This is a genomic window from Tepiditoga spiralis (assembly GCF_014701195.1).
GTDB lineage: Bacteria > Thermotogota > Thermotogae > Petrotogales > Petrotogaceae > Tepiditoga > Tepiditoga spiralis.
In genome coordinates this window covers 1144557-1202227 of the sequence record NZ_AP018712.1, presented here as the reverse complement: position 1 = coordinate 1202227, position 57671 = coordinate 1144557, and the positions used below count along the sequence as shown (strand labels likewise).

The window sequence follows — 57671 nt, the reverse complement described above, 5'->3', positions numbered from 1 at the left end:
TCCAAGAGTATCAAATGCTCTATAATTAACCACTACAGAAGTTACTAAATTTGCTGAACCAGTTTCTAAATTTTCAGATCCAAACTTAACTTCTTTATTTTCTCCGTTAACACTCTTATTTACAAATTTTTCAGAAACTTTTCCATTTAATGTACTTTCACCAAATTTTGAAAAATTATACTTTCCATTATTCGAATATAAAGTTGAAAAAATAAATATTCCCATAACAACAATTAATAAAATAGCAAATAATCTCTTCATTTTTTATCACCAACTTTTTTATTTATCATTATTAATGTAACGATAAACAATGCAGAAACTAATCCTGAACCAACAACTGCTTCAGTGATTGCCACGTCTGGTGCTCTCATAAAGATAAAAGAAATGACAGAAAACATACTCAATATTGATAAATAGATTATTGAATTTACTATTTTTTTAGACTCTATTGCAAGAAATGCAAATACTATCATTGTTAAACCAATGAATAATTCAAAAATACTCATATTAGTCATTATTTTCACCACCCATTGGCTCTTTCATTTCATTGATTTTTAACTTATAAGTTTTTACACCCCGTTTATAAGATGCCCTTGCAAGTGCAGAACTACCTACTGGATTTGTAATTGCAAGAAAAACAACTATCAACAAAGTTTTTAATAACCATTGAGGATTAGCAAATCCAACACCTAAAATCAACGAAAATGATCCAAGAGTCGTTGCTTTTGTACCAGCTTGAAGTCTATTAAAGACATCTGGCATTCTAAAAATTCCAAGGCCACCAAGAAAATAAAAGATTGAACCAATTATAATTAATGTATTTCCTAATATAATCATTTTTTCGCCTCCAAATATCTTGCGAAAATAACGGTTTCAAGAAACGAAAGTGCTGCATAAGCAATCGCAATATCAAGATATAAATTACTTTTAAATATGTGAGCAATAAAAACTATAGTTCCTGTTACAATAACATTTATAGCATCTACCGATACTATTCTATCTGTAACATCCGGACCAATAATTAATCTTAAAATGCTGAAAAATAAACCCAAACCAATTAAGCCAAACACTATAAAATTCATCATTTAAATATCCCCCCTAAAATTTTTTCAAAGGGTTGCGAAATTTCTTTTTTATACTCTTCTTCACTACTTCCCTTAACATCAATCCAATGAATATACATGTATCCATCTTCATAATCAATAGATAATGTTCCTGGAGTTAGTGTGATAGAGTTTAATAATGCTAAATTTCCAAAATCGCCTTTTAAATCCGATTTAATCTTTACAAATCCTGGATTTAAAGGTATAACTGGTTGTATAACCCTTATTGCAACATCTAAATTAGATATTATCATTTTGTAAACAAATAGAGGGGTATACAAAAACACAAATTTTAACACTTTGACAATAAAACCCGCATCAAAAGAAAACTTTAAGTAATCTTTTGTTGCAAAACTAACAGTAAATGCAACAATTGCTCCAACAAGAAATTCTTCTGAAGTAAATCCTGTTAGTGTTATCCATATTGCATAAGTAACTAAAAAAACCGATAAAAACCTCTTCATACTATACTTCCTCCTTTCTAAAATTTTTATATATTTTATTTTATTAAAGATAGTGAATTTTTCCACTTTATATAAAATATTAACCTTTAACAACTTTTAGCAATTTTTCGTTAAACTTAAACTATTATACCACATAATGGTAACTACAAGCAAATTCATTATACCCCTGTGCGGTAAAATAAATTAATTTAATCTAATTCATTTTAATGTGTTTATTATAAAATAAACATAAATAATTTAAAAAATCTTTATTTTTGTATTATTTTATGATAAAATACATATGATAAAAATATAGTATTGGGGGAGATATTATGAAAATAGGTGAATTTTCTAAAAAATTTAATGTAAAACGAGATACTATACGCTATTATATTGAAACAGGTTTATTACTTCCAGAAAAAATAAGAAATCAATATATATTTGATGAAAGTTGTATAAAAGATATGAAAGAAATTATAGAATTAAAAAATTTAAAGTTCACAATATCTGGTATACAAAAAATATTTTCATTAAAAAGGATGACTAATTTAACGGATATAAGTGATATAGACTTTTACTTGAGCTTTTTTGAAAATAAAAAACAAGAGTTATTAAAAGAAAAAGAAAAAATAGAAAAGGCATTGAATATAATAGAAGAAAAAATTTCTTATATAAATACTTCATTGAAAAACAAGGAAAAGAAAATCGGAATCCCACTGCAGTTCATAAATTATTTAGTTTGTCCAAAGTGTAATAAACCACTTGAATTAAATAATGCAACAATAAAGAAAAATTATATATTCACGGGTGAATTAAACTGTGATTGTGGATATCATGCTCAAATAAATAAAGGAATAATAATTACTCCAGAAGCTGATACTTCTGAAATACCAGAATATGAAAAAAAAGGAAAGACATTATTAAATATGTATGATCAATCATTACTAACTTTAATGGAAAAAGGTGGAATTTGGATATACAAAAGATTATTTAATATAGGAGTTAAAAACAAAGTTATTATGGAAATAGGTACGGGTCTTGGAAGATTTGTTAAAAATTCAATGGTAAATATGGGAAAAGATACTTTATATATTGCTACTGAAAAATCTCTTGATTCATTAAAAACTCTTAAAAATTCTTTGGAATTAGCTGGTAGTAATGCAAATATAGTATTTATAGCTGGTGATTATACTAAATGCCCAATAAAATCAGAATCTATTGATATAGTGATAGATTACTTTGGAACAAGAAATTATTTATTAAAAAATTCTTTTTATCCTGTAGAAAAGGTTAGTAATTTTTTAAAAAAAGATGGAATTTGGATTGGAACCTTTACTTATTATGAAAATCACGCAAAGTCATTAAAAAACTATGCAGAAAAAACTAGAAATTTATTATTATTTGAGTCAATAAAAAACTCTTTTACTAAAAATAGTATAAAAAAATTAGAGTCTTCAGAATTAGGCTTTTCATTAAAAATGGGAGAAATTGAAAAAACTCATATTCCCGGAGATAAGCTTCATGTTTGGGCTTTTTTAGGGAAAAAAATTTAAAAATGTTGACTATTTTTAAAATTTGGAGTATAATATTAATGTAACGGTAATTAATTACTAAATAAAAAAATAAAATATATAATGTCGTGTTTCAGCAAATACCGTGGAGGTGATTTTATGGATTTTAAAGTATTCACCAAAGAATTAGAACTAACACCAGCACTTAAAAACTATGTAGAAAAAAGAATGACAAAGGTAGACAAATTACTAAAAAGGCATTCTGATTTAATATCTCCAGCCGATTTTAGAATTTCAAAAGAAGGTGGAAAATACAAAACAGAAATAACAACTCATTTCAAAAAACTTAATAATTTAATAAAAGTTGAAGAAAGAGAAGGTGACTTATACGAATGTATTGATAAGGTTACAGACTCTTTTGAAAGAAAGATAAAAAAATTAAAGGATAAGCTTCAAACTCATGAACCAACAAATAATTTAGTTGAAACTTTTAAATTTCCAGAAGCTATTGATGAAATGCCTATAGTTAAAAGAAAAAGATACGATCTTTCTGTAATGTCTGGAGAAGAAGCTTTACTTCAAGCTGAAATGCTTGGACATAACTTCTTTGTTTTTAGAAACTCTGAAACAGATGAAGTAAATGTTGTTTATAAAAGAAATGCAGAAAACTTTGGTATAATTGAATTTAATTCATAATTTAATATAAAAAAATAAAGAAACCCAATGGGTTTCTTTATTTTTTTATATTTGAAGTATTTTTTCTATCTTAGCTTTATCAAAGCCAACTATAATTTTATTTCCTATTTCTATTACAGGAACTCCCATTTGTCCACTTTTTTTTACCATTTTTTCAGCTGCTTTTCTATCTTTGGAAACATCTATATCTTTAAAAGCCAACCCTAAAGATTTAAAGTATTGTTTAGCTCTTTTACACCATGGACAAGCTGGGGTTGAATATACCGTTATTTTAGCATGTTGCATATTTTTCTCACCTCCATACCCTATTATGGTATTATTATATCAGAGTTATTAAAAAAATAAATGAATTTAAAGTTAGAAATTGATTAAATAAAATCAATTATTTATAGGCTATTACTAAGAGATCTTTTTTTAAAATTTTTACATAATTTTGTTTATATAAATTATTGTGTTAAAATTAAAGTATAATAAACATTTTAGGAGGAGAAAAAATGATAGGAATTTTATGTGATTCAGCTTGTGACTTGCCTTCAATATATTTGAAAAAAAATTTTTTAGAAATTGCTCCACTTCAAGTAATTTTAAATGATAAAAGTTATAGAGATGTTGTTGAAATAACAACTCCAGAAGTAATTGAATTTATGAAAAAAGATATTCCAAAAACTTCATTGCCTTCTTACAAAGATATTGAAGAAAAATTAAATAAACTTGTTGAAAAAGGCTTTAAAAAAATTATAGCTTTAACTATATCTAGTAATTTAAGCGGTACACATAACATGTTTAGAAATGTTATAAATGATTTTTTAAAAACAAATAAAGATATCGAAATTGAACTCATAGATACATTAAGTATTTCCATTGGTTCTGGTTTAATTCTAAAAAAGGCCATGGATATGATTGAAGACAATAAATCTTTTGAAGAAATAAAAAACAAATTAAACTCTATAATACCAAATAAATCAAGAGTTTATTATACAATACCAACACTTAAATTTTTAAAAGCTGGTGGAAGAATTGGAAAAGTTTCTGCTACAATAGGAGATTTTTTAAATATAAAACCTGTAATATCTGTAAATACTGATGGAATATACTATACAGTAGCAAAAGGTAGAGGTATGAAAAAATCTATTAATAAAATGTTTGAAGTATTCAAAGAATTTGTTTCTGAAAAAACTGTAGAAAGTGCTGCCGTTTACGTTTCATCATCTGATGCACTAACCACAAAATTAAAAAATGAATTAATTGAAAAAGTAAAATCAATTGGAATAAACAATATAATAGAAGGAACTATAACTTCTGCAATGCTTGTTCATACTGGTGAAGGTCTTGTTGGAATGTCTGTAATAGCTAATTAAATAAAAAATTAAACACTAATAAAAAAACTACTTTAATATAAAGTAGTTTTTTTATTTTTTTATTCTAAAATATTCTTGATTAACGTTAAGGAAATATATTATTATTATAAAATTAATACAATTATTTTATAATATCTTAAGGGGGTGACTTTTGTGATAAAAAAACTTATTATTTTTTTAATAATATTAGTTAATTTAATAAATTTTTCATCTATAAAAGTAGGAATTTATCAAAACCCGCCATTATCTATTATTAATGATAACAAAATTTATGGTATTTTTCCAGAATTATTAAATTATATTGCAAAAAAAGAAAATTTAGATATAGAATATATAACTGGAACCTTTTCAACACTATACACTAAATTAAAAGAAAACAATATAAATTTATTAATGCCAATTGCTTATAACGAAGAAAGAACCAATGAAATAGATTATAATAATGAAACAATAGTTTCAAATTGGGGAGTTGTAATAACACAAAAGAAAAATAATATACTTTCAATTAAAGATTTGAATAAAAAAGTAGTAGCTGTATTAAAAGGAGACGTTTATTATAACTCAAACAATGGAATAAAAAACTTATCAAAAAAATTTAATATCAATCCATACTTTATTGAAAAAAACACTTATTATTCCATTGAAAAAGCCGTAAGTAATGGTTCTGCAGATGCTGGAGTTGTTAACAGATATTACCTTTCTTATGAAGTTGAAGATAATAGTGTTTTAGAAACTAATATTATATTTGATCCTTATGAAATTAAAATTGGTTTTTCAAAAAAATTTTCAAAAAAAAATGAAATCATAAATATTATTGATCAAAATTTATATTTTATGAAAGAAAATCCAAATTCAAATTACTATTCAATTTTAAAAAAATACGAAAATCCAAATTCAAAAAAAATTTCTAAATTGTTATATTTTATAATAATATTTTCTGTATTATCTTTTTCTTTTTTTACAATTGTTATTATACTTTTAAAAAAAATTATTGTAATGAAAACAAAAAAACTTGAAAAATCTTTAGTTATTATTCAAGAGCAAAAGGAAGAAATTGAAAACTCTTTTGAAGAACTTCAAGCAAATAATGAAGAATTAATTAAAAATCATAAGGAATTAGAAAAATTAAATAAAGTTTTAGAAGAAAATCAATCTGAGCTTGTAGAAAAATATATAGAATTAAACACATTAAATGGAGAACTAAAGAAAATATCAGAAAAAGAAAGATTTCAATCAACTAAATTTAAAAATTTAATTTTAATAAGTTCAAAATTCTCAACTTACCTTGAAAATGATTCAGAAGATGATTTTTTAGATACAATATTTCATTCTGCAAAAAAAATATTGTCTAGTAAATTTGGCTTAATTTATAAAATAAATTTTAATTCAATAAAAATATTACACAATGATGGTTATTCATACGATTCAAGTATACCAAAAAGTTTTTTGTTAAACGATGCTAAAATTCAACTTTTTGATAAAAATTCAATATTTTCTGAGTTTTTTATTGAAGAAAGTATAAACTCTATTATTTCAATACCTTTATTTTTAAAAAAGAAAAAAATTGGTGGAATGTTTTTTTCTCTTTCCACAGAAAAAAACGATGATAGTTCTGAAATAATAGATATTTCATTGGCAATAAAAGAATTAACAGAAGCATTTTTAAGCATAAAATCAAACAATGATACTTTTAAAGTTGCTTATAATAATTTTGCTAAAAAGTTAGCAATTGTAGCAGAAGCTTATGATGAAAATACTGGAAATCACATTGAACGTGTTGGAATTTTATCTTCTTTTATTTCTGAAAAACTTGGAATGCCTAAATCTTTTGTAAAAGATATAAGAAACTTTGCACCACTTCATGATATAGGAAAAATATTTATACCTAATGAAATTTTAAATAAACCAGGAAAACTTACAGAAGAAGAATGGAATATAATGCAAAAACATACAATGTATTCAATTAGATTAATTGGAGAAGATGAATACTTTAAAATGGCTTTGAATATTGCTTTATATCATCACGAAAAGTTTGACGGAAGTGGCTATCCTTTTAAATTATCTGGAAATGAAATTCCAATTGAAGCTTCTATTGTATCAATAGTTGATGTATATGATGCTTTACGTTCAAAAAGGTCTTATAAACCCCCTTATAATCATAAAAAAGCTTTAGATATAATTATAAATGGTGATAATCGAACAAATAGTAAACATTTTAACCCCAATATTTTAAAAACATTTTTAAGTATAGAAAGTGATATAGAAACACTTTATAACGAAATATACAATACTGATGAAAACCTTTAAAAGTAAATTTTAAATACCCATAAGCTTAGCTTATGGGTATTTAAATTATGTTAAAACTTTTATCAAAAGAATTTAAAACTTCACAACCATTTTTTGTAACTAACACTAAATCTTCTATTCTAACGCCAACCTTTCCATTCAAATATATACCAGGTTCAACAGAAAAGATCATTCCAGGTTTTAACTCCATATCATTATCCGAACTAACATTAGGCCATTCATGTACATCTATTCCTATATTGTGACCAGTTCTATGTGTAAAGTATTCTCCATATCCTGCCTTTTCTATCACACTTCTTGCAGCATTATCAACATCTGAAAATTTATTTCCAGGTTTTACAGCTTCTATTCCTTTTAAGTTTGCTTCTAATACTATATTATATATTTTTTTATACTCGTCTTTAGGTGCACCAAAAAATATAGTTCTTGTCATATCAGAACAATAAAAATCTTTAACTCCGCCCATATCTATTATTACAGAATCACCATGTTTTATTTTTGTTTTATCACTTATATGATGTGGTTCACCTGCATTTTCACCATATGCTATTATTGGTTCAAAAGAATTACCTTCAGCCCCTAATTTTTCAAGAATATTTGAAACTGCTCTTGCAACCATTTTTTCTGTCATCATATTAGGAATAAGCTTTTGTACCTCTTTCATTGCTTTATCATTTATTTGAGAAGATAATCTCATCTTATTTATCTCTTCTGCATCTTTTATGACTCTCATTCCTTCAATTACTTTAGAGGAATTAAATACTTTTATATTAATTTTTTCCATCAACTCAATTAAAAATTTTGCACTCCAATTTTTATCTATACCAAGTCTTTTATTTTTATTAATATGCGAACTAAATATTTCAATTGGATTTTCTTTATCTTCATAAATAAAACTTTTTATATTTTTTGTTTTTACTGGAAATAATTTATTTATAAAAAGTTTTTTATCTCCATTTGAATTTAATAACAAACCTAAAAATCTTTCTCCAGGATCAATCCATTCACCTGTAAGATAAAATATATCAGAAGTTGTTGTTACAAGCATTTGATCTATTCCATTTTTTTGCATATTTTCTATTGCTTTATTCATTCTATCCATAAACTCACCCCTTTCATGAATAATTATATCATCTTAATCTATACTAAAACAATAAGAGAATTTTTTTATTCAATTTATATTACATTAATAAAAAAATAAAATGAGGACTAAGCCCTCATTTTATTTTTTGTGTTATTTTTTTTACTAAATCTAATGAAACATTTAATTTTCTGGAGATGTGTTGATTTGAAAAACCCATTACATAAAGTTCAATAATTTTAAAACTTTTTTTCTCATTTATCAATTCTTTGTTTTTAACCACAAAAGCACCTCCAGTAAAAATAATATTTTATCCTTGATTTTATTATATCATTTTCAAAATAGTCACAACAAAAAATTGACAAAAAGGTTACTTTTAGAAATATTTAGTCAGTTGATAGATTAATCAGCAAAATTTCTTTATAAACTCGTTAAAATTATTTATAACAAAATCAGCTTCATAAGTTTTATTTAAAAGATCATGATTCATAAAACAAGTTTTAATTCCACTATTTTTACCAGCAAGTATATCTAATTCTCTATCTCCAATTCCTAATGTTTCTTCTTTTTTTAAGTTATACTTATTTATTAAATATAAAAAACTTTCTGGAGATGGTTTTAATTCAAAACCATTTGCTTCTGAAACTATTTCAATAAATATATCTGTAGCTTCATAGTAATTCAATATGTTAAATAAAGTTCTTTTATCTCTATGAGTTATTATAAAATTATTTTTTTTATTTTGTTTTATTAATTTACAACATTTAATAGCATCTTCAAAAGGTTTGTTTTTGTGTGGAGGAATATTATTTGAATTTTCCCAAAACTTTTCAATAAATTCTCTTGGAAGATTATGTTCCTTTATTAAACTCTCAATAGCATAAGTCAAAGTTTTTCTCGTATAATCATAAATTTTTTTTTCATCTTCTTTAATCCCATATTCTTCAAGAGTTTTTATCATAGCATTTATTGTTGCTGGATAAGTATTAAATAAGGTTCCATCAAAATCCCATATAAAATTTTTCATACTATCACCTCAATTTTTATAATTCAATAATTTTTTAAATAAAAAGATTTATTATGTTTAATAAAAAAACTATAGTTTGTTTATAATAAAAAATTAAATTTTGTGCTATAATATTGAATATAAATTCATCTTACTAAAGTTATAAATTAATTAAATTCTACTTACTCATTATATTATATCAATTATTTTTTTAAGTATCAAATTAAACCATTCTTTAAAAGAATTCAACTAACAAGTTTAAGCAAAAAAATTTTTAGAACGTATTCAAAATTCAATTTTTTTAAAATGTTCTCATAAAGTTTACACTATATTTTCCGCATGTAAAACTAAAAAACGTAAAATATATAGGTTAAAAAACTTTTGAGGTGAATTAATATGCTAAACGAACATTTAAAGTCTAAAAAACTTGAAATTCAAATAGAAAGTTTTGAAAAAACTTTTAAGAATTCTATCGAAATAACTTGGGATAAAATCAAACTTTTAAGTGAAGATGCTAAATTTTTATCTCCAATAAAGGTTGAATTCAATTTAAAAAAATTAAAAAATGGAATTGAAGTTTATGGAACTGTTGATACCGAATTAGAATTATCTTGTAGTCGTTGTTTAGAAAAATTTAACCATAAGATAAATGGTCAATTTGAAGCATTTTACATAAAAAAAGAACACATGGAATTAAATGAAAAAGAAGAATTATCTGATTTAGAAAATACAATTTATTATGAAAACTCTGAAATTGATTTGACAGAGAGAGTCATTGAGGCTATAATATTAGCTGTACCAGATATTCCACTTTGTAAAAATGATTGTAAAGGATTGTGTCCTATTTGTGGCGAAAATTTAAATGAACATCCAGATCACAATTGTGAAGTTGAAGATATAGACCCAAGATTTGAAAAATTAAAACAATTATTAGATAATAATTTAGATTAAGGAGGGAACATCATGGCTGTACCTAAGCAAAAAACGTCAAGAGCAAGAACTCACAGAAGAAAGGCAAAGTATTATTCAGCTGTTAAATTAAACGTAGTAACATGTCCTAATTGCGGTGAACCAAAACTCCCACATAGAGTTTGCTTGAATTGCGGATACTATGGAAACAAACAAATCCTTGAAATCGGTGAGTAATTTGAAAAAAATTGGCATCGACTTATATGGTGGCGATAACGCGCCCGAATCTGTGATTCAGGGCGCGATTTTTGCTTTAGAAAATAAATTTTTGAATAATTGCGAACTTGTAATTGTGGGAAATAAAAAAGATTATTCAGAAAAATTTAACAAATTTAACAATGTATCTTTTATTGATGCAGAAAATACTGTAGATAATCACACAAAGCCTACACAAGCCTTAAAAATGAAAACATCCTCAATTTATAAAGGATGTGAACTATTAAAAAACAAAGAATTAGATGCATTTGTAAGCGCAGGTAATACTGGTGCACTTCTTTCTGCTGGAACTTTTGTTGCTGGTAGACTAAAAGGAATTAAAAGACCTGCTTTAGCCGTTGCTTTACCAAGTAAGACGACACCAAAAATACTTATAGATGCTGGAGCAAATGCTGAAGTAAAACCAGAATTTTTTTATGACTTTGCAAGGGAAGGTATTGCTTATGCTGATTTCATGGGTATTAAAAATCCAAAAATCGCAATATTAAATATTGGAACCGAAGAAGGAAAAGGCTCTACCCTTGTAAAAAATGCAGCAAACTATTTAAAAGAAAAAAACTTAAATTATGTTGGATTCATTGAAGGCAGAGATGTATTTACAGGAGACTATGACATTTTAATAACAGATGGATTTACTGGAAATACAGTTTTAAAAACAATTGAAGGAACTGCCTACTATATTTTAAGCGAATTAAAAGCCTCTATAAAAAAAGGTGGTTTATTTGCAAAACTCGGTGCTTTAATGATGAAAGGATCTTTGTATTCATTAAAAACAAAGTTAGATTACAGGCAATATGGTGGAACATTTTTCTTAGGAGTAAATGGCATTTTAGTAAAAGCACACGGGTCTTCTGATTCAGAAGCAATTGCAAATGCTTTATATGTTGCATCTGAAGCTGCAAAGAAAGATATCGTATCAAGAATTACAAAGGAGGTGTAAAAATGAAAAAAAACGATGACTTAAATCTCGTAGAAGGACTTAAAAATCTTCTTGATGAAAAAGAAGGAGAAGATATTGTTGTTCTAAATATGGAAAACACCTCATTAATGTTAGATTATTTTGTTATTGTTACAGGAAATTCAGATACTCATACTGCTGCATTAAGAGATTATGTGGTAAAATATTTCAAGGATAATGAAAGAAAAATAAAATCTTTCGATAGGGAAAGAGGATTTGACTGGTTAACCGTTGACGAAGGCGGAATAATCGTTCATATTTTTACAAAAGAAGGAAGAGAATTTTATAACCTAGAAACTCTATGGAATGAATGTCCAAGAGTTTAAAATACACGATACTAAATTTATTATTCCATGGTGCCTTTTGGTAGGAATAAAAAAAGTATCGAAAGAAAAAACCAAATTTGGAGGTGTAGTATGTCAGTAGTAAGTATGAAACAACTTCTCGAAGCAGGAGCACATTTTGGACACAGAACAAGAAGATGGGAACCAAGAATGAAACCTTATATCTTCACAGAAAGAAAAGGTATTCATATTATTGATCTTCAAAAAACTCTTCAATCAATTGAAGAAGCTTATGAATTTATAAGAAACTTATCTTCTGAAGGAAAAAATATTTTATTTGTAGGAACAAAAAAACAAGCTCAACAAATAGTTGCTGAAGAAGCAAAAAGATGCGGTGGATTTTATGTTAATAACAGATGGTTAGGTGGATTATTAACAAACTTTCCAACAATTAAAAGAAGAATTGCAAAATTAGAAGAATTATTGGAATATGTTGAAACAGAAGAATTTACAAAATTGCCTAAAAAAGAACAATCAGCAATAAAAAGAAACTTAGAAAAATTAGAAAAAAACCTTGGTGGTCTTAGAGGAATGACTAAAATTCCTGATGTTATGTTCATAATAGACCCTAAAAAAGAAGAAATTGCTATAAAAGAAGCAAATAAATTAAATATACCTGTAGTTTCAATTGTTGATACAAACTGCAACCCTGATCCAATTGATATGGTAATTCCTGCTAATGATGATGCAATAAGAGCTGTTATGTTAATAACTTCAAAAATGGCAGATGCTTTCATTGAAGGAAGAGAAGGTCAAATGGCTGAAATGGCTGTTGTTGAAGCTGAAAATGCAAATAAAGAAAGTTATGAAGAAGTAGCTGAAGAAGTTATAGATGAAGAATAATTTTTAATCAATAAATCCGGCCATAAGGCCGGATTTTATTTAGGAGGTAGATTATGAAATTTCATATAAAAACATTTGGCTGTCAAATGAACGTAAATGAATCAGAAATAATGAAAGGTTTGTTGACAGAAGAAGGACTTGAATGGACAGAAAATCCAGCTCAAGCTGATGTAATTCTTTTAAACACTTGTTCTGTTAGAAAAAAAGCAGAAGATAAAATGTATGGAGCCATAGGAATGTATGGCAAATACAAAGAAAAAAATAAAAATTTAATACTTGGCGTTGGTGGTTGTTCAGCAGAAAAAGAAAGAGAAAGTATTTTAAAAAAGTATCATAAAGTAAACTTTGTCTTTGGAACGAGAAATGTTGTAGATATAGTAAATCTTGTAAAAAGAGCAAAGAAAGAAAGATTTTATGATTTTTCAGATAAATTATCAGAAGTTAGTTATCAAATACCTAAAATTCCAAACAGCAAACATCATGCATGGGTAACTATACAGTATGGATGTAATAAATACTGTACTTATTGTATAGTACCTTATACTCGTGGTCTTGAAAAAAGTAGAAATTTCAACGACATAATAAATGAAGTACATGATTATGCAAAAAAAGGTTTCAAAGAAATAACTTATCTTGGACAAAATGTAGACTCTTATGGAAAAGACTTTGGTGATGGCACACCAAAACTCGATAAATTAATTCAAGAAGCAGGAAAGATAAAAGGACTTGAAAGAATATGGTTTACAACCTCATATCCATCAGATATAACAGACAGTTTAATAAAAACAATTGCCAATGAACCAAAGGCAGCAAAATACTTTCACCTTCCAGTTCAAGCTGGGAGCAATAAAGTATTAAAAGAAATGAATAGAAGATATACAAGAGAGTATTTTTTTGATTTAGTAAGAAGAGTTAAAGAAAATATAATTGGTGTAACTACAAGCTCAGATATAATAGTTGGATTTCCTGGTGAAACCGATGAAGACTATGAACAAACACTAGACTTGATTAAAAGATGTAGATTTGAAAAAGTGAATGTTGCTGAATATTCCCCACGCGAAGGAACAATAGCAGCTAAATATAAACCAGATGATATTCCAAAGAGTATTAAAAACAAAAGATTAATGAAAATTTTAGAGTTGCAAAAACAAATAAACCATGAAGAAAATGAAAAATATGCAGAAAAAATAGTTAGAGTAATTCAAGAAGGAACAACTAAACAAGGAATACATTATGGAAGAACTATAAATAATAAAATGGTTATGTTTGACTCAAATGATGAATTAAATGGAAAGTACATAGATGTTAAAGTAAGAAGAATTTCAGCTGGACCATTGTATGGAGAAAAAATAACAACGGAACTCGATCATAACTTTCAAAGTGAAGATCCAACAATGAAGTTATTCAAATAAATTTTTCTAAAATTTAATTAAAGCAATAATTAGTATGCTATAATTAAATTGAGGTGATTTAAATGAAAAAAGTACCATATGGTCTTCAAAATTTCGAAAAAATACGAGCTGAAAATTTTTACTATGTAGATAAAACTAAGTATATAGAAATAATTGAAGATATGCCAGAATCATACATCTTCTTTTTAAGACCAAGAAAGTTTGGAAAGAGTTTATGGCTTGACACTATGAGTAAATACTACGATATTAAGTATTCAGATAAATTTGATACTATCTTTAAAGACTTGTACATACAAAAACATCCAACATCTAAAAAGAGTAGCTATCATATTTTAGAGTTTAATTTTTCTGGATTGAATACAGACAGTAAAGAAGAGTTGAAATTTGATTTTAATGCAGAAGTTTATAGAAAAATTTCTAAATTTATATCTAATTATAAATTAAATATAAATTTAATTGAAAATATAAATGAACCTTCTACATTATTTAGAGATTTTTTAAATAAATATGAAGAATTAAACTTAAAAACAAAAATCTACTTATTAATAGACGAATACGATCACTTTGCAAATGAACTTTTGAGTTTTAAACTCGATGAATTCAAAAATATCGTCAGTAAAACAGGTTTTGTTAGAAAATTTTATGAAGTCATAAAAGAAGGAACACGATCTGTTATAGACAGACTATTCATAACAGGAGTAGCACCAATAACCTTAGATAGTTTAACGAGTGGATTCAACATCTCAAAAAACATGTCAACAACATTAGAGTTAAATGAAATGATGGGATTCACTGAAAGTGAAGTCAAAGATATTCTCAAAGAGTATCAAATAAATGATGATATTTTACAAGACATGAAGTTTAGCTACAATGGATACATGTTCAATAAACGTGCAAGTGAAAAGGTTTACAACAGCGATATGGTCTTATACTTCATTTCTGAATACAATAGAGAAAAAAGAAAACCAGAAGATGTAATAGATATGAACATAGCAAGTGATTATAAAAAGATTCAAAATTTATTTAAACTTGGTGAAGTTGTTGGAATAAATAATATAGATAATGAAAAAGAAGCAATAGGAAACCTTTTAAATGAAATATTAATGACAGACAAAACAGAAATAGAAGAGTTAACAAGAGCATTTAACCTTGAAAGAAAGATGGAAATAGACGATGTTAAAACCTTACTCTTTTATTTAGGCTTTTTAACAATAGAATCAAAAGGATTTGTGATGAACTTAAAGATACCAAACTATTCAATAAAAAAGATATACTCAGAATACTTCTTAGAAATGATAAAAACAAGAGCAAAAAACTATATAGATACAGGAAAGATAAAGATAGCAATAAGAAAGTTATTAGTAGATGGAAATATAAACTCGTTGGCAAATGAAATAGAAGATGTATTAAAAAAACTATCAGACAGAGACTTTCAAAGCTTTAGTGAAAAGCACATAAAGATGCTACTGTTTAGTTATTTAATCTTAACACCATGGGCATACGTTAAAAGCGAGTATCCAGTAGAAGGTGGATACATAGACTTAGCAATGTTTAAAAGATACGAAGAAGTGCCATACAATGCAATAATAGAGTTAAAATACATAAAAAAGAAAGACTATACAGAAAAAATATATCAAGTAAAGATAAAAGAAGCAGTAAATCAAATAAAGAGGTATGAAAAAACTATAAACAAAGAGTTTAATGGACCATTAAAAAAAGTAGTGATGGTCTTTGTTGGAAGAGAGTTGAAGTATCTTGATGAAGTAAATTAAAAGAGTTTTTATAAAAGTAATTTACAAAAAGAAAATTATAAAAAAATTAAAATCTTATTCAAAAACATTGTATCAACAAAAAAGGTAGCATAAAAAAATTTGTGTAAACGGCTCTTCTTGGAAGGTAAAAATAAATAAAATTAGTTATTATTTTTAAAGTATTTCCATAAGAATTATCGACTATAAAGAAATATGCTTTAAGAGTAAATTTTAGAAGTTTTTAGTATAATTTTTTGTAATAAATAGCCTTTTGCAACTTTTTATTGCAAGGTATAGCATTATAATATTTAATAGGTAGCATAAAAAATTTTGTGTAAACGGCTCTTCTTGGAAGGTAAAAATAAATAAAATTAGTTATTATTTTTAAAGTATTTCCATAAGAATTATCGACTATAAAGAAATATGCTTTAAGAGTAAATTTTAGAAGTTTTTAGTATAATTTTTTGTAATAAATAGCCTTTTGCAACTTTTTATTGCAAGGTATAGCATTATAATATTTAATATTCATTTTTGTGTGTTATAGGTATTTTTTGTTATGTTACAAAGTATATTTATGTTAGGAATTATAGATATATTTTGTAATTCTTTCATTAAAAAAGATGGATAATTCGTTTAGGACATTGCTCCAATTTCTATAACGAGCTGTCCATCTTTTTGTTGCATTTATTGTTGCTAAATAAAGCATTTTCAATAATGCATCGTCATTTGGAAATGATGTTTTATTTTTTGTTGCTTTTCTATATTGTCTATTTAATGATTCTATTACATTTGTTGTGTACATTATTTTTCTTACATCATCGCCATAATCAAAATAAGGGGATATTGTTTCCCAATGTTTTTCCCAACTTTCTAATGCTAATTTGTATTTTGTCCATTTGTTTTCTTTCAAATCTTGTAAGTTTGAATAAGCAATATCTTTATTTGGTGCTTTATATACTTTTTTTAAATCATTAACAAGTTCTTTTCTATCTTTGTAACTAACATATTTTAATGTATTTCTTATTTGATGTATTATACATCTTTGTACTATAGTATCTGGGAAAGCAGTTTTTATTGCTTGTGGGAAACCTGTTAATCCATCTACAGAAGCTATTAATATATCTTTTATTCCTCTATTTTTTAAATCATTTAATACTCTTAACCAAAATTTTGATGATTCTATTTCACCTATATATATACCAAGTACTTCTTTAAATCCATCTATATTTACACCAAGTACAACATATGCAGTCTTTTTTATTATTTCACCATCATCTTTTACTTTAAACACTATTCCATCCATAAACATAAAAGTATATATTTCTTCTAAAGGTCTGCTTTGCCATTCTCTGATTTCAGGTAATATTTTATTAGTTATTTTACTTATCATTTCCGCTGATAATTCTACACCATATATGTCCTCTACGTTCTTTACTATATCTTTTGTGCTTAATCCTAAACCGTACATACCTATTATTCTACCTTCAATATCTGAGATATCTTTTTTATACTTTGGTACTATGGCTCATATTCACCTTTTCTATCTCTAGGTATTTTTAATTCCATTTCTCCAACACTTGTTCTTACTCTTTTTGAACTGTACCCATTTCTAGAATTATCTGTTTTCTTGTTTTCTTTATCATATTTCCCATAACCTAATTCATCTTCTAATTCTGCTTCTAACATCCCTTGTATTAACGGTCCCACTAATTCTTTTATCTTTTCATATACATCTTTTATTGTGTTTACCTCTGGATCCCTTGCTATTAATCTTGCTAATTTTTCAATGTTGCTTTCTTCTTTTTCTTCTTTTTTTCTTCTTGCCATTTTAAAAACCTCCTTCCTGGTTTTATTTTACCATCCCAAGAAGAAGGTTTTTCATTTTTTTATTTACACAAAATTTTTTATGGTCTCACAAAAAATAAAGCACCCAATGGGTGCTTTATTTTTTTAAGTTTAATTATTTATTTTTTTGAAAGAACATTTCCATATCATTACCATCTAATCTACCATCTTTAGGATCTGATATATCATATTTTGCATCATATGTTTTATCTTTTAAATAATTTTCTATTGCTGTTTTTAATGCGTTATAATCATCTATATCTGTATCACCATCATTATCAAAATCAGTAACAGCTGTTGAAGCTTTTTGATAAACTGGAACATACATTGAATTGTTTTCTATCATCCATCTTTCAATTTCTTTATTATCAAATTGTTCTTTTGTTGCAATTGGAACTAAGAAATAACCATCCCAACCCCAACTTGTTCCCCAAGAATTTTTTATTAACCAAAATTCTGTTGATTCAACATTTTTTCCTGTTATTGGATCATTCCATTTTACACATGTTGCATCAGAAGAAACCCAAGTTGTTGTAGTTCCTGAATATGTTTGTTGTTTTAATGTAGCCATATCCATCCATCCAACGAGAGTAACTGCATGTCCACCAGTATATTTTGCAAAACTATCTGAAGGAACATAAACTCCACCAATATAAACACCAAAATCATTAGGGACACTGTAAGATACTGATAAAGCACCATATCTTTTTAAAGCTTCTTTTATAGAATTTATGTAATCTGAATAACTTTGTTCATTATATTTATAACCTGGAAGGTATATAGTTTTTTGAACTTCTCTTTTTAATGTACTGTTCCAATTTGATTTTGCATTCCAAGATATTTCTTTATTACCATCATATGCTGAATAAGGCATAGCACTTTCATCAACATATCCATATCTTATTAAATTATAGCTCGAAAAATAAACATTTCCTCCAACATCTGTATTTGCTTCTTGCATTGTTTCATATCCTGTTGCTGCAAGCAAATCCCAATCAACATCATGGTATGCCATGTATTGTTCAGAAAAATCATATGTAGAATCTTGATCTACTACTGGTGATGCTGTATCAGTAGGATTCAAATCTGATTTTTGAACGAGCATAGCACTTTCTAAACTTGCAATTGTTGAAAATGCCCAACATGTACCATGTGAACCTTGATTTTTTATTGGAGAATGAATTTGTATAAATGCACTTGGTAATGTATCTCCGTTATAAGAATAAACATATTTAGAACTCCATAAAACATCGTCATTTGTTGTTAATTTATTAGCATTTAATTTTTTTGAAATAAATGAATCTGGTAAAAATTTGTATTTATTTACTTTTAAATTTAAACTATTTAAATTTGAAATTCCTGTATTTTCTTGCAAATCAACAAAATATTGATTTACACCTGCCATCCAAGGTACGTTAGTTAAATTTATGCTATTTGCAAGTTCATTTGATTCTTCCAAAACACCAGCAAGCATAAAGGTTACGAGAAGTACCAAAAGTACTGTTAATAGTATCTTCTTCATTTATAAACCCCCCTATTATTTTTTAGATGAACTTGATGCTTTTTCAACAATAACATTTACGCCTTTATAATCTATCTTCACACCATCAATTGTTTTTCCATCTTTATCTATCAATTTAAGGTATGATTCATATGGAATCTTTATATTATGTGTTCCCGTTGCTGCACCTGTAAGAGTTACTGTAAACTCTGCTAATACATCTGTTGCAGAACCAGTTGAATTGTTTAATGCTGAATTTGAAGTAAATCCTTCTGCATAAACAAAAATATTATTTGTAGCATCAACAGTTGCTGTTCCTCCGAGTTCATAATCAGAGTTAAATTCATTAACTGTTAATCCTGAAATAGTTGCTGTTGAATCAAACGTAAATGGTATTTGTAAATAATTTAGTCCATTTGATTTATAAACATCTTGTTCAATAACAGAGTGTTCATCAGTTGATAAATAATCTTTTAAATTTTTAGTAACTACTCTAACTTTAAATGTAGGATTATTAACATCAACAGTTGCACTATCTGTTTCTAAATAAATTTGAGGTTCTTTATCATCGGCAAATCTTTCTTGTAATTTAAAGTATTTTATATCTATGGTTTCATTATAAATTCCATCATCAGCTATCATAAAGACTCTGTATGAATGATCCAATTTAAAATTATTAAAATCAGAAGCATTAAATTCTACACCTGTTGGAATATAATGATCATCTAAAGCAATTAATTTAAGTTCATTTCCACTTAAATCCATTATTTTAAATGTATCATTTGATATTAACATTTTAAATACAAACGTTCCAGAAATATTTTCAGGAACTTTTATTCCAAAGTATCCTTTAGAATTTGTTTTTCCTGGAAGCACTATACGAGCATCATTATCAAAACCATTTGTATAATCCATTAATCCTATATTTATAATTGGATTTGTATAATCTGTAACTTTATAGGTGAGAAGTGCAACCTTTCCACTTGGTGTGCTTCCACCATACACATTGTATCCATTATTTTCTCTTTGAGAACCAAACATTGTAACTGAAGGTCCTTTTGTATCAAAGATAAATGGGAAGGTGTGAATTAACCCATTGCCTTTAATTCTAACATATAAAACATGTACTCCATCTGTTATTTTTCTTCCATTTGAAGTAATTGGAAAATTTTCAAAATTATTTTCTGTTAAGGTTACTTCTGTAGCTGATGCTGTTTCATTCCAATTTGCAGCAACATCAAGAGCCCATTCGTAAACATGAGCTAATCCATCATTTGATTTAAATGGTACATTAAGTCCTAAGTATTGAGCAAGATAACTTGGTCCACCAAAAATTTTTTCTGTTGTTTCAAAAGTTATTTGACTACTTACAACAGTAAATGTAAATACTTTTGATTCAACAATTATTTTATCTTTTTTATCATTTGCAGTAACTTTTAATTTGTACGTATTTCCTGCAACCAACTTTGATTTATCAATTGTGTAACCATCTTTATTTGTTGTTTTTTCATTCAATATAACTGTTCCATCGTCTTTTTTTAAATCAACAACAAATTCAAAAGTTGCATCTTTTACATTTGTCGAAATACTCCAATTAACAGGTAGATCTACTCCAGCGGGAAATTGATTTCCACCTGCTCCTAAACTTTTAAGTGCAAAATCCACTTGTGGTGCAAATAGTACATTGTTAGGTGTACAAGAAATCATTAAAAATACAAGCGTAAGAACGCTTAAAACAACAAGTACTTTCTTCACGAATACTCCCCCTTTTCTATTTGATAGTTCTTTTTTCATATTACTTTTTTCATACCTATAAAAAATTATACACCTAAAATCACTTGTGTAACCTTACAAAAATGTAAGTTTGTAATGCTAACTATTTTTCAATAGTAAAATAAGCCTTTAACATAAAAAGCTATCTTTAGTATTATAATTTGTGAACTACCCCATGATTTACTTAACATAACAAAAATACTTCCAAAGTATTTTCATAATCTTTATCAATTACTTTATCTACTTTAGAAGTATCATACACACTTCCTCCTTTGATCTAAATGCAAAATATTCTTAATTAAACAAAAAAAAACTGCCTAATGGCAGTTTTTTATGCAATTCTCCCCTTTGAATTGTATAAGACATAATTTTATCACACTTAATCACATTTTTATTATACACTATTTTTTTACCTCTAAACTTACAATTTTGTAAGTTTGGTTTGCTAACTTTTTTTAGATAAATATATGATTTATTCATTTATGGTATAATAAAATGAGGTGATGAAAATGAAAAAAAGACTTCCAATAGGACAAAGTGATTTTAAAACTATAATTGAAGAAGATATGTACTTTGTAGATAAAAGCTTGTTAATAAAAGAAGTTATTGAAAGTGGGAATGTTTTATTAATAACAAGACCAAGAAGGTTTGGCAAAACTCTCAGTCAATCTATGATGAAGTACTTTTTTGATATTACTCAAAACAATGAACACATCTTTAAAGATTTAAAGATATACAAAGAAAAGAACATAATAGAAAAACATTTAAATAAACATCCTGTTATATACATCACCTTTAAAGATTTAAAATCTAACAACTTAAAAAAGATGCATAATTTATTAATTTCTGAACTTTCAACTTTGTACATTGATCACGAATATGTTTTTGAAGTATTAAATGAAAGGGAAAAAGATGTATACAATAAAATAATGGATAGAGAAGCTTTAGATGCAGATTATGAAAATTCTATAAGAAACTTATCAAAGTATATGGAAAGATACTATGGTAAAAAGGTAATAATATTAATAGATGAATATGATACTCCTATTCAACAAGCTTACTTACACGGATACTATGATGAAATAATATCTTTAATTGGTAACTTATTTGGCATGGCATTAAAAGATAACGTATACCTTGAAAAAGCAGTTCTTACTGGTATAACAAGAGTTTCTAAAGAAAGTATCTTTACTGGTGTAAATAACTTAAAGGTTTCTACTGTATTGAATGAACTATTCAATGATAAGTATGGTTTAACTAAAGAAGAAGTTGAAGAAACATTGAAGTATTATGAACTTGAATATGAAGAAAGTGAAGTTATAGATTGGTACAATGGTTATAATTTTGGTGGTGTTGAAATTTACAATCCTTTTTCTATAATAAACTTAGTAGATGAAAAAAAGATAAGACCATATTGGATGAATACGAGTGGAAATTACTTAATAAGAAAGTTAATAAAAGAAGGAACTGTTAATATAAAAGATAGTGTAGAAAAATTAATAAATGGAGAAGAAGTAGAGTGCGAAATAATAGAAACTATGGTTTATGGTGATTTAAACTTAAATAGTGAAAGCGCAATTTGGACATTATTTTTATTTAGTGGTTACTTAAAGTGGACGAGTAAAAAAAGAAAAAATAATATAACAATGTATAAAGTAAAGATACCAAATGAAGAAGTAAAAGATTTTTTTGTACAAACAGTTAGAAATATGTTGAGAGAATCGAATATAAGTATTGAAAATATGCTTTTGAATTTAAAAGTAGGAAGAATAAAAACCTTTACAGATCAATTTAAAGATTTAACGATGAACACATTGAGTTATTTTGATGTTAGTGGAAAAGAACCGGAAAGGTTTTATCATGGATTAATACTTGGAATGAGTGTTGGATTAAAAGAAGAGTACATAATAAAGAGTAATAGAGAAACAGGACTTGGAAGAGCAGATGTTATTTTAATTCCAAAAGATAAAACAGATAAAGGAATAATTATTGAGTTTAAAAAATACAATAAAGATGAAGATAAAAGTTTAAAAGACAGTGCTAAAAATGGATTAAAACAAATAAATGAAAAAAGGTATGAAGAAGAGATAAAAGATCATGGAATAAATGACATAATAAAAGTTTCAATAGCTTTTGATAAAAAAGAGGTTGAAATTGTTAGTAATTTGGATAAAGGTATTGAATTAACTCCAGAAGAAAAAATAGCAAAGAACATGATTGAAAATGGAGTTGACATAGAGTTTATATCAAAAATGACAAATTTGTCTATTGAAAAAATTAATAACCTAAAAAATATTTTATAAATTTTGGAGGAAAAAATGTCAATATTAAATGAGTTTATAAAAACTTGCAGAAAAATAGAAAATTCACATCTTGTTGCTGGAACTTGGGGAAATATTTCATTAAAAACTAAAGATGGAATCATAATAACACCAAGCGGTATTCCTTATTCTACCTTAACTATAGATGATTTATGTTTAATTGATTTTGATGGAAATTTACTTAAAGGAAAGAGAAAACCTTCTTCTGAAAAATTAGTACACACAAATATTTATAAAAATAGAGATGACGTAAATGCCATAATTCATACTCATTCAACCTTTGCAACTGTTGCTTCTATTACTTTAAAAGAACTACCTCCTATTGTAGAAGATGCAGTCATGGCTCTTGGAAGCCCTATAAAAGTAGCTGAATATGGATTCCCTGGAAGTTTGGAGCTTGCAAATAATATAGTTTCTGCTTTAAACAATAAAAATGGTGTTGTATTAAAAAATCATGGACAAGTTGCAGTTGGTAAAAGTTTGGATGATGCTTTTTTAAATGCTATTTTACTTGAAAAATTGGCTGAACTTTATATACTTTCTTTGAATACTCATTTGAATATAAACATAATTTCAAGTAATGATGCTAAAAAATTGCACGACGTTTATGTTAATAGCTACAGTAAGTTAAAAGAACAAAAAAAATAAGGAGATGATTAAAATAAAAAAGCTCTTAAAAAATGCTTTTGTTTTAATGAGTTCTGATTCAAATATTGAAAAAATGAGTATTTTGATTGAAGATGATGAAATAATAAATTTGTATAAAGAACATGAAACAATAGATGAAGAAGACATAAAAGATACAGAAATTATAGATTTAAAAAACAAACTCATTGTTCCTGGTTTTATAAATACTCACGCCCATACTCCAATGGCTTATTTTAGAGGCGTTGCAGATGATAGTCCATTTAAAGAATGGCTATTTGATAATATGCTACCACGAGAAGATTTAATGAACGATGAGATGGCTTATTATGGTTCTGTTGTTTCATTGATGGAAATGGCTTCTAAAGGTATTACTACTTGTGTTGATATGTATATGTTTACAAATTCTATTGCAAAAGCTTTTTATGATATTGGTATGAGAGGATATATAAGTCGTGGCCTTGCTTTTGATACACAAGAAGGATGGGAAAAGAGAATCAATGAAAATATAGATACTTACAATAAATTCAATGGAAAAGATAAAAGAATCTGGATTGGTTTTGGTCCACATGCACCTTATACAGTAAATAATGAAAAGTTAAAAGAAGTTGCAAATCTTGCAAAAAAATATAATACACATGTACAAATTCATTTACATGAAGCTCTTTGGGAAAAAGAACAATACTCTCTTTCTGATATTGAAAAAACTGGATTATTTGAAATACCAACTATTGCCGCCCACTGTGTTCAAGTAGATGAAAGGGATATTGAAGTACTTTCAAAAAATAATGTTACTGTTTCTCACAATCCATCAAGTAATTTAAAACTCGGAAATGGAATTGCACCAATAAACGAAATGTTAAATGAAAATATTAATGTTTGTCTTGGAACTGATGGGGTTGCAAGCAATAATGCTTTAGATATAATGAAAGAAATGTATTTAGCTTCTTTACTTCAAAAATCAAAAGATGGAAGTGATTCAATTAAAACAAATGAAGTTTTAAGAATGGTTTGGGAAAATGGTGGTTTTGCTTTAAATGAAAAAATAGGTAGATTAGAACCAGAGTTTAAAGCTGATTTAGTTGTTATTGATTTAAATTTTCCAGAATTTTATCCATTAGATACAGAGAGATTAAAATCTCATTTATTATTTTCTGCAAATTCAAGAAATGTTTTTGCAACTATGGTTGGAGGAAAATGGATTTATTACAATAAAAAATTTTTAAATATCAAAGAAGGTGAAATTTATGAAAAATTTCAAACTCATTATAACATTCTTGAGTCTTCTTTTAATTCTACAAATAAGTAATTTCTCAAAGTTCAATGATTATATTGAGTTTAACCCATTTGGCTACACAATTGAACGAAACATAACTATGGGTGGAACTATTTTGGAAACTAAAATTGATATAAAGGTTACTCATATAATCATGGACTTAAAAAAGCATGATGAAACCTATAAGCTACAAATGCTTAACTTTAAAAACATTGTAAATTTAATGGATTTCTGGTATACTTTTGTGAATAATTATTCTGATAAAATAACTTCTGCAATATCAGCAATTCCTTTTGTTCATGGAGAATTTAATTCTATGTACAAAGGATACATCTTAAAAGCTTGGTTCAATGGATTTGATAAAACATTTTTTATAATTACTGGAACTGATAAGGCTGGAGTAGAAGACTTATCTTATAGAATAATTAACTTTAAAATAAATGGTGATTAAATGAAAGATATATATTACAGATTAATTACATACAATAAAAACAAATACGGCGCTAAGGTACAGAGAATACCTATAAACGCCGGTTTTACTTGTCCAAATAAAACTGGTGAAAAAGGTAAAGGTGGTTGTATATTTTGTGATTCTACTGGAAGTGGATTTGCATCTCTTAGCTCAAAAACCCCTATAAATGATCAATTAAACGCAATGATTGAAAGATATAATGGAAGAGCTAATATGTTTATGGCTTATTTTCAATCCAATACAAATACTTATGCTCCAGTTCATGTTTTAAAAAAATTATATGATAGTTCTTTAATAGATGATCGTATAAAAATACTAGATATTTCTACAAGACCTGATTGCGTATCAAATGATGTTTTAGATTTAATAGCTTCTTATAAAGAAAAATTAGATGTATTTTTAGAGTTTGGAGCAGAAAGTTTTAATACAAACACCTTAAAATTAATGAATAGAGGTCATACTGTTTCTGAAACTTTAGATGCAGTTTTACGTGCTCATAAAAGAAAATTAGATGTTGTCTTACATTTTATTCTTGATTTTCCAACTGATACAATGGAAGATATAATAGAAATGGCTGAAATTTCTTCAATTCTTGGTGTTCATGGAGTTAAACTTCATTCCTTATATATTGCAGAAAATACTAAACTTGGTGAAATGTATAAAAATGATGATTTCAAACCTTTAACTTTAAATGATTATATAGAAAGAGTCATAACCTTTTTAGAACATCTTTCACCAAATATAGTAATACACAGACTAGTTTCAGAACCTCCAAAAGAAGGCTGTTTGTTTGGCTTATGGGGATTAAAAAAAATGAAAGTTTTTAATATGATTGAAAATGAAATGAAAAAAAGAAATACGTATCAAGGAAGATTATATAAATTTTAATAAATATATTTTTAAGTGAAGTATTCGATCGCGGATATACATATAAGTTATATCCGAGGAAAGTCCAGACTCTAAGGGCAGGATGCCGATATAAATATCGGGAGGAGTGATCCTCGGACAGGGCTATAGAAAAGAAAACCGCCGCTTTTGCGGTAAGGGTGGAACGGTGAAGGTAAGAGCTCACCAGCAATTGGGTAACCAATTGGCTTGGCAACCCCCATCTTGAGCAAGATCATGCAGAAAGAGTACGAGCCGCCCGCTCAGAATTTTTATAATTCCTCTTTCAGGTGGATCGCTTAGATAGATGATCGATTAAAACAGAATTTGGCTTATTCTTCACTTAAAAAAGGTGGTTCCTAAAGGAACCACCTTTTTTAATAACTCAATTTTAAATTTCTATTTTTTATTTCTTCTTTTATTACATTGATAAATTCATCAACGTCAATATTTTCCACTGTATCTCCATTTCTTGTTCTGATGTTTATAACTTCTTTATTGTTAGCTTCTTTTTCTCCAAAAACTATTACATAAGGAACTTTTTTCATTTGTTCTTCTCTTATTTTGTATCCAACTGTTGAATCAGTTGTATTAACTGATACTCTTATTCCAGCTTTTTTAAATTTATTTGCAAATTCATTTGCTTTTTCATTATACTTTTCGGAAACTGAAACTATTGATACTTGTTCTGGCATCATCCACGTTGGAAATGCACCTGCATAACTTTCAATTAAGACTCCAAAAAATCTTTCTAAAGATCCAAATACTGCTCTATGTATCATTACAGGTCTAACTTGTTCATTATTGTGATCTACGTAATTTATATCAAATCTTTCTGGCATTTGAAAATCAAGTTGTATAGTTGCACATTGCCATTTTCTTCCAAGAGAATCTGTTACATAAAAGTCTATCTTTGGGCCATAAAATGCTCCATCTCCTTCATTTATCTTAAACTTAGTTCCTGTATCTTCAAGAGATTTTTGAAGTGCATTTTCTGCTGTTCTCCATGTTTCTATATCTCCCATATGATCTTCTGGCATAGTTGATAAAAATGCTTCATATTCAAATCCAAATGGAGAGTAGGTATCATTTATTAAAGACATAACTCTTATTATTTCACTTTCAACTTGATCATTTGTACAGAATATATGAGCATCATCTTGAGTAAAAACTCTAACTCTAAATAATCCATGAAGTGCTCCACTTCTTTCAAATCTATGAACTTTACCAAATTCAAACATTCTTATTGGTAAATCTCTATAACTATTTACTTTAGATTTATATATTAAAATATGACCAGGACAGTTCATTGGTTTTACTGCAAATGTAGTATCTTCTTTTTCTGTAAAATACATATTTTCTTGATAATGATCCCAATGTCCTGATTGATGCCAAAGTTTAACATCCATGATTTGTGGTGTTTCAACTTCATCATATTCATATTTTTTATGTATTTCTCTTGAAAAGTTTTTCATTTCTTCAAGAGCTATTTTTCCTCTTGGTAAGAAAAATGCCATACCTGGTGCTATTTCATGGTCTATCATAAACAAACCAAGTTTTGGTCCCAATTTCCTATGATCTCTTTTCTTTGCTTCTTCCAACATGTGTAAATGATTTTCCAATTCTTCTTTTTTAGTAAATGCGGTTGCATATATTCTTTGAAGCATTTTATTATTTTCATTACCTCTCCAATATGCACCAGATACCGACAATAATTTAAAGTGTTTAACATACTTTGTTGAAGGCAAATGTGGTCCTCTACATAAGTCAAAAAATTTTCCCTGTGAATAAACTGATACTGTTTTATCTTCTATATCATTTATTAATTCTAATTTATATGGTTCATCTTTAAAGAGTTCTCTTGCTTCTTCTTTACTAATTACCTTTCTTTCTATTTTTAAATTTTCTTTTACTATTTTTTTCATTTCAGCTTCTATTTTTGTAAAATCTTCTTCTGTTATTCTTTCTTCCATATCAAAATCATAATAAAAACCATCTTCTATCACAGGACCTATTGCAAGCTTAACATTTTTATAAAGTCTAGTTACTGCTTGAGCCATTATATGTGCAAGAGTATGTCTGTATATAGTTGGTGCTTCTTCATCTTTTAAGGTTATTATTTGTAAGGTTGTATCTGTTTCAATAGGTGTATTTAAGTCTGTTAATTCACCATTCAATTTTGCCCCTATTGAGTTTCTCAATAAACCTTCTGAAATTGAACCTGCTATCTCTGCTGGTGTAATTCCTGCATCGTATTCTTGTATTTTCCCATCTGGGAAAGTTACCTTTACCATATAAAATCACCCCTTTTTCTATTTTCCTGCCCTACAAAAGCAAGATTATGGTGTATTTATTTTTTATTTATATCTTTTTCTTTAATATTTCTTCAACATAATCAAAGGTTGAAAAGAAAAAACAATTTTTTAATACTCTTTTTAAGTTTATTTCTAAATTATTTATTTTTAAACTTTTATATAAAATAATATTATTAAAATATATAATTATTATATTTATAAAAATATAATATAAAATATTAAATTTTGAAAAATACATCATAAATATGATTGCTATTGATTCCATAACCGCAGAAAAAAACAGAATGTTTGTATCGGTATCTTCTTCTTTTTCTAATTTATTTTCTATAATATAGATTCCAATTATAAATAAGAGTTGTATTAAAAAATATAAAAATATTGTTAAAAATGATAAACTTCCAACTCTAATCCAACTTTGTTTTTTAAAAGCTATATTTGAAATATCATTAAAACCAGAAAGCATTGATATCATGAAAAGTGTTGAATATATCATATTCAATTTCTTTAACATGTTATCCCCCCATTCAATTATTTTATATCTCTAAATTTTCTAATTTATTTATTAAATCATATTCTGTTAATTTATCTATAATTTCATCTATTTCCCCATTCATTATTTCTAATATTCTATGTGATGTATACTTTATTCTATGATCAGTTACTCTATTTTGTGGAAAATTATATGTTCTTATTTTTTCACTTCTATCTCCAGATCCTATTTGACCTCTTCTTGCATTTTCCATCTTACTTTGTTGTTTTTCATACTCAACTTCAAATAATTTAGCTCTCAAAACGTTCATTGCACTTTCTTTATTTTGATGTTGTGATCTTTGATTTTGACAAGTAACAACTATTCCACTTGGCATATGTGTAATTCTTACAGCTGAATCAGTCTTATTTACATGCTGTCCACCAGCGCCACCAGCTCTATATGTATCTATTCTTAAATCTTTATCATTTATTTTTATATCTATGTCTGTAACTTCTGGTAAAACAGCAACTGTTGCAGTTGATGTATGTATTCTTCCTGAAGATTCTGTTTGTGGTACCCTTTGAACTCTATGAACTCCACTTTCATACTTTAATCTCCCAAATACACCTCTGCCTTTTATTTTTATTACTGCAGTTTTTATTCCACCAGATTCATTTTCTTTTATATCAATAGTTTCATATTTCCATTTTTTTATTTCAGCATATCTTATATACATTCTCATCAATTCAGCCGCAAATAAACCAGCTTCATCTCCACCAGCGCCACCTCTAATTTCCATAATTATATTTTTTTCATCTAAATCATTTTTTGGAATTAACATTTTTAAAATTTTAAATTCTATATTTTTTAAACTATTTTCATTTTCTTCTTTCATCATTTCATATTCAAGTTCATCAACTTCACCCGAATTATACATTTCGTTTAATGCTTCTAAATCTTCTTTTGTTTCATCATATTTTTTATACAATTCTTTCAATGAAGTTAATCTTGTATGTTCCATTCCAAATTTTTGTAAATTTTCTGGATTTGAGGTTACTTCTGGATCACTTAATTTTTTTTCTACTTCATTTAATTTTTCTATTATACTTTCTTTAAACTTTAATAGATCCATTTTCTTTTCCTCCAAATCTTAATTTTTTTGTTTTTCTATTGCTTTCATTATACCATTTTTATCCTTTGATTTTTTTAACATATTTAAAATAAATTCAAGAGCTTCTTTAGGGTTCATCTTGCTAATGATCTTCCTAAGTACAAAGATATTTTTCAATTCTTCTTTTGGTATTAAAAGTTCTTCTTTTCTTGTTCCAGATGGTTTTATATTTATTGCAGGGAAAGTTCTTTCATCTGCAATTTCTCTTGATAATACAAGTTCCATATTTCCCGTACCTTTAAATTCTTCAAATATAACTTCATCCATCTTTGATCCTGTTTCAACCAAAGCTGTTGCTATTATAGTTAAACTTCCACCTTCTCTTATCTTCCTTGCCGCACCAAAAAACTTTTTAGGATATACAAGTGCAGCTGGATCAACACCACCACTTAAGAGTTTCCCACTTGATGGAACAAACAAATTATAAGCTCTTGAAAACCTTGTTATACTATCCATTAGTATAACTACATCATGACCAAATTCTACTAATCTTTTAACATGATTTAAAGTCATTTCAGCAACTTTTATTTGATTTTTAGGATTCATATCAAAAGGTGCTGCTATAACATTTGCATTTACAGTATCTTTTATATCTGTAACTTCTTCTGGTCTTTCATCTATTAATAATACATATCTTTTAGTTTCAGGATAATTAACTGCTATAGAATTTGCTATATCTTTCATCAATATAGTTTTACCTGCTTTTGGAGGCGCTACTATAAGACCTCTTTGCCCAAATCCTATAGGTGAAAACAATTCAATAATTGTGGAACTAACAGGAGAGTTTTTATGTTCAAGTTTCATTTTTTTATCTGGATATTCTGGAGTAAGATTTTTAAAAGAAACTCTATCTTTAGATTTCTCAGGCGATTCATAATTAACCGCTTCAACTCTTAATAGTGCAAAGTATTTTTCGCCTTGTTTAGGTGGTCTAACTTGTCCAGTAACAACATCCCCAGTAAATAAATTAAATCTTGTTATTTGAGATTTTGAAACATATACATCATCTGGTCCTTGTAAAAGAGAGTTATCAACGTTTCTTAAAAAACCATATCCATCAGGTAAAACTTCTAATATGCCTTCATATAAAAAATATCCAATAGATTCTGTTTGCTTTCTAAGTATGGCAAATTTTAATTCACTATTTGTCATCTTTGAATATTCAGTAATTGAAAATTTTCTTGCTAAAACATAAAGTTGTCTTCTAGTCATTTCATTCAATTGTGAAACATTAATCTTTACAGCTTTTATTTCATCTTTTTTTGTATCCATATTACACCTCCAAAGTTTGGGAAAGAAAAAGAAGAAAAAGGAAAGTTTTTTCTTTATAAATTAATTTTATCATAAAATTAATTTATAAAGAAAACGGGGGAATAAATCCCCCATTCATTATTTTTCTTCTTCATTAACAGGAAGTAATTGAAAAAGTGACATTTCAGAAGCATCGCCTCTTCTAAATCCTATTTTTAAAATTCTAGTGTATCCACCATTTCTATCCATATATTTTGGAGCGATTTCATTTACAAGTTTTGCAACGAGTTTTCTATCATTAAAATGTCTATTGATTTCTCTACTCAATGCCATTTTTTTAGTTGCATCGCCTTTATTAGCTTTTATAGCTTTTGTTATTAATTTTTCAACTAAAGGTTTTGCAGTTTTTGCTTTTGCTGTTGTAGTAATTATACTTCCTTCTTCAAAAATGCTTCTGGCAATATTGTTGAGCAGAGCTTTTCTATGAGTTGCATATCTATTTAATTTATTAGTTTTAACTCTATGTCTCATTATTTGCTCCTCCTTTCATTGAATACTTTATCATAGTCGAGTCCGAATTTATCAATAAGTTCTTTTCTTATTTCATCTAAAGACTTCTTTCCAAAATTTTTAATTTTCATTAATTCTTCTGGAGTCTTTTTGAAAAGTTCACCTATTACATTTATTCTTTCTCTTTTTAAACAATTCTTTGCTCTTTTTGTAAGGTCAAGATTATCTATTGATGTTTCTAAAATTTCTCTTGAAACACCTGGAATTTCAGCACTTTCATCTGCTAAAGCTTCTGATGCTTCTAAACCAGTACCCATATCTTGGATGGGTTCTTGGCTTTCTTCACCGGTAGAATCTTTCCAATACTTAGACATAAACATAAAATGATCCATTAGTATTGTTGTTGATCTTTTTAATGCTTCTAGAGGTTCTATATTATTTTTTGTCCAAACTTCAAGTATTAACTTATCATAATCTGTAACTTTTCCAACACGATAGTTTTCAGTTAAAAAGTTAACTTTTAATACTGGACTAAATGCACCATCAATGTATATATATTCTACATCTTTTTGTTCTTCAGTTCTTTCAATATCTCTTGCAGATACAAAACCTTTACCAGGTCTTGCATACAAATACATTTCAACATTGTTATCAGAATTTAATGTAGCTATTTTATATTCAGGATTTGCTATTTCAAGTCCCGTTGGTGTTTGTATATCCCCTGCTAAAATATCAACCGGTTCACCTTTTATTCCAGTTTTATTTATTACTAACTCAAATTCTTCATTCTTTTCAAGAAGCTTAGAATCTGTAGCTTTTATTTGAACTTTTTTTAAATTTAAAGAAATTTCAAGTATATCTTCTGTAATTCCTTCAATTGTATCAAATTCATGAAGTTTCCCTGGAACTCTTAATCCAACAATAGCAAAGGCAGGTATTGTTGAAAGCATAACTCTTCTTAATGCATTCCCCATAGTAATAGCATATCCTTTTTCAAGGGGATACATTTCAAATTTTGCATAATTATATTCATTATCTTTTCTTTCTTCAACCACTTCAAATGTTTCTGGTTTTATATATAATTCCATCTTCTACCTCCGATTTTCCAATTAAACCGGAGTACACCTCCTTTCCCAATGGGTAAATAAGGTGAAGCAAAAAAACATTACTTCGAGTAAAGTTCGATGATAGCCTGAAGGTCTACCGGTACTTCCATTTCTTCTAATTTAGGTAATCTTACAAAAGTTCCTTTGAATTGATCTGTATTAACATCTAACCAAGTTCTTGCTAAATTTCTATTATTTGAAAGTTCTAAACCATTTTTAACTTGGAGAATACTTCTACTTCCTTCTTTAATTTCAACAACGTCTCCTGATCTTAGTCTGTAAGAAGGAATATTAACCTTTTTACCATTCACTAAAACATGACCATGTCTAATTATTTGCCTTGCTGTTCTTCTATTAACTGCAAATCCCATTTGATATACAGTATTATCTAATCTTGATTCTAAAAGTTGCATGAGAACTTCACCTGTTTGTCCTTCTCTTCTTGCAGCTTCTTTAAAATATGTTCTAAATTGTTTTTCAAGCATACCATATATTCTTTTTAAAGCTTGTTTTGATCTAAGCTGAATTGCATATTGTCCCATTTTCTTTGTGTTATGACCATGTTGTCCTGGAGCAAAATTTCTTTTTGCTATAGCACATTTTTCAGTATAACATCTTTCACCTTTTAAATACATCTTAAAGCCTTCACGTCTACAGAGCTTACAGAGCGCTTCTGTGTATCTTGCCATCTTTTTATTCCCTCCTTCTTCTCAATCGGGTCTTAGAATCTCTTTTTCTTAGGTCTACATCCATTGTGTGGAATTGGAGTTACATCTTTAATTTGATCAATTGTTAATCCTGCAGCTTGTATAGTTCTTATTGCTGATTCTCTTCCTGATCCAGGACCTTTTACTGTAACATCAACTTTGTTTATTCCTAATTTAACTGCTTCTTTAGCTACTTTATCAGCTGCAAGTTGTGATGCATATGGTGTTCCTTTTTTTGTACCTTTATAACCAACATTTCCACCACTTGACCAAGTTACTACATTTCCTCTTACATCTGTAAGTGTAACTATAGTATTGTTGAAATTAGAGTGTATTCTTATAACACCTTTATCAATTGAAATCTTTTTCTTTTTATTCTTTGTTGCGGTTCTTTTTGCCATTTACTTACCCTCCTCAATTATTTCTTTCTAATTTTTGTGAGTCTTGGGCCCTTTCTGGTTCTTCCATTTGCATGTGTCTTTTGACCTCTTGTTGGGAGTCCCGCTTTGTGTCTAAGTCCTCTGTAAGAATGAATTTCTATCAATCTTTTTATGTTTCTATTTATTTCTTGTCTTAAATCTCCTTCAACTCTATATGTTTCATTGATGTGATGAGTAATTTTAGAGATTTCATCATCTGATAAATCCATTGTTTTTCTATCTGGATCTATTCCAAGATCATTTAATATTTCGTAAGCTCTATGTGTTCCTATACCATAGATATATGTGAGAGCCACGAATAACTTCTTGTTGTTTGGTATTTCAACACCGAGAATACGTGCCATCTATTCATTCCCTCCTTAAAATTAACCTTGTCTTTGGTTGTGTTTTGGATTTTTAGAACATACAACCCAAACTCTACCTTTTCTTCTTATAACCTTACAATGTTCACATCTTTTTTTTACTGAGGCTCTAACTTTCATCTTAAATTCCTCCTTAGTTTTCTTCGTCCGGATTTATTCTTCTAATTTTTTCTCTCCTGACTATTCTTCCTCTGTTCAAGTCATATATTGAAACTTCAACAGTAACTTTATCTCCTGGAAGGAGCCTTATAAAATTTTTTCTCATTTTTCCAGAAATGTGAGCTAGAACAACATGACCATTTTCAAGCTCTACTTTAAAATTTGCATTAGGCAAAGATTCAAGAATTTTTCCTTGCATTACAATTACATCATCTTTTTTTGCCACACTTACTCCCCCCTTACGGGTTAAGAGATGTTAAAATCTCTGGTCCGTTTTCAGTAATTACAATAGAATGTTCAAAATGTGCCGCTTTACTTCTATCTTTGGTAACTGTAGTCCAACCATCATCAAGGACTTCAACTTCATAATTTCCCATAGCAACCATTGGTTCAATTGCAATAGTCATATTTTTTCTTAAAAGAGCTCCTGAATTAGGTCTTCCAAAGTTTGGCACTTGTGGATCTTCATGTAATTTTCTTCCAACTCCATGACCAACAAAATCTCTTATAACTGAAAATCCATGTTGTTCAACATATTTCTGAACAGCATTTCCTATATCTCCAATTCTGTTTCCAGGAACTGCTTGTTCTATACCGAGGTATAAAGATTTTTTCGTAACTTCAACTAATTTTTTTTCTTTTTCAGAAACATCTCCTATGATAAAAGTTCTAGCACTATCTGCAATGTAACCTTCATAAGTTAGTCCACAGTCAATAGAAACTAAGTCTCCATTTTTAAAAACTTTTTCTTTTAATGCAAAACCATGTATTACTTCTTCATTAACAGATATACAAGTTGCATATGGAAAATCGGCATATCCTTTAAATGTAGGTATTACATTTATTTTTTTCATGTAATCTAAAACAAACATTTCAACATCATATGCTGAAGCACCATCTTTTATTACTCCAAGAATCAAATCATCAAGGAGACGAGCTAGTTTTGCCCCAGCCCGCCTCATCATTTCTATTTCTTTTTCAGTCTTAATTATTATCATTTGAAGACACTCCCTTCAGTATATTAAACAATTCTTTTGTAACATCTTCTATGTCTTGAGAGCCATCAACTGTAAAAATTTTGTAATTTTTTTTATAAAATTCTATTACGGGAGCAGTTCTTTCAAGATATATGTTATATCTTTCTTTCACTACGTCTTCTTTGTCATCGTCTCTATGTACTAATTGTGTTCCATCATCATCACAAATACACTCTTTTTTAGGTGGATGAGATATAAGATTGTACACTCTTCCACACACAGGACATACTCTTCTATTTGTTATTCTTTTCAAAAGCATATCAAGTGGTGCATCTATGAAGATTGCTGCATCTATTTTTTTATTTTTTTCATCGAAAATTTTCTTCAAAAACTCAGCTTGTTGTAAAGTCCTTGGATATCCATCGAGTATAAAAGATTCATATTCCAAAAGAGTTTCTTTTACTAAACTATTAATCATTTCATCAGTAACAAATTCTCCTTTGTCTAACAATTCTTTTATTTGAAGCCCCAATTTTGATCCAGTTCTTATAGTTTTTCTGAGTAAATCTCCGGTGGAGATGTGTGGTATTTCAAGTTTTTTTGCCACAATTTTTGCTTGTGTTCCTTTTCCTGCACCAGGCGGACCAAAAAGCAAAACTTTCATTAAATCATCTCCTTCCGCGGAGTTTTCCTTTCTTCATAAAACCTTCGTACTGTCTTGCGATCATATGAGATTCCATTTGTTGTAGTATATCTAATGCAACCCCGACTGCAATTAAAGTACTTGTACCACCAATCCATATTTGTACTCCAGCTGTTCCTCTTATAACATAAGGTAATAAAGCCAAAACAACTAAGAACAAAGCACCTATAAAAGTAACTCTTGTCATAACAGTTGTTATATACTTTGTTGTTGGTTTACCAGGTCTTATTCCAGGAATAAATCCACCATAATTCTTTATATTATCAGAAACTTCATTTGGATCTAAAACAACTGAACTATAAAAATATGTAAAGAAAAATACAAGTAATCCATAAATTACAAGATATAATGCTGATCCTATACCAAAAATTTTATCATCAATTTTATTTGCTGTTGCTCTTGATATCATTGAAGGTAATGTCATTATAGCTGAAGCAAAGATAATTGGTATAACTCCTCCACCATTTACCTTTATTGGTATGTATGTTGAAGCTCCACCATAAATTTTATTACCAACAACTCTCTTTGCATATTGTACGTTTATTCTTCTTTCAGAAGTTTGTACTGCAACTGTTGCAACTACAATTATTACTACTATTGTAAGTAATATTATCCATTCAAGTGGAGTTAATCCAATTAATGCTTGTGCAGCATATCCTGGATATCTTGAAACAATACCAGCAAAAATAAGTACAGATATACCATTTCCAATTCCTTTTTCAGTAATCATTTCACCAATCCACAATAAAAACATAGTTCCAGCGATTGTAGAAACTGTTGCTAATATAATAAATATGTAAGAAGGAATTGATTGCATTCTATAATTTAATGCAGATATAGATAATCCGAATCCTTGTAATAATGCGATTATTATAGTTAATTTTCTTGTCATTGATGCAAATTTCTTTCTTCCACTTTCACCTTCTTTTAGCATTTCTTTCAAACTAGGCAAAACAGAAGATAAAAGTTGTAATATTATCGAAGCATTAATATATGGTGTTACACTAAAAACAAATATTGAAAAACGTTTTAAAGCTCCCCCTGCAAACACGTCAAAAAAGTTAATAAATCCCCCAGCTGCACTATTTTGCATCCCACCTAAAGCACTTGTCCAAGCAGCTTGATTAATTCCAGGAATAGGTATAAATATACCTATTCTGAAAGCAATCAATGCAAGTAAAGTGAATAGCACACGATCCCGGAGTTCCGGGATCTTGAATATATTGCCTAATGCTTTAGTCATTAATTACCTCTGCTTTTCCGCCAGCTGCTTCTATTTTACTCTTAGCAGATGCTGAAAATGCATTGGCTTTAACAACGAGGGATTTTGTTAGTTCGCCATTTCCGAGGATTTTTACTCCATCATTAACTTTTTTGATTATTCTTCTTTCAAGAAGTTTTTCTATAGTTACTTCTTCATTTGCTTCAAATTTTTCTTCTAAAACACTTAAGTTTACTTCAGAGAAAATTTTCTTGAATGGTACATTTGAGAATCCAAATTTTGGAGTTCTTCTATATAATGGTGTTTGACCACCTTCAAATGCTGGTCTTACCTTTCCTTTTCCTCTTGAACCTTGTCCTTTGTGTCCTCTACCAGATGTTTTACCTAATCCTGTTCCAGGTCCTCTTCCAAGTCTCTTTTTAGAGTGTCTTGAACCTGGTGTTGGTTTTAAGTCTCCAATATTTAACATTTCCTTACCTCCTCATTATGCTAATTCTTCAACTTTTACGAGGTGATTAACTACTCTAATCATACCACGTATCTGAGGATTATCTTCTTTTATAACTTCTACATTTGGTTTATTTAATCCCAATGCATCCAATGTTGAAAGTTGAGTTTTATTTTTACCTGCTCTACCTCTCACAAGTTTTATCTTTAATTTTGCCATCATTATCCCTCCTTGTGAGCACCATTAATTACTTGTTTAACTGTTAAATCTCTTAATTCAGCAATTTTTTTAGGTGATTTTAAGTGTTTTAATCCATCTAAAGTTGCTTTTGTAAGATTTAATACATTTGTTGATCCAAGTGCTTTTGTAAGAATATTATGTACTCCTGCAAGTTCAACAACTGCACGAACAGAACTTGAGGCAATTATACCTGTACCTGCTCCTGCTGGTTTAAGCATTACTCTTGAAGCATCTTGTACCCCAATAATTTCATGAGGAATAGTTCCATTTTTTATAGGAACTTCTATTAAATTTTTCTTGGCATTTTGAATTGATTTTCTTATTGCTTGAGGAACTTCTCTTGCATTTCCAATTCCAACACCAACTTTTCCTTTTTTATTACCAACAACTGCAGTTACTCTGAAAGAAATTGTTTTACCTCCAGTTGTAACCTTAGTAACTCTTTTTATATCAATTAATTTTTCTTCAAATTCTTGAGGAACTTCAGTTCTAGAATTTTTAGTGTTTCTAGCCATTTTTTTCAGGCACCTCCTTATAACTCTAGGCCGGCTTCACGAGCAGCTTCTGCAACAGCTTTTACTCTACCGTGATATTGATAGCCACCTCTATCAAACTTTACTTTAGTTACGCCTTTTGCCTTAGCTTTTTCGGCTATTAACTTTCCTATTTCTTTCGCAGCTTCAACATTCCAAGTCTTTTCAATTTTAACATCTTTATCAATTGTTGATGCAGAAGTTATTACTTTTCCAGCTTCATCATCAACTAATTGAGCATACATGTGTTTTTCGCTTCTGAAAACGACAAGTCTTGGTCTTTCTGAAGTTCCTGATAATTTTCTTCTAATTCTGAGATGTCTCTTTCTTCTTTTTGCATCTCTATCGACCTTCTTTATCATATCAGCCCTCCTCAATTACCTATTAAACTTTTTTACCTTCTTTTTTAACGATTACTTCACCAGCATATCTTACACCTTTTCCTGAGTAAGCATTTGGTTTTCTATATCTTCTTAATTTTGCTGTTACTTCACCAACGAGATATTTATCTGATCCCTTAACAACAATTTTATTTGGAGCTGGAACTTCTATGTTTATACCTTCAGGAGCAACATATTCAATAGGATGTGAGTATCCTAAGTTCATAACGAGCTTGTTGCCTTGCATAGATGCTCTATAACCTATACCCACTATTTCTAATTCTTTTTTAAATCCTTCTGTAACTCCTATTATCATGTTTCTAATTAATGATGTGTATGTACCTCTGAGTGCTGTTATTTTCTTTTCATCAGCTGCTCTTTTTCTTACATTTTCATTTTCCAAAACTCTTAATTCATTTTCTGCAATTTCTACTTTTACAGAAGGTAAAAAATCAAGTTTTAGTTCACCATTTTTGCCTTTAACCGTAACAGTATTGTTTTCAACTTTTATTTCAACACCTTCGGGTATTGCTGTCGGTCTATCTGCAATTCTTGACATTAACAAGGCACCTCCTTACCATACATAACAAATAACTTCCCCACCAACACCTATTTCTCTAGCTTCCTTGTCGGTGAGAATGCCTTTAGATGTGGAAATAATTGCAATTCCCAAACCACCTTTAACTGATGGAATTTTATCTGTTCCAACATATACTCTTCTACCTGATTTTGATACTCTTATTATTCCATCTATTACTTTTTCTCTATTTCTTCTATCACCTTTGTATTTCATGTTTACTTTTAAAACACCTTGTTTTCCATCTTCAATAAATTTATAATCAGAAACATATCCTTCTCTTTTTAAGATATCAAGAACTGATTTTTTTAAGTTTGAAGCAGGTATTTCAACTGTATCCTTAAATACTGAATTAGCATTTCTAATTCTTGTGAGCATATCTGCTATAGGATCACTCCACATTATGCTTCCCTCCTTACCAACTTGCCTTTTTTACACCGGGAAGTTTTCCTTCCAAGGCCATTTTCCTAAAACACACTCTACACAATCCAAATTCTCTGTAAATTGCACGAGGTCTTCCACAAACTTCACATCTATTATATTCTCTTGTCTTATATTTTGATCCTCTTTTCCATTTTTCTACCATAGCTTTTTTTGCCATTTAATCTATCCCTCCAGTCATTATCTTTTGAATGGGAATCCAACGAATTCAAGCAATTTTTTTGCTTCATCATCGGTATTTGCTGTAGTAACAATGGCTATATCCATACCTTGTACTCTTTTTACTTCGTCAGGTTTTAATTCAGGAAATACCACTTGTTCTGTTAATCCAAAGTTATAATTTCCTCTTCCGTCGAATGAATCAGAAGGTAATCCTCTAAAGTCTCTTAATTTAGGAAGAACTATGTTTACAACTTTGTATAAGAAATTGTACATATTTTTTCCTCTTAAGGTAACTTTAGCTCCTATTGGCATTCCTTCTCTGAGTTTAAAGTTAGCAACACTTTTCTTAGCCTTTACTATAACAGCTTTTTGTCCTGTTATTTTTGTCAACTCATCAGCATGTTTAACAACTATATCTTTATTTCTAGTTGCTTCTCCCATACCCATGTTTATAACAATTTTGTCTATTTTAGGCACTTGATGTTTGTTTTTGTAACCAAACTCTTTCATGAGTGCTTCAACGACTTCATTGTCGTATTTGTCTCTAAGTGGTATATATTCACTCATTTTTATTCCTCCTCATTACGCCTTATCAATTATTTCGCCACATTTTTTACAGTAACGAACTTTTTTACCATCTTCAAGTTTCTTGTAGCCAACTCTTGTTGCGTTTCCACAGCTAGAACAAACTACCATTACTTTTGATGAGTAAATTGGGGATGGTTGTTCGATTATTCCGCCTTCCCTCATTTGTTGATTAGGTCTTTGATGCTTCTTAACTACATTTATATTTTCAACAACCACTTTGTTGTATTTTGGTATTACTCTCAATACTTTACCGGTTTTTCCTTTATCTTTTCCAGAAATTACCTTTACAGTATCTCCATTTTTTATTTTCATTATTTCACCACCTCTGTTTACCAGACTTCTTTTGCAAGTGATGCAATTTTTGTATATCCTGCATCTCTTATTTCTCTTGCAACAGGACCAAATACCCTAGTTCCTAACGGCATCTTATTTTTATCTATTAAAACTGCTGCGTTATCATCAAATCTAACATAAGTTCCATTGCTTCTTCCAATTTCTTTATGTGTTCTAACAATAACTGCTTTTACTACTTGTCCTTTTTTTATATCTGTGTTAGGTACAGCTTCTCTAACAGAACAAACAACTACATCTCCTACACTACCAGTTGCTCTATGAAAACCACCTAAAACTTTTATTACTTTTAATACTTTAGCACCTGAATTATCGGCTGCTCTGAGGTAAGATTCTAATTGAACCATTAGTTTTCACCTCCGTTTTCTTCCACAGCTTCGGGTGTTTCGTTTAAAATCTTTGTAACAACAAAATTTGTTGTTTTTGAATATTTTCTTGATTCTTCTATTTCTACAATGTCACCCATTTTACATGCATTATTTTCATCATGTGCATGATATTTTTTTGTTCTTTTAATTGTCTTTTTATAAACTGGGTGTTTTACAAAATCTTTTACTTCAACAGTTACAGTTTTATCCATTTTATCGCTTATAACTGTTCCCACAATTACTTTTCTTGGCATCCAAATTACCTCCTTATACCCAGTTCTCTTTCTCTTAAAATGGTCTTAATTCTACCAATATCTCTTCTCACATACTTTAATTGTGCAGTATTTTTTAATTGACCAAGTTCGAGCTGGAATCTAAGTTCGAATAATTTTTTCTTTGTATCTTCTAATTTTTGAGTTAATTCTTGATCTGTTAAAACTTTTAATTCTGCTGCTTTCATTAATACTCACCCCCTATTTGGTACCTGGGAACTATCTTTGTTCTTACTGGTAATTTAGTTGCAGCATAATTGAGAGCTTTTTTTGCAAGTTCTGGATCCACTCCACCTATTTCAAAGAGAACTTTTCCAGGTTTTACAACCGCTACCCAACCATCAACGTCACCTTTACCTTTACCGAGTCTTGTACCGATTCCTTTTGATGTAAATGATTTATCAGGGAATATTTTTATATATACTTTACCATTTCTTTTTAATGTTCTAACCATTGCAAGTCTACATGCTTCAATTTGTCTTGCAGTTATCCAAGCACCTTCAAGAGATTTTAAACCTAAATCTCCAAAGTGTACGTTTGTTCCACCTTTTGCCATACCATTCATGGATCCACGTTGTGATTTTCTATATTTAACCTTCTTTGGCATTAACATTGTTAATTACCTCCTCGTTCTTATAACTGTACGTCGCCTTTGTAAATCCAGACTTTTATACCTGTTGTACCATATTTAGTCTGAGCTTCCGTTGTTGAGTAATCAAGGTTTGCTTTTAAAGTTTGTAGCGGTAATCTACCTTCCATATATGTTTCAGATCTAGCAATATCCGCTCCACCAAGTCTTCCTGATACCATTATCTTTATACCTTTTACTCCTCTTTTCATTGCATTATTTATTGCTCTTTTCATTGCAACTTTATGAGAAATTCTTCTTAACAATTGATTTGATACATCTTCAGCAATTAGTTTTGCACTTGAATAAGGATTTCTAACTTCTTGTACAAAAACTTTTACCGCTCTTTCATTTACTATTTTTGATAATTCTTCTCTTAATTTTTGAATTTCAGAGCCTTTTTTACCAATTATTATTCCAACTCTTGAAGCAAAAATTTCTAATTTAACCATTGAATCGCTTGGTCTTGAAATAATAACTTCTGAAACTCCTGCTCTTTGATATTTATCTTCAACATATTCTCTTATTTTTCTATCTTCATGAAGATATTCTCTATATTTATTTTCATTGAACCATGTTGATTTCCAAGGCTGTGAAATTCCAACCCTAAAGCCTGTTGGATGTACTTTTGAACCCACGGAATTTTCACCTCACTTAAATGTTTTTATCTTGAACGGTTATTGTTATGTGGCTAAATCTCTTTTGAAGGATATCTGCTTTTCCTCTTGATCTTGGCCACATTCTTTTCATTCTTGGACCTTCATTAATTTGAATTTCTTTTACAAATAAATTTTCTGGTTTTAATCCAAAATTATTTTCTGCATTTGCAATTGCTGACATTAATACTTTATTAATTAATGTTGCAGATTTTTTTGGACTAAACATTAATATTTGAAGCGCTTCACTTACATTTTTTCCTCTAATACCATTTGCAACAGCTCTACATTTTGTTGGAGAAATTCTCAAATTCTTTGCTTTAGCTGTAGCACTTGTTCTTGGTTTTGCTGCTTCTGCTTCTTTTCTTATTTTATGAAAAACAGATTTTTTTACTCTTCTTCCGTCTTGAACTCTTGAAATATTTGAAGCCATGACTTTTTTCGCCTCCTTATCTTACTTTCCCTTTGGCAGCTTTTTTATCAACATGTCCGCCAAATCTTCTTGTTGGAGCAAATTCACCAAGTCTGTGACCTATCATTTGTTCTGAAATATATACAGGTATATGTTTCATTCCATTGTGAACTGCTATTGTGTGACCAACAAATTCCGGGAGTATCATTGATGCTCTTGACCATGTTTTTAATACTTTGTTTTCTCCCTTTTCGTTCATTTCCCTTATCTTTTTTAGAAGTGAAGGGTGGACATATGGTCCTTTTTTTAAAGATCTGCTCATTTAAAAGGCACCTCCTAAATTATCTACCTTTTCTTCTTCTTACTATAAATTTATCGGAACTCTTTTTACCTCTTCTTGTTTTATATCCTTTTGCTGGTAATCCCCAAGGTGATTGTGGTAAGTGACATTTAGCTGCTCCTTCTCCACCACCCATTGGATGATCTACTGGGTTCATAACCATACCTCTAACGTGTGGTTTCCATCCCATCCATCTTCTTCTTCCAGCTTTACCATGAACTTCATTTTTATGATCTTCATTTCCTACTGTTCCTATTGTTGCTATACAAGTCATTCTTACTCTTCTTAATTCACCTGATGGCATTTTCAAAAGTGCGTATCTTCCTTCTTTTGCCATTAATTGTGCATATGTTCCAGCAGATTTAGCTATTTTTCCACCTCTACCTGGTTCAAATTCTATGTTATGAACAAGTGTACCAAGAGGAATATTTTCAAGTGGTAATGCATTACCAACTTTTATTTCTGCATTTGCACCATTTAATAATTTATCTCCAACTTTTAATCCTTTAGGAGCTAATATATATCTTTTTTCTCCATCAGCATATACCAAAAGTGCAATATTTGCTGTTCTGTTAGGATCGTATTCTATACTAACTACTTTAGCTGGTATATCAAATTTATTTCTTTTAAAATCAATTATTCTATATCTTCTTTTGTGTCCTCCACCTCTAAACCTTAGGGTGACTCTACCATAATTGTTTCTTCCACCTGTCTTTTTAAGAGGAGCTAACAAAGATTTTTCTGGTTTATTAGTTGTTATTTCTGAAAAATCTGTTGTAAGCATGTATCTTCTTGACGGTGTTGTTGGTTTGTATCTTTTAAGAGCCATTATCATTTCACCTCTCTTACATATTGCCTTGTAATTCTTTGATTACATAGCCGTCAGCCAACTTAATTATTGCCTTTTTCCATTGTCTTGTGTATCCTTCATGTCTACCAAGTCTCTTTGGTTTTGCTTTTACATTCATTGTTTTTACATCAATTACTTTTACATTAAAAAGTAATTCTGCAGCTTCTCTTATTTCTAATTTATTAGCATCTCTGCTAACTTCAAATGTATATTTTCCTTCGCCCATTAATGTATATGTCTTTTCTGTGAGGATTGGTTTTACAATTATATCATATGCTCTTACTTTTTCCATTATCCGAGCACCTCCTCAATCTTTGCAACTACAGCTTTTGTAATTACAACCTTTTCATTGTTTATTAAATCAAAAACATTCAAACCATCTATGTTAGTTTTTTCTTGACTAGGATTATCAGCAATTAAAACCTTTACTTTAGGTAAGTTTCTTGCAGATAATTTAACATTTTTATATTCTTCTGATTTTTTTGGAAGAACAAATAAAGTCTTTTTATTTTCAACACCAATTTTTTTAATAATGTCTTTCATTGTTTTTGTTTTTGGCGCATCAAATTTTATATCTTCAAGAACCATCAAGTTGTTTTCACTAACTCTAACACTCAAAGCTGATTTTAATGCTAATCTCTTCATCTTTTTGTTTAATTTCTTTTCATAACTTCTAGGTTTTGGTCCAAAAGTAACTCCACCATGTCTAAAAATAGGTGATCTTGTTGAACCTGCTCTTGCTCTACCTAAATGTTTTTGAGCCCAAGGTTTTCTTCCTCCACCTCTTACTTCTGCTCTGGTTTTTGTTGAAGCTGTACCTGATCTTTTATTTGCAAGTTGCATATCAACATATCTGAATAAAAGATCTGCATTAGGTTCAATACCAAAGATATCTTCTCTTAGCTCAACTGTTCCTACTTTTTCACCGTTGATATTCAACATATCTAACTGAGCCATCTTTTTCTTTCCTCCTTATCACGTTTTCGGGCGTTTATTATTTTTTAACTGCTTCTCTTATGATTATTAATCCGCCCCTCGCTCCTGGAACTCCACCTTTAACTGCTATAAGGTTATTTTCTGCATCTATGTGTACGACTTGAGAGTTTAATACTGTTGTTCTTTTATTTCCATAATGACCATGCATTTTTTTACCCTTTAAAACCCTTGCTGGGTAAGTATGTTGTCCTGTTGAAGCTAACGCTCTATGAAATTTAGAACCATGTGATACTTCTCCTCCACCAAAGTTCCATCTTTTCATAGCACCTGCATAACCTCTACCTTTTGAGGTACCAATAATATCTATTTTTTCATTTTCTTCAAAAATAGAAACATTAATTTCTTGACCTAATTGGTATTCATCAACATTTTCAACCCTAAATTCTTTTAAAATTCTCAATGGTTTTACTTCTGCTTTTTTCAAGTGACCTAAAAGAGGTTTAGTTAACTTTCTTTCAGCTATTTCTTCATATCCAACTTGAATTGCATCATAACCATCTGTTTCTTTCGTTTTCTTTTGAGTTACAAAACAAGGTCCAGCTTTTACTACTGTGACCGGGATAGCTTTTCCATCCTTGTAGATTCTTGTCATTGCAACTTTTCTTCCAATTAAACCTTTCATATTACACCTCCAGAGCCCGATCTTTTAATTTAAGCTTTTATATCTACTGCAACTCCTGCAGGAATATTCACCTTCAACAATTTAGTAACTGTTTCTGATGATGCATCATAGATAAAAATAACTCTTTTGTGAACCTTTTTTTCAAATTGTTCCATAGAATAAGCGTATTTATGCGGTGATTTAACAACCGAATAAACCGTTCTTTCTACAGGCAATGGGATAGGTCCAGATACCCTTGCATCTACTTCTTTAACTGCTTCTATTATCTTCTTTGCAGAATCATCAAGAAGTCTGTGATCATATGCCTTTAGTTTTATCTTTATAAACTTCTTAGCCACTTTATCAAGTCCCTCCTTGCAATCGAATAGGAAGGGGAGCATACCACTCCCCGGCTTTTTCCTTGATTATTTTAACTTTATTTTATTTCAATTACATTTTATTATTCTATTATTTCTGTAACAACACCTGAAGCAACAGTTCTTCCGCCTTCTCTAACAGCGAATCTCATGTTAGCTTCCATAGCAACTGGATAGATTAATTCTATTGTCATTACTATGTTGTCACCAGGCATAACCATTTCTGCACCTGAATCAAATTCTTCTAATGTTCCAGTAACATCAGCTGTTCTAATGAAAAATTGTGGTCTATATCCTTTTGTAAATGGAGTATGTCTTCCACCTTCATCTTTTTTAAGAACATAAACTTGTGCTTTAAATTTCTTATGTGGTGTAACTGATCCTGGTTTTGCAAGAACTTGTCCTCTTTTTACTTCATCTTTATCAACACCTCTAAGAAGACAACCAACATTATCTCCAGCAACTCCTTCATCGAGAAGTTTTCTGAACATTTCTACACCAGTACATACTGTTTTCTTTGTTTCTTCTCCAATTCCAACCATTTCAACTTCGTCAGATGGATGAATTGTACCTCTTTCAATTCTTCCAGTAACAACTGTTCCTCTTCCTGTAATTGTGAAGATATCTTCTATTGGAAGAAGGAATGGTTTATCAATTGGTCTTTCTGGATCTGGGAAGTAGCTATCTACAGCATCCATTAATTCATAAATCTTGTTAACCCATTCATCATCTGTTGAATCTGATTCTAATGCTTTAAGAGCAGATCCTCTGATAACAGGAACATCGTCTCCAGGGAAATCGTAAGAAGAAAGAAGTTCTCTTACTTCCATTTCAACTAAGTCGATTAATTCTTCATCATCAACCATATCTGTTTTGTTTAAGAAAACAACTAATGCAGGAACATTAACTTGTCTTGCAAGAAGAACGTGTTCTCTTGTTTGTGGCATAACTCCATCTGTTGCAGCAACAACAAGTATTGCTCCATCCATTTGAGCTGCACCAGTAATCATGTTTTTAATATAGTCAGCATGACCTGGACAGTCTATATGTGCATAATGTCTTTTTTCTGTTTCGTATTCAACGTGTGATACGTTTATAGTGATACCTCTTGCTCTTTCTTCTGGAGCCTTATCGATCATATCAAATGGAGTAAAGTCTGCTCCACCTTTTTTTGCTAAAGATTTTGTTATAGCTGCTGTTAAAGTTGTTTTACCATGGTCAATATGACCTATGGTTCCAATGTTCATATGTGTCTTATTTCTGACAAACTTTTCTTTGGCCATTCGGATTTCCTCCCTTTTTTTTTATAGATATGTAGTATACAATTGATATTATACATTATTTTTTGTTTTAGTTCAACTTTTTTTTAGTCTTCTTTGTTAATAATTTTTTCTGCAACTGATGCAGGAACTTCTTCATAATGATCAAAATGTAATGAATTAGTTGCTCTACCTTGAGACAATGATCTCATTGCTGTTGTATATCCAAATAATTCTGAAAGAGGTACTAATGCATGAATTATTCTTGTATTAGTATTTCCAACATTTTCAAAACCTTCTATTCTTCCTCTTCTTGAATTCAAATCAGCAATTATATCTCCCATATATTCTTCAGGTGTAGTTACATCTGTTTTCATTATAGGTTCAAGAAGTACTGGTTTACATTGTTTTGCTGCTTTCTTGAATGCTAAAGAACCAGCAATTTTAAATGCCATTTCAGAAGAGTCAACTTCATGATACGAACCATCATAAAGAGTAACCTTAACATTTACCATTGGATAACCAGCCAAAACACCATTTTGTAATGATTCTTTAATTCCATTTTCAACAGCTGGTATATATTCTCTTGGAATATTTCCACCAACAACTTTATTTTCAAAAACAAATGTTTCTTCACTATCAGATGGTAATGGTTCTACTATCATTTTAACATGACCATATTGTCCTTTACCACCAGTTTGTCTTACAAATTTTTCTTCAACATCTGTTTTTGCTTTAATTGTTTCTCTATAAGCAACTTGTGGTTTACCCACTTTAACATTAACTCCAAATTCTCTTTTAATTCTATCTACAATGATTTCAAGATGAAGTTCTCCCATTCCAGAAAGAATTGTTTCAGCTGTTTCAGGGTTAACTTCTGCTTTTAAACTTGGATCTTCTGAAGTTAAAGCATTTAATGCTTTAGATAATTTTTGTTCATCATTTTTTGTTTCAGGTTCAATTGAAACAGAGATAACTGGATCTGGAAATTCAAGATTTTCAAGAATTTCTTCTGAGCCTTCAAGAGATAATGTATCTCCAGTAGTTGTATCTTTTAAACCAACTATACCAACTATATCTCCAGCTCTTGCATAGTCAACTTCTTCTCTTTGATCAGAATGCATAAACATTAATCTTGAAACTCTTTCTTTCTTACCTTTAGTTGTATTTAAAACATAGCTACCTTTTTCCATTTTACCTGAGTAAACTCTAGCAAAGGTTAATTTTCCTACAAAAGGATCTGACATTATTTTAAATGCAAGAGCCATTAATGGTTCATTTTCATCTGGATGAACATCTCTTACAAATTCTTTAGTTCTATCATCATAAGCCTTTACAGGTGGTAAATCTAATGGAGAAGGTAAATAATCTATTATTGCATCAAGTACTGGTTGAACTCCTTTATTTTTAAATGATGTTCCACAGAAAACAGGAGTTATTTTAACTTCTATTGTACCTTTTCTTATAGCTGCTTTTAATTTATCTTCTGGAATTTCTTCACCTTCAAGATAAAGATCCATTAACTCTTCATCAAATTCAGCAGCTGCTGTTATTAAATCTTCTCTTTTTTCTTCTGCAAGTGATTGTAGTTCTTCTGGAATATCTCTATATTCCATTTGTGAACCATCTTCATTTACCCAATATAAAGCTTTCATTTTTATTAAGTCAACAACACCTGCAAAATCAGCTTCTGCACCAATAGCTATTTGCATAGCAACTGGATTGGCACCTAACTTATCAACCATTGTTTGAACAGCATTTAAAAAATCTGCTCCTATTTTATCCATTTTATTCATATATGCTATTCTTGGAACATTGTATTTATCTGCTTGTCTCCAAACTGTTTCTGATTGTGGTTCAACACCAACTTGTGCATCAAATGTTGCAACTGCACCATCAAGTACTCTAAGAGATCTTTCAACTTCAACCGTAAAGTCCACGTGACCTGGTGTATCGATTATATTAATTCTATGATCCTTCCAAAATGCAGTGGTTGCAGCAGAAGTTATTGTAATACCTCTTTCTTTTTCTTGATCCATCCAGTCCATTGTTGCAGTTCCATCATCAACAGAACCAATTTTATGTTTTTTACCTGTATAATAAAGAATTCTTTCAGTTGTAGTAGTTTTTCCAGCATCAATATGAGCAATTATTCCTATATTTCTTGTTCTATTTAGAGTATATTTTCTCTCTTTCACAGCAACTTCCTCCTAAATTACCATCTATAATGAGCAAATGCCTTGTTTGCATCAGCCATTTTATGAAGGTCGTCTTTTCTTTTTACAGAAGCTCCAGTACCTTTATGAGCATCCAATAATTCGTTTGAAAGTCTTTCAACCATTGGTTTACCACTTTTACTTCTTGCTGAAGCAACTATCCATCTTAATGCTAAAGAAATTGCTCTTTCTTCTGCAACTTCAAAAGGAACTTGATAGGTAGATCCTCCAATTCTTCTTGATCTTACTTCTATTAAAGGTCTTACATTATTAACTGCTTTATTCAAAGCATCCATTGCTTCTTCACCTGTTTTTTCTTTTAATATTTCTAATGATTTATAAACAATTTCTTGAGCTTTTGATTTTTTACCATCTTGCATTACTTTATTTACTAATTTAGTAACCAAAACATTACCATAAACTGGATCTGCTTCTATTGGTCTTTTTTCGGCTCTTTTTCTTCTCATTTCCTACCCTCCTATTATTTCTTTGCTTTAGGTCTCTTTGTACCATACTTTGATCTTGATTGCATTCTTCCATCAACACCTGCTGTATCAAGAGTACCTCTTAAAATTCTGTATCTAACACCAGGTAAATCCTTTACCCTTCCACCTCTAATTAAAACATTAGAATGTTCTTGAAGGTTATGACCTTCACCTGGAATATAGGTAGTAACTTCTATTCCATTTGACAATCTTACCCTTGCAATCTTTCTTAAAGCAGAGTTTGGTTTTTTAGGTGTAGTTGTAGAAACCCTTACACAAACACCCTTTTTTTGTGGATTTCCTTGTAATGCAGGTGACTTAGATTTTGAAGTCATCTTTTTTCTTCCGAAACGTATCAACTGATTAATAGTTGGCATATGTATATTTGCCCTCCTTCCATGATTTATTTTTAAAAATACCATTTCCTATTGTACATTATTAAACTTTAATTTTCAATTAAATTAGGTTAAATTTTCACCACAAAATAAAACTTCTTAGAACATTTGTTTAGAATCTGTTGTTTCACTCAAAATAATATATTAAAATTCCTATATTATTGAGTGCATTCTAAACAAATGTTCTTTAATAAAAATACTTATTTTTTAAAAATATCTTTTGTAACCTGTTTTTAATTTTTTTATATATTGATTTGGAATCCTTTTTATAAAATCATTTTCTTTTTTCATAAAAACAAATGAATTTCTCATATAAGGGTTAACAGTTCCAGTTACTTGTTTTAATATATACAATTCATTTTTTGCTCTTGTTATTGCTACATAAAATAATCTCTCTTCTTCATCAATCCTTTTTTCTCTTATTGCCATTCCATTTGGAAAATCTCCTGGATTTACAGAAATTAATATAACAACTTTCCATTCTAATCCTTTAGATCCATGTATTGTTGTTAATGTAACTTCTTTTTCTTCTTTTTCTTTTCTACTTGATGAAACTTTAATATTTTCACTCAAAGTCATTTCTTCAAGGAATTTTTCAAGGGTTTCATATTTATCTGCAATTTCAATAAATCTTTCTATATCCATATTTCTTGAACGCGAGTCTTTAAAGGTGAGTTTAGAATACTCTTTATAATGATTTTTAAATACATATTCAATTATATCAGAAGCAGTATTATTTTTAAATAATTCTACAAAAAAATTCAATACATTTTTATTTTTCTTCAATAATGAGGTTTCTAATCCAATTTCTAAATTTTTATTATCATTTAAACTATCAAATATGTTTTCATAAACTCTCACAGCTGTTTTACTTCCTATTTTGGGAAAAAGTTTTAAAGCCCTTGTCCACGATATTTTATCATATGGATTTTGAACTATTTTTAAAAATGATAAAATATCTTTTATATGTGCTGTTTCTATAAATCTTTTACCAGATAAAAGCCTGTAAGGAATTTTTTTAGAATCTAATTTTTGTTGTAATGTCATTGATAAAAAGTGAGATCTATACAATACCGCTATTTCATTTGGTTCTAATCCTTCATCAAGTTTTTCTTTTATTATTTTAACAACGGCTTCAGACTGTTCAAGATCATCAAAAGTTTCTATAATTATTGGTTTATCTATTGAATTTCTAACTGATTTTAATGTTTTATGAACTGAATTCAAAGGAATCATTTCATTAACTAAATTTACTATTTCTGGTGTACTTCTATAATTTGTTTGAATTTTAAATAAAGTTGAATTTTCCATAAATTCTTTTACATTTTCAAATCTTGCTCCTCTAAAAGAATAGATGCTTTGCGAATCATCACCAACTGCTATTAAATTTCCATGAACAGAGGATAAAGCTTCAACTATCTCTAACTGTATTTTATTTGTATCTTGAAATTCGTCTACAAGAACATATCTATACTTAGATGAAATGAATTGTAATATTTCTTTATTCATTCTAAACAAAACGGCAGTATTTACTAAAATATCATCGTAGTCCATAGCATTTATATCTTTCTTTATTTCTGCATATTTTTGCCATATATATTCAATGTCATTTTCATATTCAATTAAATTTGAAGATACTTCTAATATACTTTCTCTTAAAGATTTTAATGTGTTTTTAGAATAACTTATTATTTTCATAATTACATTTTCTTTTGGAAGTTTTTGAGCTCTATCTCCTATATTTTCTTTATATTCATTACGTGCTATTTTCAAAACATCTTTTGCATCTTCACTATCTAATATAGTAAAGTTATTTTTGTATCCTAATTTTCCTGCATATCTTCTCAAAATAGCATTACAAACATGATGAAAGGTACCTGCCGTCATTTCTTCTATATCAGAATTAGTAACATTTTTTACTCTTTCTATCATTTCTTTTGCTGCTGCTCTTGTGAAAGTTACCAATAGTATGTTTTTAGGATTTATACCATTATACATTAAATATGCTATTTTGTAAGTTATTACTCTTGTTTTACCTGAACCAGGTCCAGCTATTATCAAAGATCTACCTCTTGAATTAACAACAGCTTCTAATTGTTCTGAATCTAATTCATTTTTTATAAATTCCGGTATATTAGTTTCAAGTTCGAAGATATCTTCGTCCATAAACTCCCCCTAAAATATTTTTTTACCAAGCATAGATCTCAATTCTTTTAATTGTGCACTTCTACTTGGATGTCTTAGTTTTCTAAGTGCTTTTACTTCTATTTGTCTTATTCTTTCTCTTGTTACATTAAAAAATTGACCAACTTCTTCAAGTGTTTTTATTTTACCATCTAAAAGTCCATATCTCATTTTTAAAACTGTTGCTTCTTTTGGTTGAAGTGTATCTAATATTTTTTCAATCTCTTCTCTTAATATCATTTTAACAGCTGCTTCTTCTGGATGATCTATATTATCATCTGCTAAAAAATCTCCTATTGAAGAATCATCGTCATCAGATCCTGTTATAGGGGAATCTGCAGAAATTGTTTCTCTTGCTGCCATTAATATTTCATTTATCTTATCTTCTGATTTATCCATTAACTTTGCTAATTCTTCATTCGTAGGGTATTTACCATTATCCTGTAAAAACTCTCTTATAATTTTATTGAGTCTATTTATAGTTTCAACCATATGAACAGGTATTCTTATAGTTCTTGCTTGATCAGCAATAGCTCTTGTTATTGCTTGCCTTATCCACCAAGTTGCATAAGTAGAAAACTTAAAACCTTTTCTCCAATCAAATTTATTTACTGCTTTTATTAATCCTATATTTCCTTCTTGAATTAGGTCGAGAAAAGATAGCCCTCTTCCTATATATCTTTTGGCAATACTTATAACTAATCTTAAATTAGCTTTTATTAATTCATCTCTTGCGTGTTTATCGCCTTTTTGTGCTCTCATTGCAAGTTGTTTTTCTCTTCTTGTTGTTAAAAGATTTATCCTTCCTATTTCTTTTAAATAAATTTTAATTGGGTCATTCAATGCCATATTATCGAACATTTGCATTGAAGCAGAATCAAACATCTTTAAAACATCTTCTTCTGATTGAATTGGCTCATCATCAATTGAAATTTGATTTTCTATTATTTTTATATTTGATTTTTCAAGTTCTACGTATATACTTTCTATAAATTCACTGTTAAACTCATCCGTATCAGCTGGAATACATTTATCCACTTCATCATAAGTTAACTTATTACCATTTTTTTTAGCTTGAGTCTTTAATTTTTTTATTATACTTTGCACATCTCTGTGTTTTTTTACATTTCTTCTTTTTAACTTTATTTTGTCATCGTCTACAATTTCAATTTCTGCAAGATCTTTTATTATTTCTGCAACATTTTCTTTTCCCTTTTTTACTACTTGAGCCATTTAATTACCTCCACGATTCATTTTTTTAGCTTTGCATATATTGCAATTATCTCAGATGTTATCTCTGCTCTTTCTTTTGGTAATTTTGTTGTCTTTAATTTTTCTTTTAAATTTAAAATTTTGTTTTTTAAAGATAAATTTTCAAAACTTTTTTCTATTCTAAATAAAATTTCTGATGGCTCTATATAAAGATCTTTTTCCCACATTTCTGAAATGATTTTAGATAATTTATCAGAAGATTGTTCTAATATTTCAGAAAGATCTAAATCATTCTTTATATACATCAAAAATTCTTTTAATGGTTGTTCTGAAAGTATTGTTGCATCGAAAGATTTCAAAATTTTTTTATATTCAGGATATTTTATCCATAAATATACAAAAGCTTTCCCCAAATCATAACCGATTTCCTTTTCAATTAGTTTAGAGTTTTGTTTAATTTCACTTATCATTTGGTTATTTGTTTTTGAAATCTCGTTTAAGATTTTCTCAATTAGTTCTTCTGGTTTATTTATTTCTTTAGATATTTTTTTTACAAAAGAGTTTGCAATTTCAAATCTTTTAGCATTATTAAATTTTTTATACCAAATTCCCATTTCTTTTAAGTATGCTTCCACGCCAAAATCATTTTTTATATCATACTTTTTTAAAAAAGTTTCTGCAATGTATTCATGAAATTTATATGAATCTTTTAAAAGTTCAGCAATATATTTTTTGTCATACTTTTTTACAAGTTCATCAGGATCTTTTTCTTTATACTTTGCAACAGCAATTTGAAAATCTTTACTTTGTAATGTATCTATTGCAGATATTGTTGCTCTTTGCCCCGCATCATCATTGTCAAACATTGTAACAATTTTTTTAGTCAATTTCATAATATCAAATGCATGATTTTTAGTAAGTGTTGATCCCAACACGGCAACAACATTTTTAAATCCATATTTATACATTGAAATTGCATCAAAATAACCTTCAACAATTATTGCAAAATCATTTTGTTTTATAAATTCTTTATTTTTATAATAAAGATATAATATTTTTGATTTTTTAAAATATTCATTTTCAGAAGTATTTATATACTTAGGTCCATCGATATTTTCTATTAATCTTCCAGAAAAACCTGCCATTAATCCATTATTATCTCTTATTGGAATTATAAGTCTATTCTTAAATACTTCTCTACTTTCATTTAAAAGTCCTGCATTTATTGCTACATCTTTATCTATTAAATTTGATTTCAAAAAATTTTCTACTTCTTTTCCAGTAGAGTATCCTATTTCAAATTCTTCAACTAGATCTTTATTAATATTTCTTTTTTTTAAATATTCCCACACTTTATTTTTATAGCTTAAATTTAAAAGTTTTTCCGTATATATTTTTGATATTTCTTCATTTAATTTTATTTCTTCTGACACTTTTTTTTCTTTAAAATCAAATTCTATACCAGCTAATTTTGATGCTTTTTTTACAGCTTCAATAAATCCTATTTTTTCATATTTTTCTATAAAGTTAATTACATCTCCATGTGCTTTACAACCAAAGCAATGATATGTTTTACTTTCTGGAAAAATATAAAAAGAAGGTGTATCTTCTGCATGAAAAGGACATAAGGCTGTATAGTTTTTTCCAGCTTTTTTTACACTTATATAATTACTTATTACATCAACAATATCCAATTTTTCTTTTAGTTCAAAAGTAAGTTCTTTTAAATCATTGTATTTTTTCATTTTTATCATTCCCCGCTTAAAAAAAGAACGGCTCCTGAGAACCGTTCTTGATTGATTTGAAAAAAATGAATATTATCTTTTTGAAAATTGCATCTTTTTTCTTGCTTTTCTGAAACCAACTTTCTTTCTTTCTACTTTTCTTTGATCTCTTGTTAACATACCTTCTTTTTTTAAGATAGGTCTTAATGTTTCGTCAAATTGAAGTAATGCTCTTGCAATTCCAAGTCTAACTGCACCTGATTGTCCACTTAAGCCTCCACCATTTATTCTTATGACTAAGTCAAATTTATTTTCATTTTGTGTAACAACTAGTGGATCCATTGCATGCTTTTTCCAAACTGAATTGTTATTAAAATATTCAACTGAATCTTTATATTCTTTTCCATTAATTTTTATTTTACCTTCACCTGGTCTGAGATGAACTCTTGCAACTGAAGTCTTTCTTCTTCCTGTTCCATAGTAATCTATGAATTCAGCCATTTAACTCTTCCCTCCTTATAATTCTATTTTTTCTGGTTTTTGTGCAGTATGTGGATGTTCTGGACCTGCATAAACCTTTAATTTTTTCAACATTTGCTTTCCAAGAATACTTTTTGGAAGCATACCTTTAACAGCATGCATAATAACTCTTGTAGGGTGTTTTTCTAACATGTGTCTTGCTTTTGTTTCTTTTAACCCTCCTGGATAGTTAGAATGTCTATAATAAATTTTCTGTTCTAATTTCTTACCTGTTAAATGTATTTTTTCAGCATTTATAACTACAACAAAGTCTCCTGTATCTATAAATGAAGTATATGTTGGCTTTGTTTTACCTTGAAGTATCATAGCTATTTGAGATGCTAAT

General features: G+C 28.7%; 71 protein-coding genes, 1 other RNA gene and 1 pseudogene (2 of these 73 cut by a window edge). 17 read left to right on the top strand and 56 right to left on the bottom strand.

Annotated features, from left to right (window positions below; genetic code table 11):
- The 5 genes in view from IGS63_RS05620 to IGS63_RS05600 are tightly spaced (each overlapping or abutting the next) and all read right to left on the bottom strand, a layout consistent with a single transcriptional unit that may run on beyond the window.
- On the bottom strand, positions 1–261 hold the beginning of the coding sequence (locus tag IGS63_RS05620) for a Na(+)/H(+) antiporter subunit B (RefSeq protein WP_190616019.1). The gene continues 492 nt to the left of window position 1, outside the view; 261 of the gene's 753 nt are visible here — the first part of the coding sequence; the start codon lies at positions 259–261; its stop codon lies beyond the left edge, outside the window.
- Entirely contained in the window at positions 258–515 is a 258-nt protein-coding gene (locus IGS63_RS05615) for a Na(+)/H(+) antiporter subunit B (RefSeq protein ID WP_232521320.1), read from the bottom strand. Before IGS63_RS05615 ends, IGS63_RS05620 begins: the two co-directional genes overlap by 4 nt.
- Positions 508–837, bottom strand: a complete 330-nt coding sequence (gene mnhG / locus IGS63_RS05610) for a monovalent cation/H(+) antiporter subunit G (protein ID WP_190616018.1) — start codon at positions 835–837, stop codon at positions 508–510. Before mnhG ends, IGS63_RS05615 begins: the two co-directional genes overlap by 8 nt.
- Positions 834–1085: a monovalent cation/H+ antiporter complex subunit F gene (locus IGS63_RS05605; RefSeq protein WP_232521318.1), complete on the bottom strand. Its 252-nt coding sequence runs from the start codon at positions 1083–1085 to the stop codon at positions 834–836. The genes mnhG and IGS63_RS05605 overlap by 4 nt, the downstream gene beginning before the upstream one ends.
- On the bottom strand, positions 1082–1567 hold the full coding sequence (locus tag IGS63_RS05600) for a Na+/H+ antiporter subunit E (RefSeq protein ID WP_190616017.1): 486 nt from the start codon (positions 1565–1567) through the stop codon (positions 1082–1084). Before IGS63_RS05600 ends, IGS63_RS05605 begins: the two co-directional genes overlap by 4 nt.
- Before the next feature lie 311 nt (positions 1568–1878).
- Here IGS63_RS05600 and IGS63_RS05595 point away from each other — a divergent pair, with 311 nt between their 5' ends.
- Positions 1879–3099 carry a MerR family transcriptional regulator gene (locus IGS63_RS05595; RefSeq protein ID WP_190616016.1) on the top strand — a complete coding sequence of 407 codons (1221 nt, stop codon included), beginning with the start codon at positions 1879–1881 and terminating at the stop codon, positions 3097–3099.
- A gap of 117 nt (positions 3100–3216) precedes the next feature.
- Positions 3217–3753, top strand: a complete 537-nt coding sequence (gene hpf / locus IGS63_RS05590) for a ribosome hibernation-promoting factor, HPF/YfiA family (RefSeq protein ID WP_190616015.1) — start codon at positions 3217–3219, stop codon at positions 3751–3753.
- Between the two features lie 45 nt (positions 3754–3798).
- Here hpf and IGS63_RS05585 read toward each other — a convergent pair whose 3' ends face one another.
- A complete protein-coding gene (locus IGS63_RS05585) occupies positions 3799–4038 on the bottom strand; it encodes a glutaredoxin family protein (protein ID WP_190616014.1) in 240 nt (79 codons plus the stop codon).
- Positions 4039–4247: 209 nt separating this feature from the next.
- On the opposite strand from IGS63_RS05585, the gene IGS63_RS05580 reads away from it, so the two are divergent.
- Entirely contained in the window at positions 4248–5111 is an 864-nt protein-coding gene (locus tag IGS63_RS05580; RefSeq protein ID WP_190616013.1) for a DegV family protein, read from the top strand.
- A gap of 153 nt (positions 5112–5264) precedes the next feature.
- Positions 5265–7418: an HD domain-containing phosphohydrolase gene (locus IGS63_RS05575; RefSeq protein WP_190616012.1), complete on the top strand. Its 2154-nt coding sequence runs from the start codon at positions 5265–5267 to the stop codon at positions 7416–7418.
- A 40-nt stretch (positions 7419–7458) separates the two neighbouring features.
- Here the strand turns inward: IGS63_RS05575 and IGS63_RS05570 are convergent, their stop codons facing one another.
- From IGS63_RS05570 to IGS63_RS05560, 3 genes are all read right to left on the bottom strand, one after another.
- A complete protein-coding gene (locus IGS63_RS05570) occupies positions 7459–8520 on the bottom strand; it encodes a M24 family metallopeptidase (protein WP_190616011.1) in 1062 nt (353 codons plus the stop codon).
- A 115-nt stretch (positions 8521–8635) separates the two neighbouring features.
- Positions 8636–8782: a hypothetical protein gene (locus IGS63_RS05565; RefSeq protein WP_190616010.1), complete on the bottom strand. Its 147-nt coding sequence runs from the start codon at positions 8780–8782 to the stop codon at positions 8636–8638.
- A gap of 123 nt (positions 8783–8905) precedes the next feature.
- Positions 8906–9526, bottom strand: coding sequence for an HAD-IA family hydrolase (locus IGS63_RS05560; protein ID WP_190616009.1), 621 nt, complete (start codon positions 9524–9526; stop codon positions 8906–8908).
- 375 nt (positions 9527–9901) lie between these two features.
- On the opposite strand from IGS63_RS05560, the gene IGS63_RS05555 reads away from it, so the two are divergent.
- The 7 genes from IGS63_RS05555 (at position 9902) to IGS63_RS05525 (ending at position 16019) form a co-directional block, all read left to right on the top strand.
- The gene (locus IGS63_RS05555; protein WP_190616008.1) at positions 9902–10456 is read left to right on the top strand and encodes a YceD family protein; all 555 of its coding nucleotides are present in this window, start codon (positions 9902–9904) and stop codon (positions 10454–10456) included.
- Positions 10457–10468: 12 nt separating this feature from the next.
- The gene (gene rpmF, locus IGS63_RS05550; RefSeq protein WP_190616007.1) at positions 10469–10651 is read left to right on the top strand and encodes a 50S ribosomal protein L32; all 183 of its coding nucleotides are present in this window, start codon (positions 10469–10471) and stop codon (positions 10649–10651) included.
- Entirely contained in the window at positions 10644–11630 is a 987-nt protein-coding gene (gene plsX, locus IGS63_RS05545) for a phosphate acyltransferase PlsX (RefSeq protein WP_420856922.1), read from the top strand. Before rpmF ends, plsX begins: the two co-directional genes overlap by 8 nt.
- Positions 11631–11632: 2 nt before the next feature.
- The gene (gene rsfS, locus IGS63_RS05540; RefSeq protein ID WP_190616005.1) at positions 11633–11974 is read left to right on the top strand and encodes a ribosome silencing factor; all 342 of its coding nucleotides are present in this window, start codon (positions 11633–11635) and stop codon (positions 11972–11974) included.
- A 90-nt stretch (positions 11975–12064) separates the two neighbouring features.
- Positions 12065–12835: a 30S ribosomal protein S2 gene (gene rpsB, locus IGS63_RS05535; RefSeq protein WP_190616004.1), complete on the top strand. Its 771-nt coding sequence runs from the start codon at positions 12065–12067 to the stop codon at positions 12833–12835.
- Positions 12836–12888: 53 nt separating this feature from the next.
- Entirely contained in the window at positions 12889–14247 is a 1359-nt protein-coding gene (gene miaB / locus IGS63_RS05530) for a tRNA (N6-isopentenyl adenosine(37)-C2)-methylthiotransferase MiaB (protein WP_190616003.1), read from the top strand.
- A 62-nt stretch (positions 14248–14309) separates the two neighbouring features.
- Positions 14310–16019: an AAA family ATPase gene (locus IGS63_RS05525; RefSeq protein ID WP_190616002.1), complete on the top strand. Its 1710-nt coding sequence runs from the start codon at positions 14310–14312 to the stop codon at positions 16017–16019.
- A gap of 556 nt (positions 16020–16575) precedes the next feature.
- Here IGS63_RS05525 and IGS63_RS05520 read toward each other — a convergent pair.
- The 3 genes and pseudogenes from IGS63_RS05520 to IGS63_RS05510 form a co-directional block, all read right to left on the bottom strand.
- Positions 16576–17825, bottom strand: a pseudogene (locus IGS63_RS05520) (IS256 family transposase).
- 133 nt (positions 17826–17958) lie between these two features.
- Complete coding sequence (locus IGS63_RS05515) at positions 17959–19365, bottom strand: C1 family peptidase (RefSeq protein ID WP_190616001.1); 1407 nt, start codon at positions 19363–19365, stop codon at positions 17959–17961.
- Between the two features lie 15 nt (positions 19366–19380).
- Positions 19381–21099, bottom strand: coding sequence for a hypothetical protein (locus IGS63_RS05510; protein WP_190616000.1), 1719 nt, complete (start codon positions 21097–21099; stop codon positions 19381–19383).
- Between the two features lie 527 nt (positions 21100–21626).
- Between IGS63_RS05510 and IGS63_RS05505 the strand changes: the two genes are divergently transcribed.
- The 6 genes from IGS63_RS05505 (at position 21627) to rnpB (ending at position 27066) form a co-directional block, all read left to right on the top strand.
- Complete coding sequence (locus IGS63_RS05505) at positions 21627–23420, top strand: AAA family ATPase (RefSeq protein ID WP_232521310.1); 1794 nt, start codon at positions 21627–21629, stop codon at positions 23418–23420.
- A gap of 15 nt (positions 23421–23435) precedes the next feature.
- Positions 23436–24086, top strand: coding sequence for a class II aldolase/adducin family protein (locus IGS63_RS05500; protein ID WP_190615998.1), 651 nt, complete (start codon positions 23436–23438; stop codon positions 24084–24086).
- Between the two features lie 4 nt (positions 24087–24090).
- Entirely contained in the window at positions 24091–25392 is a 1302-nt protein-coding gene (locus IGS63_RS05495) for an amidohydrolase (RefSeq protein WP_190615997.1), read from the top strand.
- On the top strand, positions 25331–25810 hold the full coding sequence (locus IGS63_RS05490) for a hypothetical protein (protein WP_190616181.1): 480 nt from the start codon (positions 25331–25333) through the stop codon (positions 25808–25810). Before IGS63_RS05495 ends, IGS63_RS05490 begins: the two co-directional genes overlap by 62 nt.
- Positions 25811–26719 (top strand): tRNA modification radical SAM protein MnmL/YtqA, encoded by a 909-nt coding sequence (mnmL, locus tag IGS63_RS05485; RefSeq protein WP_190615996.1) that lies wholly within the window; start codon positions 25811–25813, stop codon positions 26717–26719.
- Positions 26720–26731: 12 nt separating this feature from the next.
- An RNA gene (rnpB, locus tag IGS63_RS05480) (RNase P RNA component class A) lies at positions 26732–27066 on the top strand.
- Positions 27067–27093: 27 nt separating this feature from the next.
- Here rnpB and thrS read toward each other — a convergent pair.
- The 44 genes from thrS to rplM form a co-directional block, all read right to left on the bottom strand.
- Positions 27094–29010, bottom strand: a complete 1917-nt coding sequence (gene thrS, locus IGS63_RS05475; protein ID WP_190615995.1) for a threonine--tRNA ligase — start codon at positions 29008–29010, stop codon at positions 27094–27096.
- Between the two features lie 67 nt (positions 29011–29077).
- Complete coding sequence (locus tag IGS63_RS05470; protein WP_190615994.1) at positions 29078–29542, bottom strand: hypothetical protein; 465 nt, start codon at positions 29540–29542, stop codon at positions 29078–29080.
- Between the two features lie 22 nt (positions 29543–29564).
- A complete protein-coding gene (prfA, locus tag IGS63_RS05465) occupies positions 29565–30635 on the bottom strand; it encodes a peptide chain release factor 1 (RefSeq protein ID WP_190615993.1) in 1071 nt (356 codons plus the stop codon).
- Positions 30636–30653: 18 nt separating this feature from the next.
- A complete protein-coding gene (gene rho / locus IGS63_RS05460) occupies positions 30654–31946 on the bottom strand; it encodes a transcription termination factor Rho (protein WP_190615992.1) in 1293 nt (430 codons plus the stop codon).
- A 117-nt stretch (positions 31947–32063) separates the two neighbouring features.
- The gene (gene rplQ / locus IGS63_RS05455) at positions 32064–32456 is read right to left on the bottom strand and encodes a 50S ribosomal protein L17 (RefSeq protein ID WP_190615991.1); all 393 of its coding nucleotides are present in this window, start codon (positions 32454–32456) and stop codon (positions 32064–32066) included.
- The gene (locus IGS63_RS05450; protein WP_190615990.1) at positions 32456–33523 is read right to left on the bottom strand and encodes a DNA-directed RNA polymerase subunit alpha; all 1068 of its coding nucleotides are present in this window, start codon (positions 33521–33523) and stop codon (positions 32456–32458) included. Before IGS63_RS05450 ends, rplQ begins: the two co-directional genes overlap by 1 nt.
- Positions 33524–33600: 77 nt before the next feature.
- Entirely contained in the window at positions 33601–34230 is a 630-nt protein-coding gene (gene rpsD, locus IGS63_RS05445) for a 30S ribosomal protein S4 (RefSeq protein WP_190615989.1), read from the bottom strand.
- 32 nt (positions 34231–34262) lie between these two features.
- Positions 34263–34649, bottom strand: coding sequence for a 30S ribosomal protein S11 (gene rpsK / locus IGS63_RS05440; protein ID WP_190615988.1), 387 nt, complete (start codon positions 34647–34649; stop codon positions 34263–34265).
- Positions 34650–34666: 17 nt separating this feature from the next.
- Complete coding sequence (rpsM, locus tag IGS63_RS05435) at positions 34667–35032, bottom strand: 30S ribosomal protein S13 (RefSeq protein WP_190615987.1); 366 nt, start codon at positions 35030–35032, stop codon at positions 34667–34669.
- Positions 35033–35053: 21 nt separating this feature from the next.
- A complete protein-coding gene (gene rpmJ / locus IGS63_RS05430; protein ID WP_190615986.1) occupies positions 35054–35170 on the bottom strand; it encodes a 50S ribosomal protein L36 in 117 nt (38 codons plus the stop codon).
- A gap of 13 nt (positions 35171–35183) precedes the next feature.
- Positions 35184–35435 (bottom strand): translation initiation factor IF-1, encoded by a 252-nt coding sequence (gene infA, locus IGS63_RS05425; protein WP_190615985.1) that lies wholly within the window; start codon positions 35433–35435, stop codon positions 35184–35186.
- 13 nt (positions 35436–35448) lie between these two features.
- Complete coding sequence (gene map, locus IGS63_RS05420; protein ID WP_190615984.1) at positions 35449–36207, bottom strand: type I methionyl aminopeptidase; 759 nt, start codon at positions 36205–36207, stop codon at positions 35449–35451.
- On the bottom strand, positions 36194–36850 hold the full coding sequence (locus IGS63_RS05415) for an adenylate kinase (protein WP_190615983.1): 657 nt from the start codon (positions 36848–36850) through the stop codon (positions 36194–36196). The genes map and IGS63_RS05415 overlap by 14 nt, the downstream gene beginning before the upstream one ends.
- Positions 36851–36854: 4 nt before the next feature.
- Positions 36855–38132, bottom strand: coding sequence for a preprotein translocase subunit SecY (gene secY / locus IGS63_RS05410; RefSeq protein ID WP_190615982.1), 1278 nt, complete (start codon positions 38130–38132; stop codon positions 36855–36857).
- On the bottom strand, positions 38125–38580 hold the full coding sequence (gene rplO / locus IGS63_RS05405; RefSeq protein WP_190615981.1) for a 50S ribosomal protein L15: 456 nt from the start codon (positions 38578–38580) through the stop codon (positions 38125–38127). The genes secY and rplO overlap by 8 nt, the downstream gene beginning before the upstream one ends.
- A gap of 15 nt (positions 38581–38595) precedes the next feature.
- The gene (rpmD, locus tag IGS63_RS05400) at positions 38596–38778 is read right to left on the bottom strand and encodes a 50S ribosomal protein L30 (RefSeq protein WP_190615980.1); all 183 of its coding nucleotides are present in this window, start codon (positions 38776–38778) and stop codon (positions 38596–38598) included.
- 2 nt (positions 38779–38780) lie between these two features.
- Positions 38781–39323 (bottom strand): 30S ribosomal protein S5, encoded by a 543-nt coding sequence (rpsE, locus tag IGS63_RS05395; RefSeq protein ID WP_190616108.1) that lies wholly within the window; start codon positions 39321–39323, stop codon positions 38781–38783.
- Positions 39324–39331: 8 nt separating this feature from the next.
- Positions 39332–39694 (bottom strand): 50S ribosomal protein L18, encoded by a 363-nt coding sequence (rplR, locus tag IGS63_RS05390; protein ID WP_190615979.1) that lies wholly within the window; start codon positions 39692–39694, stop codon positions 39332–39334.
- A gap of 22 nt (positions 39695–39716) precedes the next feature.
- The gene (gene rplF, locus IGS63_RS05385) at positions 39717–40271 is read right to left on the bottom strand and encodes a 50S ribosomal protein L6 (protein WP_190615978.1); all 555 of its coding nucleotides are present in this window, start codon (positions 40269–40271) and stop codon (positions 39717–39719) included.
- A 15-nt stretch (positions 40272–40286) separates the two neighbouring features.
- Positions 40287–40691, bottom strand: coding sequence for a 30S ribosomal protein S8 (gene rpsH / locus IGS63_RS05380; protein ID WP_190615977.1), 405 nt, complete (start codon positions 40689–40691; stop codon positions 40287–40289).
- Positions 40692–40704: 13 nt separating this feature from the next.
- Entirely contained in the window at positions 40705–40890 is a 186-nt protein-coding gene (locus tag IGS63_RS05375) for a type Z 30S ribosomal protein S14 (protein WP_190615976.1), read from the bottom strand.
- Between the two features lie 20 nt (positions 40891–40910).
- A complete protein-coding gene (rplE, locus tag IGS63_RS05370; protein WP_190615975.1) occupies positions 40911–41459 on the bottom strand; it encodes a 50S ribosomal protein L5 in 549 nt (182 codons plus the stop codon).
- 15 nt (positions 41460–41474) lie between these two features.
- The gene (gene rplX, locus IGS63_RS05365; RefSeq protein ID WP_190615974.1) at positions 41475–41792 is read right to left on the bottom strand and encodes a 50S ribosomal protein L24; all 318 of its coding nucleotides are present in this window, start codon (positions 41790–41792) and stop codon (positions 41475–41477) included.
- Positions 41793–41809: 17 nt separating this feature from the next.
- Positions 41810–42178, bottom strand: a complete 369-nt coding sequence (gene rplN / locus IGS63_RS05360) for a 50S ribosomal protein L14 (RefSeq protein ID WP_190615973.1) — start codon at positions 42176–42178, stop codon at positions 41810–41812.
- Complete coding sequence (gene rpsQ / locus IGS63_RS05355; protein WP_190615972.1) at positions 42178–42453, bottom strand: 30S ribosomal protein S17; 276 nt, start codon at positions 42451–42453, stop codon at positions 42178–42180. The genes rplN and rpsQ overlap by 1 nt, the downstream gene beginning before the upstream one ends.
- 5 nt (positions 42454–42458) lie before the next feature.
- Positions 42459–42659 carry a 50S ribosomal protein L29 gene (gene rpmC, locus IGS63_RS05350; protein ID WP_190615971.1) on the bottom strand — a complete coding sequence of 67 codons (201 nt, stop codon included), beginning with the start codon at positions 42657–42659 and terminating at the stop codon, positions 42459–42461.
- Complete coding sequence (rplP, locus tag IGS63_RS05345) at positions 42659–43084, bottom strand: 50S ribosomal protein L16 (protein WP_190615970.1); 426 nt, start codon at positions 43082–43084, stop codon at positions 42659–42661. The genes rpmC and rplP overlap by 1 nt, the downstream gene beginning before the upstream one ends.
- A 20-nt stretch (positions 43085–43104) precedes the next feature.
- Entirely contained in the window at positions 43105–43737 is a 633-nt protein-coding gene (rpsC, locus tag IGS63_RS05340) for a 30S ribosomal protein S3 (RefSeq protein ID WP_190615969.1), read from the bottom strand.
- A gap of 16 nt (positions 43738–43753) precedes the next feature.
- A complete protein-coding gene (gene rplV, locus IGS63_RS05335) occupies positions 43754–44188 on the bottom strand; it encodes a 50S ribosomal protein L22 (RefSeq protein ID WP_190615968.1) in 435 nt (144 codons plus the stop codon).
- Between the two features lie 16 nt (positions 44189–44204).
- Positions 44205–44489: a 30S ribosomal protein S19 gene (gene rpsS / locus IGS63_RS05330; RefSeq protein WP_190615967.1), complete on the bottom strand. Its 285-nt coding sequence runs from the start codon at positions 44487–44489 to the stop codon at positions 44205–44207.
- 19 nt (positions 44490–44508) lie between these two features.
- Positions 44509–45336, bottom strand: a complete 828-nt coding sequence (gene rplB / locus IGS63_RS05325; protein WP_190615966.1) for a 50S ribosomal protein L2 — start codon at positions 45334–45336, stop codon at positions 44509–44511.
- A 16-nt stretch (positions 45337–45352) separates the two neighbouring features.
- Positions 45353–45649 (bottom strand): 50S ribosomal protein L23, encoded by a 297-nt coding sequence (gene rplW, locus IGS63_RS05320; RefSeq protein WP_190615965.1) that lies wholly within the window; start codon positions 45647–45649, stop codon positions 45353–45355.
- Entirely contained in the window at positions 45649–46314 is a 666-nt protein-coding gene (gene rplD / locus IGS63_RS05315) for a 50S ribosomal protein L4 (RefSeq protein WP_190615964.1), read from the bottom strand. Before rplD ends, rplW begins: the two co-directional genes overlap by 1 nt.
- Before the next feature lie 37 nt (positions 46315–46351).
- Positions 46352–46975, bottom strand: a complete 624-nt coding sequence (rplC, locus tag IGS63_RS05310) for a 50S ribosomal protein L3 (protein ID WP_190615963.1) — start codon at positions 46973–46975, stop codon at positions 46352–46354.
- A 29-nt stretch (positions 46976–47004) separates the two neighbouring features.
- On the bottom strand, positions 47005–47355 hold the full coding sequence (rpsJ, locus tag IGS63_RS05305; RefSeq protein ID WP_420856917.1) for a 30S ribosomal protein S10: 351 nt from the start codon (positions 47353–47355) through the stop codon (positions 47005–47007).
- A 59-nt stretch (positions 47356–47414) separates the two neighbouring features.
- Positions 47415–48614 (bottom strand): elongation factor Tu, encoded by a 1200-nt coding sequence (gene tuf / locus IGS63_RS05300; protein WP_190615961.1) that lies wholly within the window; start codon positions 48612–48614, stop codon positions 47415–47417.
- A gap of 83 nt (positions 48615–48697) precedes the next feature.
- The gene (fusA, locus tag IGS63_RS05295; RefSeq protein ID WP_190615960.1) at positions 48698–50788 is read right to left on the bottom strand and encodes an elongation factor G; all 2091 of its coding nucleotides are present in this window, start codon (positions 50786–50788) and stop codon (positions 48698–48700) included.
- A 17-nt stretch (positions 50789–50805) separates the two neighbouring features.
- A complete protein-coding gene (gene rpsG, locus IGS63_RS05290; protein WP_190615959.1) occupies positions 50806–51273 on the bottom strand; it encodes a 30S ribosomal protein S7 in 468 nt (155 codons plus the stop codon).
- A gap of 14 nt (positions 51274–51287) precedes the next feature.
- A complete protein-coding gene (rpsL, locus tag IGS63_RS05285; protein ID WP_190615958.1) occupies positions 51288–51668 on the bottom strand; it encodes a 30S ribosomal protein S12 in 381 nt (126 codons plus the stop codon).
- Positions 51669–51893: 225 nt separating this feature from the next.
- Complete coding sequence (locus IGS63_RS05280; protein WP_190615957.1) at positions 51894–53852, bottom strand: ATP-dependent helicase; 1959 nt, start codon at positions 53850–53852, stop codon at positions 51894–51896.
- Positions 53853–53861: 9 nt separating this feature from the next.
- Complete coding sequence (gene rpoD, locus IGS63_RS05275; RefSeq protein WP_190615956.1) at positions 53862–55103, bottom strand: RNA polymerase sigma factor RpoD; 1242 nt, start codon at positions 55101–55103, stop codon at positions 53862–53864.
- Between the two features lie 17 nt (positions 55104–55120).
- Positions 55121–56827, bottom strand: a complete 1707-nt coding sequence (gene dnaG, locus IGS63_RS05270) for a DNA primase (RefSeq protein ID WP_190615955.1) — start codon at positions 56825–56827, stop codon at positions 55121–55123.
- A gap of 72 nt (positions 56828–56899) precedes the next feature.
- A complete protein-coding gene (gene rpsI / locus IGS63_RS05265; protein ID WP_190615954.1) occupies positions 56900–57307 on the bottom strand; it encodes a 30S ribosomal protein S9 in 408 nt (135 codons plus the stop codon).
- Positions 57308–57322: 15 nt separating this feature from the next.
- On the bottom strand, positions 57323–57671 hold the 3' portion of the coding sequence (gene rplM / locus IGS63_RS05260; protein ID WP_190615953.1) for a 50S ribosomal protein L13. It continues 98 nt past the right edge of the window; the window shows 349 of its 447 coding nt (coding positions 99–447); its start codon lies off the right edge, out of view; the stop codon is at positions 57323–57325.

Bases quoted from the DNA above. Each gene is read 5' to 3' on its own strand.
- IGS63_RS05615 (WP_232521320.1), bottom strand. From the start codon at position 515: ATGACTAATATGAGTATTTTTGAATTATTCATTGGTTTAACAATGATA.
- mnhG (WP_190616018.1), bottom strand. From the start codon at position 837: ATGATTATATTAGGAAATACATTAATTATAATTGGTTCAATCTTTTAT.
- IGS63_RS05605 (WP_232521318.1), bottom strand. From the start codon at position 1,085: ATGATGAATTTTATAGTGTTTGGCTTAATTGGTTTGGGTTTATTTTTC.
- IGS63_RS05600 (WP_190616017.1), bottom strand. From the start codon at position 1,567: ATGAAGAGGTTTTTATCGGTTTTTTTAGTTACTTATGCAATATGGATA.
- IGS63_RS05595 (WP_190616016.1), top strand. From the start codon at position 1,879: ATGAAAATAGGTGAATTTTCTAAAAAATTTAATGTAAAACGAGATACT.
- hpf (WP_190616015.1), top strand. From the start codon at position 3,217: ATGGATTTTAAAGTATTCACCAAAGAATTAGAACTAACACCAGCACTT.
- IGS63_RS05585 (WP_190616014.1), bottom strand. From the start codon at position 4,038: ATGCAACATGCTAAAATAACGGTATATTCAACCCCAGCTTGTCCATGG.
- IGS63_RS05580 (WP_190616013.1), top strand. From the start codon at position 4,248: ATGATAGGAATTTTATGTGATTCAGCTTGTGACTTGCCTTCAATATAT.
- IGS63_RS05570 (WP_190616011.1), bottom strand. From the start codon at position 8,520: ATGGATAGAATGAATAAAGCAATAGAAAATATGCAAAAAAATGGAATA.
- IGS63_RS05560 (WP_190616009.1), bottom strand. From the start codon at position 9,526: ATGAAAAATTTTATATGGGATTTTGATGGAACCTTATTTAATACTTAT.
- IGS63_RS05555 (WP_190616008.1), top strand. From the start codon at position 9,902: ATGCTAAACGAACATTTAAAGTCTAAAAAACTTGAAATTCAAATAGAA.
- rpmF (WP_190616007.1), top strand. From the start codon at position 10,469: ATGGCTGTACCTAAGCAAAAAACGTCAAGAGCAAGAACTCACAGAAGA.
- rsfS (WP_190616005.1), top strand. From the start codon at position 11,633: ATGAAAAAAAACGATGACTTAAATCTCGTAGAAGGACTTAAAAATCTT.
- rpsB (WP_190616004.1), top strand. From the start codon at position 12,065: ATGTCAGTAGTAAGTATGAAACAACTTCTCGAAGCAGGAGCACATTTT.
- miaB (WP_190616003.1), top strand. From the start codon at position 12,889: ATGAAATTTCATATAAAAACATTTGGCTGTCAAATGAACGTAAATGAA.
- IGS63_RS05525 (WP_190616002.1), top strand. From the start codon at position 14,310: ATGAAAAAAGTACCATATGGTCTTCAAAATTTCGAAAAAATACGAGCT.
- IGS63_RS05515 (WP_190616001.1), bottom strand. From the start codon at position 19,365: ATGAAGAAGATACTATTAACAGTACTTTTGGTACTTCTCGTAACCTTT.
- IGS63_RS05505 (WP_232521310.1), top strand. From the start codon at position 21,627: ATGAAAAAAAGACTTCCAATAGGACAAAGTGATTTTAAAACTATAATT.
- IGS63_RS05500 (WP_190615998.1), top strand. From the start codon at position 23,436: ATGTCAATATTAAATGAGTTTATAAAAACTTGCAGAAAAATAGAAAAT.
- IGS63_RS05495 (WP_190615997.1), top strand. From the start codon at position 24,091: ATGATTAAAATAAAAAAGCTCTTAAAAAATGCTTTTGTTTTAATGAGT.
- IGS63_RS05490 (WP_190616181.1), top strand. From the start codon at position 25,331: ATGAAAAATTTCAAACTCATTATAACATTCTTGAGTCTTCTTTTAATT.
- mnmL (WP_190615996.1), top strand. From the start codon at position 25,811: ATGAAAGATATATATTACAGATTAATTACATACAATAAAAACAAATAC.
- thrS (WP_190615995.1), bottom strand. From the start codon at position 29,010: ATGGTAAAGGTAACTTTCCCAGATGGGAAAATACAAGAATACGATGCA.
- IGS63_RS05470 (WP_190615994.1), bottom strand. From the start codon at position 29,542: ATGTTAAAGAAATTGAATATGATATATTCAACACTTTTCATGATATCA.
- prfA (WP_190615993.1), bottom strand. From the start codon at position 30,635: ATGGATCTATTAAAGTTTAAAGAAAGTATAATAGAAAAATTAAATGAA.
- rho (WP_190615992.1), bottom strand. From the start codon at position 31,946: ATGGATACAAAAAAAGATGAAATAAAAGCTGTAAAGATTAATGTTTCA.
- rplQ (WP_190615991.1), bottom strand. From the start codon at position 32,456: ATGAGACATAGAGTTAAAACTAATAAATTAAATAGATATGCAACTCAT.
- IGS63_RS05450 (WP_190615990.1), bottom strand. From the start codon at position 33,523: ATGGAATTATATATAAAACCAGAAACATTTGAAGTGGTTGAAGAAAGA.
- rpsD (WP_190615989.1), bottom strand. From the start codon at position 34,230: ATGGCAAGATACACAGAAGCGCTCTGTAAGCTCTGTAGACGTGAAGGC.
- rpsK (WP_190615988.1), bottom strand. From the start codon at position 34,649: ATGGCAAAAAGAACCGCAACAAAGAATAAAAAGAAAAAGATTTCAATT.
- rpsM (WP_190615987.1), bottom strand. From the start codon at position 35,032: ATGGCACGTATTCTCGGTGTTGAAATACCAAACAACAAGAAGTTATTC.
- rpmJ (WP_190615986.1), bottom strand. From the start codon at position 35,170: ATGAAAGTTAGAGCCTCAGTAAAAAAAAGATGTGAACATTGTAAGGTT.
- map (WP_190615984.1), bottom strand. From the start codon at position 36,207: ATGATAATAATTAAGACTGAAAAAGAAATAGAAATGATGAGGCGGGCT.
- IGS63_RS05415 (WP_190615983.1), bottom strand. From the start codon at position 36,850: ATGAAAGTTTTGCTTTTTGGTCCGCCTGGTGCAGGAAAAGGAACACAA.
- secY (WP_190615982.1), bottom strand. From the start codon at position 38,132: ATGACTAAAGCATTAGGCAATATATTCAAGATCCCGGAACTCCGGGAT.
- rplO (WP_190615981.1), bottom strand. From the start codon at position 38,580: ATGTTAAATATTGGAGACTTAAAACCAACACCAGGTTCAAGACACTCT.
- rpmD (WP_190615980.1), bottom strand. From the start codon at position 38,778: ATGGCAAAATTAAAGATAAAACTTGTGAGAGGTAGAGCAGGTAAAAAT.
- rplR (WP_190615979.1), bottom strand. From the start codon at position 39,694: ATGATAAAGAAGGTCGATAGAGATGCAAAAAGAAGAAAGAGACATCTC.
- rplF (WP_190615978.1), bottom strand. From the start codon at position 40,271: ATGTCAAGAATTGCAGATAGACCGACAGCAATACCCGAAGGTGTTGAA.
- rpsH (WP_190615977.1), bottom strand. From the start codon at position 40,691: ATGTGGAGTGATCCTATAGCAGATATGCTCACAAGAATTAGAAATGCT.
- IGS63_RS05375 (WP_190615976.1), bottom strand. From the start codon at position 40,890: ATGGCAAAAAAAGCTATGGTAGAAAAATGGAAAAGAGGATCAAAATAT.
- rplE (WP_190615975.1), bottom strand. From the start codon at position 41,459: ATGAGTGAATATATACCACTTAGAGACAAATACGACAATGAAGTCGTT.
- rplX (WP_190615974.1), bottom strand. From the start codon at position 41,792: ATGAAAATAAAAAATGGAGATACTGTAAAGGTAATTTCTGGAAAAGAT.
- rplN (WP_190615973.1), bottom strand. From the start codon at position 42,178: ATGGTTCAATTAGAATCTTACCTCAGAGCAGCCGATAATTCAGGTGCT.
- rpsQ (WP_190615972.1), bottom strand. From the start codon at position 42,453: ATGCCAAGAAAAGTAATTGTGGGAACAGTTATAAGCGATAAAATGGAT.
- rpmC (WP_190615971.1), bottom strand. From the start codon at position 42,659: ATGAAAGCAGCAGAATTAAAAGTTTTAACAGATCAAGAATTAACTCAA.
- rplP (WP_190615970.1), bottom strand. From the start codon at position 43,084: ATGTTAATGCCAAAGAAGGTTAAATATAGAAAATCACAACGTGGATCC.
- rplV (WP_190615968.1), bottom strand. From the start codon at position 44,188: ATGGCTTCAAATATTTCAAGAGTTCAAGACGGAAGAAGAGTAAAAAAA.
- rpsS (WP_190615967.1), bottom strand. From the start codon at position 44,489: ATGAGCAGATCTTTAAAAAAAGGACCATATGTCCACCCTTCACTTCTA.
- rplB (WP_190615966.1), bottom strand. From the start codon at position 45,336: ATGGCTCTTAAAAGATACAAACCAACAACACCGTCAAGAAGATACATG.
- rplW (WP_190615965.1), bottom strand. From the start codon at position 45,649: ATGGAAAAAGTAAGAGCATATGATATAATTGTAAAACCAATCCTCACA.
- rplD (WP_190615964.1), bottom strand. From the start codon at position 46,314: ATGGCTCAGTTAGATATGTTGAATATCAACGGTGAAAAAGTAGGAACA.
- rplC (WP_190615963.1), bottom strand. From the start codon at position 46,975: ATGAAAGGTTTAATTGGAAGAAAAGTTGCAATGACAAGAATCTACAAG.
- rpsJ (WP_420856917.1), bottom strand. From the start codon at position 47,355: ATGCTCCCCTTCCTATTCGATTGCAAGGAGGGACTTGATAAAGTGGCT.
- tuf (WP_190615961.1), bottom strand. From the start codon at position 48,614: ATGGCCAAAGAAAAGTTTGTCAGAAATAAGACACATATGAACATTGGA.
- rpsG (WP_190615959.1), bottom strand. From the start codon at position 51,273: ATGAGAAGAAAAAGAGCCGAAAAAAGACCAATAGAAGCAGATCCAGTT.
- rpsL (WP_190615958.1), bottom strand. From the start codon at position 51,668: ATGCCAACTATTAATCAGTTGATACGTTTCGGAAGAAAAAAGATGACT.
- IGS63_RS05280 (WP_190615957.1), bottom strand. From the start codon at position 53,852: ATGGACGAAGATATCTTCGAACTTGAAACTAATATACCGGAATTTATA.
- rpoD (WP_190615956.1), bottom strand. From the start codon at position 55,103: ATGGCTCAAGTAGTAAAAAAGGGAAAAGAAAATGTTGCAGAAATAATA.
- dnaG (WP_190615955.1), bottom strand. From the start codon at position 56,827: ATGAAAAAATACAATGATTTAAAAGAACTTACTTTTGAACTAAAAGAA.
- rpsI (WP_190615954.1), bottom strand. From the start codon at position 57,307: ATGGCTGAATTCATAGATTACTATGGAACAGGAAGAAGAAAGACTTCA.